General features: G+C 64.9%; 52 protein-coding genes and 1 riboswitch (2 of these 53 only partly in view). Of the genes, 28 read left to right on the forward strand and 24 right to left on the reverse strand.

Annotation, left to right across the window (positions count from 1 at the left end; all coding sequences use genetic code 11):
- The 4 genes from AC5ZGW_RS11305 to AC5ZGW_RS11320 form a co-directional block, all read left to right on the forward strand.
- A protein-coding gene (locus AC5ZGW_RS11305; RefSeq protein WP_130226482.1) for a class I fructose-bisphosphate aldolase crosses the window boundary here: on the forward strand, positions 1-759 show its 3' portion. Its footprint begins 267 nt before the window's first position; 759 of the gene's 1,026 nt are visible here — the last part of the coding sequence; the start codon falls outside the window, past its left edge; the stop codon is at positions 757-759.
- A complete protein-coding gene (locus tag AC5ZGW_RS11310; RefSeq protein ID WP_130226483.1) occupies positions 760-1,446 on the forward strand; it encodes a thiamine phosphate synthase in 687 nt (228 codons plus the stop codon).
- Positions 1,443-2,543, forward strand: coding sequence for an SEL1-like repeat protein (locus AC5ZGW_RS11315; RefSeq protein WP_130226484.1), 1,101 nt, complete (start codon positions 1,443-1,445; stop codon positions 2,541-2,543). The genes AC5ZGW_RS11310 and AC5ZGW_RS11315 overlap by 4 nt, the downstream gene beginning before the upstream one ends.
- 87 nt (positions 2,544-2,630) lie before the next feature.
- Complete coding sequence (locus tag AC5ZGW_RS11320) at positions 2,631-3,422, forward strand: inositol monophosphatase family protein (RefSeq protein WP_028163727.1); 792 nt, start codon at positions 2,631-2,633, stop codon at positions 3,420-3,422.
- A 109-nt stretch (positions 3,423-3,531) separates the two neighbouring features.
- Here the strand turns inward: AC5ZGW_RS11320 and AC5ZGW_RS11325 are convergent, their stop codons facing one another.
- Positions 3,532-6,690, reverse strand: a complete 3,159-nt coding sequence (locus AC5ZGW_RS11325; protein WP_130226486.1) for a multidrug efflux RND transporter permease subunit — start codon at positions 6,688-6,690, stop codon at positions 3,532-3,534.
- A 6-nt stretch (positions 6,691-6,696) separates the two neighbouring features.
- Complete coding sequence (locus AC5ZGW_RS11330; RefSeq protein WP_130226487.1) at positions 6,697-7,908, reverse strand: efflux RND transporter periplasmic adaptor subunit; 1,212 nt, start codon at positions 7,906-7,908, stop codon at positions 6,697-6,699.
- 590 nt (positions 7,909-8,498) lie between these two features.
- Here AC5ZGW_RS11330 and AC5ZGW_RS11335 point away from each other — a divergent pair.
- The 3 genes from AC5ZGW_RS11335 to AC5ZGW_RS11345 all read left to right on the forward strand — a co-directional run bounded on the left by AC5ZGW_RS11335 (position 8,499) and on the right by AC5ZGW_RS11345 (position 11,333).
- Positions 8,499-9,500 carry a flagellar motor protein MotA gene (locus AC5ZGW_RS11335; RefSeq protein WP_130226488.1) on the forward strand — a complete coding sequence of 334 codons (1,002 nt, stop codon included), beginning with the start codon at positions 8,499-8,501 and terminating at the stop codon, positions 9,498-9,500.
- Positions 9,501-9,721: 221 nt separating this feature from the next.
- The gene (locus AC5ZGW_RS11340; RefSeq protein ID WP_028163731.1) at positions 9,722-10,750 is read left to right on the forward strand and encodes a peptidoglycan -binding protein; all 1,029 of its coding nucleotides are present in this window, start codon (positions 9,722-9,724) and stop codon (positions 10,748-10,750) included.
- 133 nt (positions 10,751-10,883) lie between these two features.
- Positions 10,884-11,333 (forward strand): GNAT family N-acetyltransferase, encoded by a 450-nt coding sequence (locus AC5ZGW_RS11345; protein WP_028163732.1) that lies wholly within the window; start codon positions 10,884-10,886, stop codon positions 11,331-11,333.
- Positions 11,334-11,351: 18 nt separating this feature from the next.
- Here AC5ZGW_RS11345 and AC5ZGW_RS11350 read toward each other — a convergent pair whose 3' ends face one another.
- Positions 11,352-13,211 carry an ABC transporter ATP-binding protein/permease gene (locus AC5ZGW_RS11350; protein WP_130226489.1) on the reverse strand — a complete coding sequence of 620 codons (1,860 nt, stop codon included), beginning with the start codon at positions 13,209-13,211 and terminating at the stop codon, positions 11,352-11,354.
- Positions 13,212-13,396: 185 nt separating this feature from the next.
- Between AC5ZGW_RS11350 and rpmE the strand changes: the two genes are divergently transcribed.
- The gene (gene rpmE / locus AC5ZGW_RS11355) at positions 13,397-13,624 is read left to right on the forward strand and encodes a 50S ribosomal protein L31 (protein ID WP_028163734.1); all 228 of its coding nucleotides are present in this window, start codon (positions 13,397-13,399) and stop codon (positions 13,622-13,624) included.
- Positions 13,625-13,831: 207 nt separating this feature from the next.
- On the opposite strand, the gene rcdA is transcribed toward rpmE, so the two are convergent.
- The gene (rcdA, locus tag AC5ZGW_RS11360; protein ID WP_165435262.1) at positions 13,832-14,344 is read right to left on the reverse strand and encodes a protease adaptor protein RcdA; all 513 of its coding nucleotides are present in this window, start codon (positions 14,342-14,344) and stop codon (positions 13,832-13,834) included.
- Here rcdA and AC5ZGW_RS11365 point away from each other — a divergent pair.
- Complete coding sequence (locus tag AC5ZGW_RS11365; protein WP_165435263.1) at positions 14,343-14,534, forward strand: hypothetical protein; 192 nt, start codon at positions 14,343-14,345, stop codon at positions 14,532-14,534. The genes rcdA and AC5ZGW_RS11365 overlap by 2 nt on opposite strands.
- 267 nt (positions 14,535-14,801) lie before the next feature.
- Here the strand turns inward: AC5ZGW_RS11365 and AC5ZGW_RS11370 are convergent, their stop codons facing one another.
- Positions 14,802-14,993 carry a DUF1192 domain-containing protein gene (locus tag AC5ZGW_RS11370; protein WP_130226490.1) on the reverse strand — a complete coding sequence of 64 codons (192 nt, stop codon included), beginning with the start codon at positions 14,991-14,993 and terminating at the stop codon, positions 14,802-14,804.
- Between the two features lie 154 nt (positions 14,994-15,147).
- Here AC5ZGW_RS11370 and AC5ZGW_RS11375 point away from each other — a divergent pair, with 154 nt between their 5' ends.
- Positions 15,148-16,149 carry an NAD(P)H-quinone oxidoreductase gene (locus AC5ZGW_RS11375; RefSeq protein WP_130226491.1) on the forward strand — a complete coding sequence of 334 codons (1,002 nt, stop codon included), beginning with the start codon at positions 15,148-15,150 and terminating at the stop codon, positions 16,147-16,149.
- Positions 16,150-16,268: 119 nt separating this feature from the next.
- Entirely contained in the window at positions 16,269-19,145 is a 2,877-nt protein-coding gene (locus AC5ZGW_RS11380; RefSeq protein ID WP_028163738.1) for an EAL domain-containing protein, read from the forward strand.
- Positions 19,146-19,246: 101 nt separating this feature from the next.
- Here AC5ZGW_RS11380 and AC5ZGW_RS11385 read toward each other — a convergent pair whose 3' ends face one another.
- Complete coding sequence (locus AC5ZGW_RS11385; protein WP_130226492.1) at positions 19,247-19,525, reverse strand: DUF7662 domain-containing protein; 279 nt, start codon at positions 19,523-19,525, stop codon at positions 19,247-19,249.
- Positions 19,526-19,662: 137 nt separating this feature from the next.
- Between AC5ZGW_RS11385 and AC5ZGW_RS11390 the strand changes: the two genes are divergently transcribed.
- A complete protein-coding gene (locus AC5ZGW_RS11390; RefSeq protein WP_130226493.1) occupies positions 19,663-21,156 on the forward strand; it encodes a GGDEF domain-containing protein in 1,494 nt (497 codons plus the stop codon).
- Positions 21,157-21,292: 136 nt separating this feature from the next.
- Here AC5ZGW_RS11390 and AC5ZGW_RS11395 read toward each other — a convergent pair whose 3' ends face one another.
- Positions 21,293-22,174, reverse strand: coding sequence for a UTP--glucose-1-phosphate uridylyltransferase (locus AC5ZGW_RS11395; protein ID WP_130226494.1), 882 nt, complete (start codon positions 22,172-22,174; stop codon positions 21,293-21,295).
- Between the two features lie 249 nt (positions 22,175-22,423).
- On the opposite strand from AC5ZGW_RS11395, the gene AC5ZGW_RS11400 reads away from it, so the two are divergent.
- Together AC5ZGW_RS11400 and AC5ZGW_RS11405 are read left to right on the forward strand one after the other, a co-directional pair.
- Positions 22,424-23,758, forward strand: a complete 1,335-nt coding sequence (locus AC5ZGW_RS11400) for a lytic murein transglycosylase (RefSeq protein ID WP_496113915.1) — start codon at positions 22,424-22,426, stop codon at positions 23,756-23,758.
- Between the two features lie 147 nt (positions 23,759-23,905).
- Positions 23,906-25,585: an SGNH/GDSL hydrolase family protein gene (locus AC5ZGW_RS11405; RefSeq protein ID WP_463327140.1), complete on the forward strand. Its 1,680-nt coding sequence runs from the start codon at positions 23,906-23,908 to the stop codon at positions 25,583-25,585.
- A 118-nt stretch (positions 25,586-25,703) separates the two neighbouring features.
- Here the strand turns inward: AC5ZGW_RS11405 and AC5ZGW_RS11410 are convergent, their stop codons facing one another.
- Positions 25,704-26,072, reverse strand: a complete 369-nt coding sequence (locus AC5ZGW_RS11410; protein ID WP_130229637.1) for a CsbD family protein — start codon at positions 26,070-26,072, stop codon at positions 25,704-25,706.
- A gap of 61 nt (positions 26,073-26,133) precedes the next feature.
- The gene (locus tag AC5ZGW_RS11415; protein WP_130229636.1) at positions 26,134-26,868 is read right to left on the reverse strand and encodes an SDR family NAD(P)-dependent oxidoreductase; all 735 of its coding nucleotides are present in this window, start codon (positions 26,866-26,868) and stop codon (positions 26,134-26,136) included.
- Positions 26,869-26,970: 102 nt separating this feature from the next.
- Here AC5ZGW_RS11415 and AC5ZGW_RS11420 point away from each other — a divergent pair, with 102 nt between their 5' ends.
- Together AC5ZGW_RS11420 and AC5ZGW_RS11425 are read left to right on the forward strand one after the other, a co-directional pair.
- Positions 26,971-27,750 carry an SDR family NAD(P)-dependent oxidoreductase gene (locus AC5ZGW_RS11420; protein WP_165435544.1) on the forward strand — a complete coding sequence of 260 codons (780 nt, stop codon included), beginning with the start codon at positions 26,971-26,973 and terminating at the stop codon, positions 27,748-27,750.
- Between the two features lie 131 nt (positions 27,751-27,881).
- Positions 27,882-28,769, forward strand: coding sequence for a TauD/TfdA dioxygenase family protein (locus AC5ZGW_RS11425; RefSeq protein WP_130229635.1), 888 nt, complete (start codon positions 27,882-27,884; stop codon positions 28,767-28,769).
- 115 nt (positions 28,770-28,884) lie between these two features.
- On the opposite strand, the gene AC5ZGW_RS11430 is transcribed toward AC5ZGW_RS11425, so the two are convergent.
- Positions 28,885-29,535 (reverse strand): YqgE/AlgH family protein, encoded by a 651-nt coding sequence (locus AC5ZGW_RS11430; protein ID WP_130229634.1) that lies wholly within the window; start codon positions 29,533-29,535, stop codon positions 28,885-28,887.
- Between the two features lie 135 nt (positions 29,536-29,670).
- Between AC5ZGW_RS11430 and AC5ZGW_RS11435 the strand changes: the two genes are divergently transcribed.
- Both AC5ZGW_RS11435 and AC5ZGW_RS11440 read left to right on the forward strand, forming a co-directional pair.
- Complete coding sequence (locus AC5ZGW_RS11435) at positions 29,671-30,510, forward strand: protein-disulfide reductase DsbD domain-containing protein (RefSeq protein ID WP_130229633.1); 840 nt, start codon at positions 29,671-29,673, stop codon at positions 30,508-30,510.
- Positions 30,511-30,716: 206 nt separating this feature from the next.
- The gene (locus AC5ZGW_RS11440) at positions 30,717-32,093 is read left to right on the forward strand and encodes a lipopolysaccharide biosynthesis protein (protein ID WP_165435543.1); all 1,377 of its coding nucleotides are present in this window, start codon (positions 30,717-30,719) and stop codon (positions 32,091-32,093) included.
- Between the two features lie 406 nt (positions 32,094-32,499).
- Here the strand turns inward: AC5ZGW_RS11440 and AC5ZGW_RS11445 are convergent, their stop codons facing one another.
- Complete coding sequence (locus tag AC5ZGW_RS11445) at positions 32,500-33,147, reverse strand: TIGR02594 family protein (protein WP_130229638.1); 648 nt, start codon at positions 33,145-33,147, stop codon at positions 32,500-32,502.
- A 256-nt stretch (positions 33,148-33,403) separates the two neighbouring features.
- On the opposite strand from AC5ZGW_RS11445, the gene AC5ZGW_RS11450 reads away from it, so the two are divergent.
- Positions 33,404-34,264, forward strand: a complete 861-nt coding sequence (locus AC5ZGW_RS11450) for an alpha/beta fold hydrolase (protein ID WP_130229632.1) — start codon at positions 33,404-33,406, stop codon at positions 34,262-34,264.
- A gap of 276 nt (positions 34,265-34,540) precedes the next feature.
- Here AC5ZGW_RS11450 and metW read toward each other — a convergent pair whose 3' ends face one another.
- Complete coding sequence (gene metW / locus AC5ZGW_RS11455) at positions 34,541-35,209, reverse strand: methionine biosynthesis protein MetW (RefSeq protein WP_130229631.1); 669 nt, start codon at positions 35,207-35,209, stop codon at positions 34,541-34,543.
- Positions 35,210-35,212: 3 nt separating this feature from the next.
- On the reverse strand, positions 35,213-36,415 hold the full coding sequence (gene metX / locus AC5ZGW_RS11460; protein WP_130229630.1) for a homoserine O-acetyltransferase MetX: 1,203 nt from the start codon (positions 36,413-36,415) through the stop codon (positions 35,213-35,215).
- 82 nt (positions 36,416-36,497) lie between these two features.
- Positions 36,498-36,577: riboswitch (SAM riboswitch) on the reverse strand.
- A 307-nt stretch (positions 36,578-36,884) separates the two neighbouring features.
- On the opposite strand from metX, the gene AC5ZGW_RS11465 reads away from it, so the two are divergent.
- The 3 genes from AC5ZGW_RS11465 to AC5ZGW_RS11475 are packed head-to-tail and all read left to right on the forward strand — an operon-like array spanning position 36,885 to position 39,773.
- Entirely contained in the window at positions 36,885-37,733 is an 849-nt protein-coding gene (locus AC5ZGW_RS11465; protein ID WP_130229629.1) for a chorismate mutase, read from the forward strand.
- Between the two features lie 10 nt (positions 37,734-37,743).
- Positions 37,744-38,841, forward strand: coding sequence for a histidinol-phosphate transaminase (gene hisC, locus AC5ZGW_RS11470; protein ID WP_130229628.1), 1,098 nt, complete (start codon positions 37,744-37,746; stop codon positions 38,839-38,841).
- Entirely contained in the window at positions 38,838-39,773 is a 936-nt protein-coding gene (locus AC5ZGW_RS11475) for a prephenate/arogenate dehydrogenase family protein (protein ID WP_130229627.1), read from the forward strand. The genes hisC and AC5ZGW_RS11475 overlap by 4 nt, the downstream gene beginning before the upstream one ends.
- 140 nt (positions 39,774-39,913) lie before the next feature.
- Here AC5ZGW_RS11475 and AC5ZGW_RS11480 read toward each other — a convergent pair whose 3' ends face one another.
- A complete protein-coding gene (locus AC5ZGW_RS11480; RefSeq protein ID WP_130229626.1) occupies positions 39,914-41,101 on the reverse strand; it encodes a DUF2125 domain-containing protein in 1,188 nt (395 codons plus the stop codon).
- Positions 41,102-41,208: 107 nt separating this feature from the next.
- On the opposite strand from AC5ZGW_RS11480, the gene AC5ZGW_RS11485 reads away from it, so the two are divergent.
- Positions 41,209-41,805, forward strand: a complete 597-nt coding sequence (locus AC5ZGW_RS11485) for a gamma-glutamylcyclotransferase (RefSeq protein ID WP_028163760.1) — start codon at positions 41,209-41,211, stop codon at positions 41,803-41,805.
- Between the two features lie 212 nt (positions 41,806-42,017).
- Here AC5ZGW_RS11485 and AC5ZGW_RS11490 read toward each other — a convergent pair whose 3' ends face one another.
- From AC5ZGW_RS11490 to ftsE, 4 genes are all read right to left on the reverse strand, one after another.
- Positions 42,018-42,791: a lysophospholipid acyltransferase family protein gene (locus AC5ZGW_RS11490; RefSeq protein ID WP_130229346.1), complete on the reverse strand. Its 774-nt coding sequence runs from the start codon at positions 42,789-42,791 to the stop codon at positions 42,018-42,020.
- Between the two features lie 27 nt (positions 42,792-42,818).
- Complete coding sequence (locus AC5ZGW_RS11495; RefSeq protein ID WP_130229347.1) at positions 42,819-43,541, reverse strand: YdcF family protein; 723 nt, start codon at positions 43,539-43,541, stop codon at positions 42,819-42,821.
- A 71-nt stretch (positions 43,542-43,612) separates the two neighbouring features.
- Positions 43,613-44,584, reverse strand: a complete 972-nt coding sequence (locus tag AC5ZGW_RS11500) for a cell division protein FtsX (RefSeq protein WP_130229348.1) — start codon at positions 44,582-44,584, stop codon at positions 43,613-43,615.
- A complete protein-coding gene (gene ftsE, locus AC5ZGW_RS11505) occupies positions 44,577-45,236 on the reverse strand; it encodes a cell division ATP-binding protein FtsE (RefSeq protein WP_130229349.1) in 660 nt (219 codons plus the stop codon). Before ftsE ends, AC5ZGW_RS11500 begins: the two co-directional genes overlap by 8 nt.
- 203 nt (positions 45,237-45,439) lie before the next feature.
- Here ftsE and AC5ZGW_RS11510 point away from each other — a divergent pair, with 203 nt between their 5' ends.
- Entirely contained in the window at positions 45,440-46,297 is an 858-nt protein-coding gene (locus tag AC5ZGW_RS11510) for an MJ0042-type zinc finger domain-containing protein (RefSeq protein ID WP_130229350.1), read from the forward strand.
- A gap of 35 nt (positions 46,298-46,332) precedes the next feature.
- Positions 46,333-46,710: a response regulator gene (locus AC5ZGW_RS11515; protein ID WP_028163766.1), complete on the forward strand. Its 378-nt coding sequence runs from the start codon at positions 46,333-46,335 to the stop codon at positions 46,708-46,710.
- A gap of 134 nt (positions 46,711-46,844) precedes the next feature.
- On the opposite strand, the gene AC5ZGW_RS11520 is transcribed toward AC5ZGW_RS11515, so the two are convergent.
- On the reverse strand, positions 46,845-49,445 hold the full coding sequence (locus AC5ZGW_RS11520) for a TIGR02302 family protein (RefSeq protein WP_130229351.1): 2,601 nt from the start codon (positions 49,443-49,445) through the stop codon (positions 46,845-46,847).
- Between the two features lie 253 nt (positions 49,446-49,698).
- Between AC5ZGW_RS11520 and AC5ZGW_RS11525 the strand changes: the two genes are divergently transcribed.
- Together AC5ZGW_RS11525 and AC5ZGW_RS11530 are read left to right on the forward strand one after the other, a co-directional pair.
- Positions 49,699-50,079 (forward strand): carboxymuconolactone decarboxylase family protein, encoded by a 381-nt coding sequence (locus tag AC5ZGW_RS11525; protein WP_130229352.1) that lies wholly within the window; start codon positions 49,699-49,701, stop codon positions 50,077-50,079.
- 143 nt (positions 50,080-50,222) lie between these two features.
- Positions 50,223-51,131 carry an NAD(P)-dependent oxidoreductase gene (locus AC5ZGW_RS11530; protein WP_130229353.1) on the forward strand — a complete coding sequence of 303 codons (909 nt, stop codon included), beginning with the start codon at positions 50,223-50,225 and terminating at the stop codon, positions 51,129-51,131.
- Between the two features lie 283 nt (positions 51,132-51,414).
- Here AC5ZGW_RS11530 and AC5ZGW_RS11535 read toward each other — a convergent pair whose 3' ends face one another.
- From AC5ZGW_RS11535 to argH, 4 genes are all read right to left on the reverse strand, one after another.
- Positions 51,415-51,642: a hypothetical protein gene (locus AC5ZGW_RS11535; protein WP_028163770.1), complete on the reverse strand. Its 228-nt coding sequence runs from the start codon at positions 51,640-51,642 to the stop codon at positions 51,415-51,417.
- Positions 51,643-52,054: 412 nt separating this feature from the next.
- Positions 52,055-53,320, reverse strand: a complete 1,266-nt coding sequence (gene lysA / locus AC5ZGW_RS11540; RefSeq protein ID WP_130229354.1) for a diaminopimelate decarboxylase — start codon at positions 53,318-53,320, stop codon at positions 52,055-52,057.
- A gap of 7 nt (positions 53,321-53,327) precedes the next feature.
- Positions 53,328-53,597, reverse strand: coding sequence for an LPS translocon maturation chaperone LptM (lptM, locus tag AC5ZGW_RS11545; RefSeq protein WP_028163772.1), 270 nt, complete (start codon positions 53,595-53,597; stop codon positions 53,328-53,330).
- Positions 53,598-53,689: 92 nt separating this feature from the next.
- Positions 53,690-55,087, reverse strand: coding sequence for an argininosuccinate lyase (gene argH / locus AC5ZGW_RS11550; protein WP_130229356.1), 1,398 nt, complete (start codon positions 55,085-55,087; stop codon positions 53,690-53,692).
- A 122-nt stretch (positions 55,088-55,209) separates the two neighbouring features.
- Between argH and tlpA the strand changes: the two genes are divergently transcribed.
- Complete coding sequence (tlpA, locus tag AC5ZGW_RS11555; RefSeq protein WP_130229357.1) at positions 55,210-55,887, forward strand: thiol:disulfide interchange protein TlpA; 678 nt, start codon at positions 55,210-55,212, stop codon at positions 55,885-55,887.
- On the opposite strand, the gene AC5ZGW_RS11560 is transcribed toward tlpA, so the two are convergent.
- A protein-coding gene (locus AC5ZGW_RS11560) for a putative motility protein (protein WP_028163775.1) crosses the window boundary here: on the reverse strand, positions 55,884-56,002 show its 3' portion. Its footprint extends 70 nt past the window's final position; 119 of the gene's 189 nt are visible here — the last part of the coding sequence; its start codon lies off the right edge, out of view; it ends in the stop codon at positions 55,884-55,886. The two genes, tlpA and AC5ZGW_RS11560, sit on opposite strands and share 4 nt — an antisense overlap.

Genomic DNA, 56,002 nt, shown 5'->3' on the forward strand with positions numbered 1-56,002 from the left:
CAGGCCGGCAGCATCCCCGGCATCAAGGTGGACGAGGGCACGCAAGCCTTGCCCGCCTGCCCCGGCGAACTCGTGACCGTCGGCCTCGACAAGCTGGCCGAGCGGCTGAAGAAGTATTACGAGCGCGGCGCGCGCTTTGCGAAATGGCGCGCGGTGATCGACATCGGACAGGGGATTCCCAGCACGACCGCGATCCATGTCAACGCGCATGCGCTGGCGCGCTACGCCGCACTGTGCCAGGCGGCGCAGATCGTGCCGATCGTCGAGCCGGAGGTGCTGATGGACGGCGGCCATGACATCGACCGCTGCTATGAGGTGACGCAGCAGGTGCTCAACACCGTATTCCACGAACTGTTCGTGCAGCGCGTCGCACTCGAAGGCATGGTGCTGAAGCCGAATATGGTGATATCCGGCAAGAAGAGCCCGAAGCAGGCATCGGTGCAGGAGGTTGCCGAAAAGACCATCCGGCTCCTGAAGGCCTGCGTGCCCGCGGCCGTGCCCGGCATTGCCTTCCTCTCCGGCGGCCAGAGCGACGAAGAGGCAACCGCGCATCTTGACGCCATGAACCGGATCGGCGGCCTGCCCTGGAAACTCACCTTCTCCTACGGCCGCGCGCTGCAGGCGGCGCCGCAGAAGGCGTGGTCCGGCAAGGCCGAGAACATCGCGGCCGGCCAGCGCGCCTTCACCCACCGCGCACGCATGAACGCGCTCGCGAGCAAGGGCGAGTGGGAGACCGGCCTGGAAAAGAAGGTGGCATAATTGGCCGCAAAGCCCGTTCCGCCGCGCCCGGCGCCGCGCCTCTATCTCGCGACGCCGGTGGTGGAAGATCCCTCCGAACTCATCGCAAGCCTGCCCGCTTTGCTCGCCGCGGCCGATGTCGCGGCAGTGCTGGTGCGGCTGCGCGAGACCGACCAGCGCACGATGATCTCGCGCGTGAAAGCGCTGGCGCCGGTGGTCCAGAGCGCCGGCGCGGCGCTCCTGATCGACGGCCATGTCGAGCTCGTCGCGCGCGCCGGCGCCGACGGCGCGCATCTCACCGGTCTTGCCGCGCTGGAGGACGCGCTGCCGTCGCTGAAGCCGGACCGCATCGCCGGCGTCGGCGGGCTGCCGACGCGCCACGAGTCCATGGCCGCCGGCGAACTCGGCGCCGATTACGTGCTGTTCGGCGAGCCCGGTGCGAGCGGGCAGCGGCCCTCGACGCAGGCGATCGCCGAGCGGCTCAACTGGTGGGACGAATTGTTCGAGCCGCCCTGCGTCGGCTACGCCATTTCGCGTGAAGAGGCTTTCGAATTTGCAGCCGCCGGCGCAGACTTCGTCCTGGTCGGCGATTTCATCTTCGCCGACCAGCGCGGCGCTGGCACAGCGCTCGCCGAGGTCGGCGCGACCATCCGCGAAGCGCATGCGAGCGCGGTTGGGAAGGCAAGGGCAGGACTGACTCCGGAATGAGTCTGCTGCGTCCGATAGCGGTGGTGCTCGGCTGCGCCGTGCTGACGACGGGCGCGGTCGCGCAGATTTCGCTGACGCCGCCCGCCGCACAGGCGCCGGCCAGCAAGCCGGCTCCGAAAAAGGAGGCGCCGAAGCCTGCGCCAAAGCCGAAGGCAGCAGCGGAAAAGCCGAAGGCCGCGGCGGAAAAGAAGCCGGCCACGCCAAAGCCGTCGCCTTCACCTTCGCCATCGCCGACCCCGACGCACCCGTTCGACGATCCCAATGTCGATCTCGTCTATGGCGCCTATCAGCGCGGCCTCTACAAGACCGCCTTCGACCTCGCCACCAACCGCGCAAACTACGCCCGCGACCCCAAGGCGATGACGATGCTGGGCGAGCTTTATGCCAACGGGCTCGGCGTCAAGCGCGATTACGGCAAGGCGGCCGAATGGTACCAGCGCGGGTCCGACGCCGGCGACCGCGAGGCGATGTTCGCGCTCGCGATGATGCGGCTTGCCGGCCGCGGCGGCCCGGTGAACAAGGACGAGGCGGTCAAGCTGCTGGCGTCCTCGGCCAAACTCGGCAATCCCAAGGCGGCCTATAATCTGGCGCTGCTTTATCTCGACGGCCAGACGCTGCCGCAGGACCTCAAGCGCTGTGCCGAATTGTTGCGGATGGCGGCCGACGCCGGCAGTCCCGAGGCGCAGTACGCGCTCGCGACCTTCTACAAGGAGGGCACCGGCGTGCCCAAGGATCTCGAGAAATCGGTGCGGCTGTTGCAGGCCGCCTCGCTCGCCGACAATGTCGATGCCGAGGTCGAATATGCGATCGCGCTCTACAACGGCTCCGGCACGCCGCGGAACCAGCCGGCGGCGGTGGCGCTATTGCGCAAGGCGGCCCGGCAGAACTCGCCAATCGCGCAGAACCGCCTCGCCCGCCTGCTCGCCACCGGCCAGGGCGTGCCGCAGGACAAGGTCGAGGCGTTGAAATGGCACACCGTCGCCAAGACCGCAGGCAAGGGCGATCCGGAACTGGACGAGATGCTGCTGGACATGAGCCCGCAGGACCGCGCCAAGGCCGAGGAGGCCGCACGCAATTGGCTCGGCACCGGCAAATGACGCCTTGACGGCGCCATCCCGAGAGGGCACGCAGTCGGAAATCCCCGACGGCGCTTGGGCCGTTTTCCCACCGACAAGCCCTCCATCATGCTCTATTCCGCCCTCATCAACGTCATGGTCAAGGCCGCGCGCCGCGCCGGCCGCAGCCTCAAGCGCGATCTCGGCGAGATCGAGCACCTGCAGGTGTCGCTGAAGGGGCCGGCGAACTTCGTCTCGCTGGCCGACAAGCGCGCCGAGGAGATGCTCTACACCGACCTCGCCAAGGCCCGCCCGGGCTACGGCTTCATCGGCGAGGAAGGCGGCACCCGCGAGGGCACCGACAAGAGCCATAGCTGGATCGTCGATCCGCTCGACGGCACCACCAACTTCCTGCACGGGATCCCGCAATTCGCGATCTCGATCGGGCTGGCGCGCGAGGGCACGGTGATCGCGGGGGTGATCTACAACCCCGCCAATGACGAGCTCTATATCGCCGAGCGCGGCAAGGGCGCCTTCCTCAACGACCAGCGCCTGCGCGTCGCCGGCCGCCGCAGGCTTGACGAATGCGTGGTCGCCTGCGGCCTGCCCCATATCGGCCGCGGCGACCATGGACTGGCGCTGAAGGAGATGGCCGTGCTGCAGAACAAGGTCGCCGGCTTCCGCCGCTTCGGCGCCGCCTCGCTCGACCTCGCCTTCGTCGCCGCCGGCCGCCTCGACGGCTATTGGGAACGCAACCTCTCCCCGTGGGACATCGCAGCCGGGCAGATCATGGTGCGCGAGGCCGGCGGCACCGTGAGCGGCATCGAGGGCAATGACGATCCGTTGCAAACCGGACACGTGGTCTGCGGTAACGAATTCGTGCACGGCGAACTGGTGAAGATTTTGAAGCCGCTGGGATAGTTGCTTCTTTGCAACCAAGTCGTCATGGCCGGGCTTGACCCGGCCATCCATCATCTTCGCAAAGAGTCGTTTTGGCGATGGATTGCCGGGTCAAGCCGGCAATGACATGTCAGTGCGTTGGCCGCGCCGGTGCCGGTGGCGCATGCGGCTGCTGCGGCGCCGCCTCCTTCGGCTCGCGGTCGCCGGCCAGCACGCGTTGAACGCTGACGAAGAACACCGGGACCATCAACAGCGCCAGGATCACGACCGCGATCATGCCACCCATGACGACGGTGCCGAGCGCCTGCTGGCTGGCGCCGCCGGCGCCGCTGGCGATCGCCATCGGGAATACGCCGAACACGAAGGCGAGGCCGGTCATCAGGATCGGGCGGAAACGCAGCGAACAGGCCTCGATGGTCGCCTCGAGCAGCGGCTTGCCATGGGCGCGCAGGTCCTTGGCGAATTCGATGATCAGGATGGCGTCCTTGGCGGCAAGGCCGATGATGGTGATCAGGCCGACGGTGAAATAGACGTCGTTGGCGAGCCCGCGCATGCTCGCGGCGATCACCGCGCCGGTGACGCCGAGCGGTATGGTCAGCAGCACCGCGATCGGAATCGTCCAGCTCTCGTACAGCGCGGCGAGCAGGAGGAACACCACCAGCACCGACAAGCCTAGCAGGAACGGCGCCTGCGAGCCCGACAACTTCTCCTGCAGCGACTGTCCGGTCCACTCATAGCCGAACCCGCGCGGCAATCTGTTCGCGAGCCGCTCCATCTCGTTCAGGGCATCGCCCGAGGTGTAGCCGGCTCGCGCCTCGCCGGAGATGCGCACGGCGGGATAATAGTTGAAGCCCGCGATCTGGGTCGGTCCCTTCTGCCATTCGACCGTGGCGAAGGAGGAGAACGGCACGAGCTGCCCGCGGTTGTTCTTGACGTTGTAATTCAGGATATCATCCGCATTCATGCGGGTGAACTTGTCCGCCTGTACCACGACGCGCTGCATGCGGCCGCGGTTCGGGAAATCGTTGATGTAGTTCGAGCCGAGATTGGTCGAGATCGTATTGTTGATGTCCTCGAAGGTGACGCCAAAGGCGCCGGCCTTTTCCCGGTCGATCACCAGATTGACCTGCGGCGCCGGCGGCAGGCCTTCGATATAGACCTTCTGCAGCACGGGGCTGGCATTGGCTTCCGCGATCAGGCGGTCGGCGGCGGCCATCAGCTGGGCGTAACCCTTCTGGCCGCGGTCCTGCAGGCGGAACGAGAAGCCCGAGGAGTTGCCGAGGTTGTCGATCGGAGGTGGCTGCAGCGCCGAGATCTTGGCGTCGCGGATCGATGAAAGGTCGCGGTTGATGTCGGCGACGATTGCGGCCGCCGAATCCTTCGGCCCGCGCTCCGACCAGTCCTTCAGCGTGATGAAGGCCTGCGCGGTGTTGAAGCCCTGGCCGAGGAAGCTGAAGCCGGTGAGAAACGTGACGTTCTCGATGGCAGAGCGCGCCAGGAGATATTTCTCGACCTTCTCGATCGCGGCCTCGGTGCGGGCGAAGGAGGAATCCGACGGCGTCTGCACGTCGGTGGTGATGAAGCCCTGGTCGTCGACCGGCAGGAAGCCGCCGGGCAGCCGCATGAAACCCCAGCCAAGCCCGACCAGAAGCGCGACATAGATCAGCATCAGCCGTCCGGTGCGCTTCAGCGTCCATCCAACCGTGCGCGTATAGCCGTCGCGGCCGGCATCGAGCGTGCGGTTGAACCAGCCGAACACGCCGCGGCGGGCATGGCCGTGCCCGGCCGTGACCGGCTTGAGCAATGTCGCGCACAGCGCCGGCGTCAGCGACAGCGCCAGCAGCGCCGAGAACGAGATGGCGGCGACCATGGTGACCGAGAACTGGCGGTAGATGATGCCGACCGATCCCGGGAAGAACGCCATCGGGATGAACACGGCAACCAGCACCAGCGTGATGCCGATGATGGCGCCGGTGATCTGCGACATCGCCTTGCGGGTCGCCTCCTTCGGAGGCAAGCCCTCCTCGGCCATGATGCGCTCGACGTTCTCGACCACGACGATGGCGTCGTCGACGAGGATGCCGACCGCCAGCACCATGCCGAACATGGTCAGCATGTTGATGGAATAGCCGAGAAGCATCAGCGTGGCGCAGGCGCCAAGCAGCGCGACGGGCACGACGATGGTCGGGATGATAGTGTAGCGGATGTTCTGCAGGAACAGGAACATCACGATGAAGACCAGCACCACGGCTTCGACCAGCGTCGTCAGCACCTTCTCGATCGCAGCCTCGACCACGGGCGTGATGTTGTAGGGGATCTCATAAGAGATGTTGGCCGGGAAGAAGCGCGACAGCTCCTTCATCTTGGCTTCCACCGCGCTTGCGGTCGCGAGCGCGTTGCCGGTCGGCGACAGCAGCACCGAGAGGCCCGCCGTCGGCTTGCCGTTGAGGCGGGTCTGGAACTGGTAGCTGAGGCCGCCGATCTCAAGCCGCGCAACGTCGCGCAGGCGCACGGTCGAGCCATCAGGATTGGCGCGCAGGATGATGGCGCCGAACTCGTCCGGCGAGGAGAGCTGGCCCTTCACCAGAACCAGCGCCGAGACCCGTTGCGAGTCCGTCGCCGGCTCGGCACCGATGCTGCCCGAGGCGACCTGCGCGTTCTGCGCGGCAATTGCCTTGTTGACGTCGTCGGCGGTCAAGCCATAGCCGACCAGCTTTGCCGGATCGATCCAGATGCGCAAAGAGCGCTCGGTCGAATACAGCGTGGCACGGCCGACGCCGGGGATGCGGCGGATTTCCCCGAGCACGTTGCGGATCATGAAGTCGCCGAGGCCAATCTCGTCGAGGCTGCCATCGGTCGAGTTCAGCGTGATGATCTGCAGCACGGCGCTGGACGCTTCCTCGACCAGGATGCCCTGCTGGATCACGGCACGCGGCAGGCGCGCCTCGATGCGCTTGAGGCGGTTCTGCACCTCGACGGATGCCTGGCTGGTTTCGGTGCCCGGAACGAAATTGGCGATGATCTCGACCTGGCCGAGCGAGTCGCTGGTGGATTCGAAATTGAGGATGCCGGAGGCGCCGTTCAGCTCCTCCTCGATCAGCCGGGTGACGCTGTTATAGAGATTTTCCGGCGAGGCGCCGGGATAGCTGGTCGAGATCGAGATCGAGGGCGGCGCAATGATCGGATATTGCGCGATCGCCAGCAGCGGAATCGAGATCGCGCCGATCAAGCAGATGAAGAGCGCGACGACCCAGGCGAAGATCGGCCTGTCGATGAAAAAGCTCGCCATCTCGGATCACCGCAGCGCTTGCGCGGCTTTATTTTCCCCCGGCACAACGATCGAAGCATCCGCCGCCTCGGTGAATGCCTGCGGCCGGACCTTGTCGCCTGCCGCGAATTTCTGGAAGCCCTCGACCACGACGCGGTCGCCGGACTTCAGACCTTCGGTCACGAACACCTGCCCATTCTGCAGCGAGCCGGTACGCACGGGCTGAACCGCGACGCGACCGTCGTCCTTGACGACGAACACCTCGCTGCCGCCACCGCCATTGCGCTGAATCGCCTGCTGCGGGACCGCGATCGAGTCGGAATCGATGCCCTGCTCGATCAGCACGCGCACATACATGCCCGGCAACAATTCGCGTCTTGGATTGGGGAACTCGCCACGCAGGGTCACCTGCCCGGTATAGGCGTCGACCTTGGCGTCGGAGAACAAGAGCTTGCCGGGAATCGAATAGATCGTGCCATCGTCCTGCAACAGGCGCACCTTCATCGCGTCAGGCGCGATGCGGTCGAGTTCGCCGGTCTCGAATGCGCGGCGTAGCTGGTTGAGCTCGGTGACCGACTGGGTGAAGTCGGCATAGATCGGGTCGATCTGCTGGATGGTCGCAAGCGAGGTGGAATCGTTCTGCACCACCAGGGCGCCTTCGCTGACCAGCGCGGCGCCGACGATGCCGTCGATCGGCGCGCGGATGGTGGCGTAATCCAGATTGAGCTTGGCCCGCGCGAGATCCGCCTCGCGGGCCGCGACATCCGCTTCGGCCTGGCGTTGCGCGGCAATCGCCTTCTCGTTCTCGGCCTCGGGCATCGCCTTCTGGCTGTAGAGCGTCGTAACGCGATGCGCATGCTGGGCGGCCTGATCGAGCACAGCCTTGGCGCGCGCGAGCGCAGCCTGATTGGACTGCACCTCGACCTCGAATGGCCGCGGGTCGATGCGATACAGGGGATCACCGGCCTTCACCTCGGTGCCCTGGTGGAACAGGCGCTCGACGACGATGCCGGAAACACGCGGGCGGACTTCGGCGACGCGCGTCGGCGCGACGCGGCCGGGCAGCTCGCGCAGCACCGCGCGCGGCTGCGGCTTGGCGACGACAACGCTCACCTCGGGTTCGGGCGCCGCCTCCGACGCAGCGGTTGCGGCAGTCGGCTCATCACAGCCGGCTAGCAGTGGCGCCGTGGCGGCCAGCATCAGGAGAATGCATGCCGTTCGTGCGCGTAGTCCGGACATTGAAAGCGTCGCCCCGAGTTTGAATTGTTGAACACACATGGACACGCGGTGTCTCTGCCGACTCCGCCTTGTCACGCTATTCAGGATAAGGTGGGGGTGCTGCGACGCAATACATGACGGCGGCGGCTCAATGTCACATACGGAGAACATATTGAATTAGCATATTTTTCTCCGATTCACCGGATTGTGAAACTGGTTCCATCGGAGCTTGTGGGGGTAACGGACTGCGCCTTCTCCGACGCAGCCGCTGAGACCCGATTTTCTCGAGCGCGCATCGGGGAGAATCGGCTTCCGGCGTTTTCCGATGGTTTCTCCCTCTCCAGCGATCCGGTGCAGGCATCCGTCCGCCGGCCTTCGCGATCAAGGCCGAATGAGGATCGGGTGCGCGTCCCGCTAAGCCGAGGTCGGCGATTCGCCCAATTGATGATGCGCGGAACATCATCGAACGAGACGATTTCGGTGGATGACATCGCGGCGGTCGCCGTCCAGTTCCGCTTCCGCCCCGAATCACTGGTTTCCTGTCTTTCTTCCCTTGGCCGCTGTGCCATATTGGCTGCCCAACGCGGCTTTTCGCAACGGACATGCCGGCAATGCCCTCCTCTCCCCGCTCCGACATGGAGACCGAACTCAGCAAACTGTCCTCTCCACGGATCTTCCTGGTGCGGATGCTGGTATTTCTGGTGCTGTGCGCGCTGATCGCCATCGTCCTCTACAAGCAGATCCTCGTCGCCTTCTTCGCCAATCCGGGGCTGAACGCGCTGATCGGCGCGGTGCTTTTGATCGGCATCATCCTGTGCTTCCGCCAGGTGATCCGGCTCTATCCCGAGGTGCGATGGGTCAACAATTTCCGGATCGCCGATCCCGGACTCGCGATCGACCGGCGGCCGACCTTGCTGGCACCGATGGCGGCGATCCTCGGCGGCGAGCGCAGCGGGCGGATGTCGATCAGCCAGCAGACGATGCGGCACCTGCTCGACTCCATCGCGACCCGCCTCGACGAGGCACGCGACATCTCGCGCTACATGACGGGCCTCTTGGTGTTCCTCGGCCTGCTCGGCACCTTCTGGGGCCTGATCGAAACCGTCGGCTCGGTCGGCAAGGTGATCGATGGATTGAAGGTCGGCGGCGACGCCGGCGCGCTGTTCGACACGCTGAAAGAGGGCCTCGCCGCCCCGCTCGGCGGCATGGGCATTTCGTTCTCGTCCTCGCTGTTCGGCCTCGCCGGTTCCCTGATCCTCGGCTTCCTCGACCTGCAATCCAGCCAGGCACAGAACCGTTTCTATACCGATCTCGAGGACTGGCTTGCGACCACGGTGCGCGAATACGCCGGTGACGGCGTCGTGGCCGCCGCAGGTGGTGGCGGCAACCTGCAGCACGCGATCGAGCGGCTGCGTGTCGCGGTGGAGGAAGGCGCGGGAACCCGCGGCACCACCGCGGCGATGGCCAATCTGGCCGAAGCGATCCAGGGATTGGTTGCGCATATGCGCACCGAGCAACAGATGATCCGGGAATGGGCCGACGGCCAGGGCGAACAGAACCGCGAGATCAAGCGCCTGCTCGAACGCCTCGCGCGTCAGCCGGAGAAGAGTTAGAGAGACGGGGACGGTGTCGATCTTGAAGACGGACGAGAGCCACTCGGTTACCTCTCCCGGAGGGAGAGGTCGGCGCGTAGCGCCGGGTGAGGGCGCCCGGTCTATCGATAGAGCAAAACCCCTCACCCGGATCGCCGAGGCGATCCGACCTCTCCCTCCGGGAGAGGTGTAACTTGCGGCCTCCCTGGAGGTACCCTTGCTAACGCTAGTAGAGAGTCAAAATGGCCCTTGCCCGTGCCCGCCGCGGTGAATCCGGCTTCAACTACTGGCCGGGCTTCGTGGACGCGCTGTCGACGCTGGTGCTGTCGATCGTGTTCCTGCTCTCGGTGTTCCTGGTGGTGCAGTTCTTCCTGTCGCAGGAAGTCTCCGGCAAGGACAAGGCGCTGGAACAGCTCAACGCCAAGATCGCCCAGCTCAACGACATGCTGTCGCTTGAAAAGCTCGGCAAGCTCAGCCTCGGCGAACAGATCGCGCAGCTCCGCGCCGGACTTGCCTCGGCCGAAGGCGAGCGCGACCGTGTCAAGGGCCTCTATGAGGGTCTGGCCAATGCCGGCAGCGACGCGCAGGGCCGCGCCACCGAGCTCACCAAGGCGCTCGATTCCGAGAAGCTGGTCTCCGCGCGGGCGCTGGCGCAAATCGAAGTGCTGAACCAGCAGATCAGCGCATTGCGTCGCCAGCTTGCCGCCCTCGAAGAAGCGCTCGATGCTTCTGAGAAACGTGACAAGGAATCGCAGGGGCGCATCGCCGATCTCGGCCAGCGATTGAATGTGGCGCTGGCGCAGCGGGTGCAGGAACTGTCGAGGTACCGCTCGGAGTTCTTCGGCCGTCTGCGAGCCATCCTGGGCAATCGGCCAGACGTCCGCATCGTCGGCGACCGCTTCGTGTTCCAGTCCGAAGTCTTCTTCGATACCGGACAGGCCACGCTGCTGCCCGAAGGCCGCGCCGAGCTCGACAAGCTCGCGGCTGCCCTGATCGACCTCGACAAGCAGATCCCGAGCGAGATCGCCTGGGTGCTCCGCGTCGACGGCCACACCGACGTGCGGCCGATCAACAGCCCGGTGTTCAAGTCGAACTGGGATCTCTCCGCCGCACGCGCGATCTCGGTGGTGCAGTATCTGGTTTCGCTCGGGGTGCCCGCACAGCGGCTCGTCGCCGCCGGCTTTGGCGAATTCCAGCCGCTCGACACCGCCCAGACGGAAGACGCCTACAAGCGTAACCGCCGCATCGAACTGAAGCTGACGGAACGGTAACGGCGATGTTGGGCAGGCTCTCGCCAGAGCGTCATGGCCGGGCTCGTCCCGGCCATCCACGTTCTCTGGCGTCGCGAGCAGGAAGGACGCGGATGCCCGGGACAAGCCCGGGCATGACGGCGTTGGTGGCGGCTTGAGCGGGGCTTTTGACCTCCGCCCCTATCGCGCCGAGGACGAGGACGCGGCGATCGAGCTTTGGCGGCGAACCTGGCAGCAGGCCTATCCGACGATCGATTTCGATGCGCGCGTGGCGTGGTGGCGCGAGCGCTGGCGCGGCGAACTGGTGCCGAAGGCAACCATCATCGTCGCGGAAGAGGCAAACGCGCTGATCGGTTTCGTCACCATCGATGCAAGCGGCTATCTCGACCAGCTCGTGGTCGATCCCGCGCATTGGGGTTCAAAGCTGGCAAGCGCGCTGGTCGATGAAACCAAGCGCCTTTCGCCTGATGGCGTCACGCTGCTGGTCAATAAGGACAATGCGCGGGCCATCCGTTTTTATGAACGAAACGGCTTTGTGCATGCCGGCGAGGACGTCAACCCGACGTCAGGACGTCCGGTACTGAAGATGCGGTGGAAGCCGTAGAGCCGAGATCGTGAGCTCTCAAACCCCTTCGAACTGCAACCTCGCCAGCCGCGCATAGAGCCCGTTGGCAGCAACCAGCTCGGCATGGGTGCCCTGCTCGACGATTCTGCCATGCTCCATCACCAGGATGCGGTCGCAGGAGAGCACGGTCGCGAGCCGGTGTGCGATGACCAGTGTGGTGCGGTGGCGCATCAACTCCTCCAGCGCGGTCTGCACCAGCGTCTCACTTTCGGCGTCGAGCGCGGAGGTAGCTTCATCGAGCAGCAAGAGCGGCGCATCGCGCAGGATCGCGCGCGCGATCGCGATGCGCTGGCGCTGGCCGCCCGACAGCGTCACACCGCGTTCGCCGAGCTGGGCCTCGAAGCCGCCGGGCAGCCGGCGCAGAAATTCGGTAGCGTGCGCGAGGTCGGCGGCGCGCTCGACTTCGGCATCGGAAGCATCGGGCCGCCCGAAACGGATGTTCTCGCGCGCCGACGCTGCGAACACCACGGTGTCTTGCGGCACCAATGCCATGCGCGAGCGCACCACGCTTGGATCGGCCTGCCGGATCGGCACGCCGTCGAACGAAATCGTGCCCGAGGCGGGATCATAGAAGCGCAGCAACAGATGGAACAGCGTGCTCTTGCCCGCGCCGGAGGGACCGACGATCGCGACCTTCTCGCCTGATCGCACCGAGAACGAGACACCGTCGACGGTCTTCACCGACCGCCGCGTCGGATAGGCGAAGCTGACATTGTCGAACGCAACGTCACCACGCGCGGGCTGCGGCAGCGCGAGCGGCGCGGCCGGCGCCGTGATCTCCGGCTTGACCCGCAGGATCTCGAACAGCCGCTCGGCAGCACCGGAAGCTGCGGAGATTTCGCCCCAGACTTCGCTGAGCTGGCCGAGGGCGCTCGCAGCAAAGGCGCTGTAGAGAATAAACTGGCCCAAACGTCCCGGCGTCATCGCGCCCGCGAGCACGTCGTGCGAACCGACCCAGAGAATCAGCACCACGCTCGAGAACACGATGAAGATGATGATCAAGGTGAGCACGGCCCGTGCGCGGGTGGAGCTGCGCGCGGCGTCGTAGGCCTGCTCGACCTCGCCACCGAAGCGCGTGGCGGCGAGCCGCTCGCTGGTGAAGGCCTGCACGGTCCGGATGGCGCCGACCAGCTCGGAAGCATAGGCGCTGGCGTCCGCGAGCGTATCCTGCGCATTGCGCGACAAGCGTCGCACCCAGCGCCCGAACGCGACCAGCGGGATCACGATGATCGGGATCGCCAAGAGCACGAAGCCGGAAAGCTTCGGGCTGGTGACCACCATCATCGCGGCGGCACCGAGGAACAGCATCATGTTGCGGAGCGCGATCGACACGGAGGCGCCGACCGCTGATTTGATCTGGGTGGTATCGGCGGTCAGGCGCGACACCAACTCGCCGCTGCGCGCGGAATCGAAGAAGGACGGCGACAGCGAGATCAGATGCGCGAACACGTCGCGCCGGAGATCGGCGACGATGCGCTCGCCGATCGTCATGACCAGGTAATAGCGGGAGGCGCTGGCGCCGGCGAGCACCGCCACCACCGCGATCATCACACTGAAGTAGTTGTTGATCATGGCGATGCCTTCGGCCGTGAAGCCGAAGTCGATCACGCGCCGGATCGCGACCGGCACGATCAGCGTCGTGATCGCCGCAACCGTCAGAGAAATAAAAGCGAGGATCGCCCGTCCGCGGTAGCGCGCCACATAGGGCGCAAGCGCCAGCAGCGGCTTCAGCCTGGCGCGGCTCTTCCCTTCCGGCTCGGTCAAGGTGGCTTCAACCAGCGCTTCGCCTTCGAGCAGCGCATCGCGCCGCGGCGGCATCGGGCTGGGCGGGTGGTCAAGCTGTTCGGCTGCGCTCATCGGGATAAGGACCAGTTTTTATGTTTTTCAGATAGGCCCCGCGGAAGCGGCTGGCAAATCCGGAAGAGTCCTAATCCGGTGATCCCCGGTGGCTTGTTTTGCGGGTTTCCTTACGCTATAGAGCGGCCCAAATCCCGTATCTTTGGACCACTTGCGACGGGCGCCGGCGCGCCGAAGGAACTGCCATGAAAGCCGATATTCACCCGAATTATCATACGATTACGGTCGTGATGACCGACGGCACCGAGTACCAGACCCGCTCCACCTGGGGCAAGGAAGGCGACAAGCTGCAGCTCGACATCGACCCCAGGTCGCACCCGGCCTGGACCGGCGGCTCGCAGCAGATCCTGGATCGCGGCGGCCGCGTGTCGCGGTTCCAGAAGAAGTTTTCCGGCTTTTTGAAAAAGGACTGAGCGCAAGACTGCGCTTCCTTCTTCCTTTTCGACGTTCAACGAACGCCCCTGCCAAATCAGGGGCGTTTTTTGTTTCCACGCGTCATTGCGAGCGCAGCGAAGCAATCCATAGCGCCGCGGGTGCAGGCATGGATTGCTTCGCGGAGCCTGTCATCGGGCGGCGCTTCGCGCCGACCCGGTGGCTCGCAATGACGGTTAGAGTTGCAGTTACCGTTCGAACGCGGCCTTCAGGCGGTTGAGCTGCGGCACCAGCGGGTTGCCGATCGCGGCGCGATCGGCGGGCGGCGCATGGATCGTGGTGTCGAGCCGGCGCACGCGTGCCTGCAGGTCCATCGAGCGGGTGATCAGGTCCTGCAATTGTTGCGGCAGTTTCTCGATCAGTTCCGCCGGACCCGGATCTACCGCGGAGAGCTTGACCTTGGTCTTCTCCCGATTGGCCTGGGTCAGCGTCATCTCGCCTTCCTTCACCGCGCGATGCAGCAGCAGCCAGGAGGCAAGCTGCATCAAACGGGTGGTCAGGCGCATGCTTTCGGTCGCATAGGTCAGGCTGACGGACCGTTCCAGCGCCTTGGCCTGGCCGCGGCCGTCGCCATCGAGATAGGCGGCGGTCTCCTCGACCAGGTCCATGCCCTCACGGAACAGGGCTCCGAATGCCGCAGAATTGGTCAGCCGCTCGCTGAACAGAACAAGTGCGGAATCGCTTTGCGACCGCTCCAGCATGGTTAACGCCCTCACGCCACTTTTAATTTTGAACACCGCCGGCTTTTGCGCCAGCTTTATGATGAACAAATCATTGCGCTTGCGGGGCGAAGAGTCCAGCCGCATCCGGATTTATGGTTTCCAGCCAAATGCCGGAAACGACGAGCCTGTGACAAAGCCAAAAAAGAGCCGCCGTTTCCGGCGGCTTTGAAGTTGATAACAGGGAGGCGTCAAACAGAGTGGACAGGAGCCACTCGGTGTCCAAACGAGGACGATGCAGTCATAAACGAGAAAGCTTAATTGATCGTAAATGAGCGATTTTGTTTAAGCTTCGTTTGCCATATCGGCCATTGGCCTAGTTTGGGACAGGATACCAGTTTCGTAGCCCGGATGGAGCGCAGCATAATCCGGGGATCGGTGCGAGCCGGATGCACCGGTCCCGGATTGCGCTGCGCTCCATCCGGGCTACGGGTGAGCGCTACGATTTGAAGAAGCTGTTGGCGGCTTCCTTGGAGGCCCGCTTCTTTGTCATCGCTTCGCGCAGGCGCTCCACTTCGGCCGAGAGCATCGCGATGCGTTCGGTCAATTCCTCGAGCGAGAGCAGCGACAGGTCCTGCCCGATCTCATGCGAAATCTTCTTCCTCGGCCGGTCGTCATCTTCCATCGCCATGCGCGTTCTCCGTGCTTTGCTTCAAGCATGAAAGCCGGTCTCCACTTTCCGGCCATGCTCTGTCACGATCCCGTTGCGGCGGTTGCCAGCGCGATGCAGGCTGGGTAATCAACGCGCCGCGTCTGGAATCCTCCCATTTCGCCAAGGAAAAACCATGGAAAAGCTGCCCGCGCAAATGACCGTCGTCGGCATCAGCAAGCCCGGCGGGCCGGAAGTATTGCTGCCGGAGACGCGCCCGGTGCCGCTACCGGGCCAGGGCGAAATCCTGGTCAAGGTGAAGGCGGCCGGCGTCAACCGGCCTGACGTGGCGCAGCGTTCCGGTTCCTATCCGCCGCCACCCGGCGCGAGCGACCTGCCCGGCCTCGAGATATCAGGCGAAGTGGTGGCGGTCGGTCCCGGCGCCACCAGGCACAAGGTCGGCGACACCGTGATGTCGCTGGTCGCCGGCGGCGGCTATGCGCAATATTGCATCGCGCAGGACGGGCAGGCGATGGCGGTGCCGCCGTCGCTATCGATCGAGGAAGCCGGCGCGCTTCCCGAAACTTTGATGACGGTGTGGCACAATGTGTTCGAGCGCGGCGGCCTGCAAAAAGGCGAGACGCTGCTGATCCATGGTGGCTCCTCCGGCATCGGCACCATGGCGATCCAGCTTGCGAAGGCGTTCGGCGCCAAGGTGATCGTCACCGTCGGTTCACAGGACAAGGCGGAGGCCTGCCTCAAGCTTGGCGCCGATCGCGCGATCAACTACAGGACCGCGGATTTCGTAGCCGAGGTGAAGGCCGCAACCGATGGCGCCGGCGCCAATGTCATCCTCGACATGGTCGGCGGCGACTATATCGACCGCAACTACGACGCAGCCGCCGTCGAGGGTCGAATCGTGCAGATTGCCTTCCTGGCCGGAGCGCCAAAAGCGAGCGCCAATTTCGCGAAACTAATGGTGAAGCGCCTGCACCATACGGGCTCGACGCTCCGCCCCCGTAGTAATGCGGACAAGGCGGCAATGGTCGCGGCGATCGAGGCCAAGGTAATGCCGCTACTCCGCGAGGGGCGGGTAAAGCCGCTGATGGACAGCACTTTCCCATTGGAAAAGGCGGCCGACGCTCACCGGCGAATGGAAACCAGCGCACATATTGGCAAAATTGTGTTGGTCGTTTAACGCTTCCACTGCCGGCCTAGCCGGAAACCCTTTGATTTCCTTCGCTTTCGTGGCATTTATCCGGGAGCGGCGGGGCGCTGGTTCGCCCGCATGAATCGTGAAAGCGCGGAGTACTGACATTGCGTCTGATCAGGTGGCTTGCGCCGCTTGCGCTGGCCCTCATGATGGTTGTCGGCGCCGCTCCGGCGCGCGCAGTTGACGCCGTCAGCGTCCGCAGCGACGCGCCCGCGATCGATCTCACCGCCGTTCTCGACCACCAGCGCAGCGAGACCGACCGCATCCAGGTCTCGACCGCGCCCGGCACCGACGGCATCGTCCGCCGCATCGAGGTCCGCGCCCGCGAGGGCGGGCAATATTGGGTGGTATTCGCGCTCGCCAACAATACCGACGACCAGCTCGACCGCCTGATCGTCGCGCCGCATTACCGCATCGTCTCATCCGGCCTGTTCTGGCCGGATCTCGGCCTGTCGCGCATCGCCACCATCACGCCGTCGGTCGGCGACCGTCCCGAGCGGCAGGAAAGCCCGACTGCCGACGTGTTCCGCATCACGCTCGATCCGGGCGCGGTCGTCACCTATGTCGCGGAATTGCGCACCGACAAGCTCCCGCAGCTCTATCTGTGGGAGCCGGAGTCCTACAAGGACAAGGTCAACTCGTTCACGCTCTACCAGGGCATCGTGATCGGTATTTCCGGCCTGCTAGCGCTGGTGCTGACGATCCTGTTCGTGGTCAAGGGCAGCATCATGTTTCCGGCGGCAGCCGCACTCGCCTGGGCGGTGCTGGTCTATATCGGCGTCGATTTCGGCTTCTGGGGCAAGGTGCTCGACATGTCGAACAACGCCGAGCGCGTCTGGCGCGCGGCGGGCGAGGCGATATTGGCGGCGACGCTGCTCGTGTTCCTGTTCGCCTATCTCAATTTGAGCCGCTGGCATGTGCGCTATTCCCACATCACCATCGGCTGGCTGCTGTTCCTGGGATCGCTGGTGGCGCTGGCGCTGTTCGATCCGGCGGTGGCTTCCGGCATCGCGCGCATGTCGCTCGTCATGATCGCCTTCGCCGGCTTTGCCCTGATCGTCTATCTCTCGACCCACGGCTTCGATCGCGCCGTGCTCTTGATCCCGACCTGGTTCCTGCTGGTGGTCTGGGTGGTCGCGGCCGGCATGACGGTGGCGGGCAGCGTCACCAACGACATCGTCGGCCCGGCGCTGCTCGGCGGCCTCGTGCTGATCGTGATGCTGATCGGCTTCACGGTGATGCAGCACGCGTTTGCCGGCGGCGGCGCCACCACCGGCGTCGTCTCCGATGTCGAGCGGCGGGCCCTGGCACTGACCGGCTCAGGCGACCTGATCTGGGACTGGGACGTCTCCGCCGACAAGGTGTTCACCAGCCCAGAGACCGAGGCCCTGCTTGGCCTGAAGCGCGGCACGCTGGAAGGACCGGCGGCGACATGGCTCGAGGTGCTGCATCCGCTCGACCAGGACCGTTTCCGTGCCGCGCTCGACAGCGTGCTCGACCAGCGCCGTGGCCGCCTGGTGCAGGATTTCCGGCTGCGCACGCCGGATGGCCATTTCATGTGGTTCGCGCTGAAGGCGCGGCCTGTCGTCGGCTCCGACGGCGAGGTCTCGCGCGTCGTCGGCACGCTCACCGACGTCACCGACATCAAGAACTCCGAAGAGCGGATGCTGCATGACTCGGTCCACGACAATCTGACCGGCCTGCCCAACCGCAAATTGTTCATGGACCGCCTCAGCGCGGTCGCCAATCTCGCAAAGACGGTGCCGACGCTGCGGCCGACATTGATGGTGATCGACCTCGACCGCTTCAAGCAGGTCAACGACTCCGTCGGCATGGCGGTCGGCGATTCCATCCTGCTGACGCTGGCGCGCCGCCTGACCCGCATCCTCAAACCCCAGGACACGCTGGCGCGATTGGCCGGCGACCAGTTCGGCCTGATCCTGTTGTCGGAGCAGGACCCGGCGCGGATCACCGCCTTTGCCGAGACCATCCGCAAGACCATCCGCGCCCCGATCGCCTTCAACGACCGCGAGATATTCCTGACCGCCTCGATCGGGCTGGCGCTCTCCGACCCGCAGACGCAGCTCACCGACGAGATCATCAAGGACGCCGAGCTTGCGATGTATCATTCCAAGCGCATCGGCGGCGACCGCATCGACGTCTACAAGCCGGCGATGCGCGCGCGCAAGACCGACCGGCTGACGCTGGAGAGCGAATTGCGCCGCGCCATCGAGCGGCAGGAGATCACCATCCTCTACCAGCCGATCGTGCGGCTCGAGGACCGCTCGATCGCCGGCTTCGAGGCCCTGTCGCGCTGGGATCATCCGAAACTCGGGCGGATGTCGCCGTCCGAATTCATCTCCATCGCGGAGGAGATCGGCCTGATCGTCGACCTCGGCACGTTCGTGATGGACCAGACCGCGCGGCAGCTTTCGATCTGGCAACGCGCGATGCGCTCGCGCGAGCCGATCTTTGCCTCCGTCAACGTCTCCTCACGGCAATTGCTGCGCCACGACCTGATCCACGACATCAGGACCGTGCTGTCGCGCTCCTCGGTGGCACGCGGCACGCTGAAATTGGAATTGACGGAATCGCTGGTGATGGAGAATCCGGAGCACGCCGCGCAGATGCTGGCGCGCATCCGCGAGCTCGGCACCGGGCTCTCCCTGGACGATTTCGGCACCGGCCACTCCTCGCTGTCTTACCTGCAACGCTTCCCGTTCGACACCATCAAGATCGACCAGTCCTTCGTCCGCACCACCAGCCGCGGCACCCGGCCCGTGATCCTGAAATCGATCATCGCGCTCGCCCACGACCTCGGCATGGACGTGGTGGCGGAAGGCGCGGAAACGGATTCGGATGCGGTCGAGCTCTACCAGCTCGGCTGCGAATACGCGCAGGGCTTCGCCTTCGGCGAGCCGATGGACGCCGACGCCGCGATGCGCCTGCTCACCGAGGAACGGCTGGAAGCCGCGAGCTGATCTTCCGCTGTCGTCCCGGCCTTGAGCCGGGACCCATAACCACAAGTGTGCATTTTGCAGCACGCTGGAGCCACAGCGAGCTTAACAACAACGCCCTGTGGTTATGGGTTCCCGCCTGCGCGGGAACGACGCTGGGGGAGCCGCTTGAACTTCACGCTGCTGCCGTCGGCCTGGCGCATGGCGGCATAGCCGGCTTCGAGACAGGCTTCACGCTGCGGCATCCTTTCCTGTGGACTACGCAGGCTATCCCACCAGGAGGCGCGCTGCGCCGCGCGCGGCAGCGGCGCGTCGATGATGGCCTCGATCTCCTCGAAGCTGAGCACCAGTTCGGTCAGCGTCTGCCTCTTCAGATAGTCCCGCAATGGGCCGTAATCGTTCACCTCAGGTCCCTTGAATTCACGTCATTGCCGAAAATTGTCAGTCGAACCAACCAACCGTTAACCCATTCGCGGTTCGCTGTCGCCGTTTAAGGCGGCAACAATGTTTCCGGTGCATGAAGGGTGGCCCGGGACCAAACATGCCAAACGAACGGCGACAACAAGCAAAGCGGCACTGGCGGCTATCGACGAAGCTCCTGATCGCTTCCTCGGTCGCGACTGTGATCGGCTTTTCCACCATCTGCACCAGCGTCATGCTCGACATGCGCCGCGGCGAGGAGGAGCTGGCACGGCAGACGCTGGAAAACCTCGCCGCCGGCATCGACTCCGATATCAGCCGCAACATCGAACTGTACGACCTCTCGCTGCGCGCGGTCGCCGGCGCCATGGTGATGCCGGAGATCAAGGAAGTCAGCAATGAGGTCCGGCACCTGATCCTGTTCGACCACGCCGCCACCGCAAAGCACTTTGGCGCGATCCAGGTCTTCGACAGCACGGGGCAATTGGTAGACGATGCATCGACGCTCGATCCCCTGATCGAGAACCGCAGCGACGAAGAATATTTCCACATCCATCGCGACCAGCCCTACACAGGCCTCTACATCTCAAAGCCGATGCTCCACCGCGGCGCCTACGCGATCGTGCTGAGCCGGCGCATCAGCGGCGAAGACGGAAGTTTTCTCGGCGTCGTCGCGGGCTCGATCCGCTTCAGCTATTTCCACGAACTGTTCGGACGGCTGACGCTTGCCCCCGGCGACACCATCACGGTGCTGCGTCGCGACCGCACGATCATCATGCGCACGCCGTTCGATCTCGATGTCATCGGCACCAACCTGGCGGAGCGGCGCAACTGGACTCCAGACAACCTGAAGAACAACGGCTCCTATGCCGGTGCCGGCCCGATCGACCAGACCCCGCGGCTCTATGTTCGCCGCAGCGGAAACGGCCCGCTGTTTACCGTGGTCGGAAAGCCGCTGGACGGCGTCTTCAGCCTGTGGCGCAAGGAGGCGACCCGGATCGGCGCCATCATGGCGGCACTGGTCCTGTTCGTGCTCGGCACCACGCTGTTTCTGGCGCGCGAGATCGGCCGCCGCGCCGAGGCCGAGGAGAAGCTCGAGGAGCTCGCGACCACCGACGCGCTGACCGGTTTGCGAAACCGGCGCAAGTTCGATGCCGATATCGATACGGAATGGCGCCGCGCCGGCCGGCATGAGACGCCGCTCGCCCTGCTCATCATCGACGCCGACCATTTCAAGGCCTTCAACGATACCTATGGTCACCAGGCCGGCGACCAGGTGCTGGTTGGCATCGCGATCTGCATCTCGGATTCGGTCCGGCGCGCCGGCGATTGCACGGCACGCCTTGGCGGCGAGGAATTCGCCGTGCTGCTGCCCGGCCAGAGCGCCGTGGAAGCGTTCGGCGTGGCGGAGATGATCCGCCGCAAGGTCGAACAATGGTGTGACGGAGAGACCATCACCACCGTCAGCATCGGCGTCGCGAGCCTGACGCCTCTGGCCGGCCAGAACTGGACCGATCTGGTGGAAGCCGCCGACCGGGCGCTCTACGCCGCCAAGGCCAATGGCCGCAACCAGAGTGTGGTCGCAAGCCTGCAGACAATGTCGCTGGTGGCGTAAGAGAGGCCGCCGTTACGGCCCCGTTTCTCCAGATCTTGTCATTGCGAGCGTAGCGAAGCAATCCATGCCTCCACAAGCGGCGAAATGGATTGCTTCGCTACGCTCGCAATGACGGCAATCGACAGCTCGTTTGCCGTCACTTCTCCAGATACTTCTTCATCTCCGCCAGCAGGCCGTCGCGCAGTTCGGGGCGGCGCAGGCCATAGGCGAGGTTGGCGCGCAGGAAGCCGGCCTTGGAGCCGCAATCGTGCCGCTCGCCTTCGAACTCCACGCCATAGAATTTCTGCGTCTTCGCCAGGCCGATCATGGCGTCGGTGAGCTGGATCTCGCCGCCGGCGCCGCGCTCCTGCGTCGCCAGGATTTCGAAAATCTCCGGCTGCAAAATATAGCGGCCGGTGATCGAGAGGTTGGATGGCGCCGTGCCCTTCGGCGGCTTCTCCACCATGCCGTTGATCTCGAACATGGTGGGATGGGCGTGGCGCGGGCCGACGCCGCAGATGCCGTATTGGTGGGTAAGATGGTCCGGCACCTCCTCGACCGCGATCAGGTTTGACTTCTCGCCGAGCTTGCTCGCGGCCTCGATCATCTGGGCAAGGCAGCCCGGCGTGTTCAGCACCAGTTCGTCCGGCAGCACCACCGCGAAAGGTTCATTGCCGATAATGTCGCGGGCGCACCATACCGCGTGGCCGAGCCCGTGCGGCGCCTGCTGGCGGGTGAAGCTCACGGCACCTGCTTCCGGCTGATACTGCGCCAGGACGTCCAACTCCGCCTTCTTGCCGCGCGCGACAAGCGTGGTGTCGAGCTCGAACATCCGGTCGAAATGGTCCTCGATGATGGCCTTGTTACGACCCGTGACGAAGACGAAATGCTCGATCCCGGCCTCCTTCGCCTCGTCATACACGTATTGGATGAGCGGCTTGTCGACGATGGTCAGCATTTCCTTCGGCATCGCCTTGGTGGCGGGCAGGACCCGGGTGCCGAGACCAGCGACGGGGAAGACGGCTTTACGGATTTTCATGGGAATGTCGGGCGCCTTGAGCCTTGAAATGTGTGAGACGGGTATCGCACCTTGCTATCCGGTTTGCAGCCGGGAACAAAGGCGGATGTGTGATGCCGCGTCGCTTTTGTCGTTGTGACCGATCAAAACAAAATCTCGCCTTTGTTAAGCTGTTGGAAACCGTCACAAGGCCTTCTGAACCAATCGTTGGAACGGGCAGATCGAGCCATGCGGCGGACGGGAACAGCGACCAGGAGCCGAACCAGCGCGATGATAATCGCGGCGGTTCTGCTTGTTTCCAATCAGGCCTTGGCCCAGTCCCAGGGTGGGCTCGCGGATCTGTTCGGCAATCTGTTCTCGGGACCCAACCCCTCGCCACCGCCCGCAGCCGCCACCGGCGACGGCTCGGCTCCGCCCTGGAGCGGAGAGGACGGCGCTTCCGGCCACCCATTGATGACGGCGGCCGCGATTCGGCAGGCGGCGGCCAATTTCGACAATTGTGTCGCCTCGATGTGGCCCGATGCGGCGCGACGCAACGTCACACGCGAGAATTTCGAGCGCTTCACCGCGGGGCTCACGCCCGACCTGCGCATCATGGATCTCTTGGATTCGCAGCCCGAATTCACCAAGGCGATCTGGGACTATCTCGACATCCTCGTGAACGACAACCGTCTCGCCAAGGGCCGCGAGATCCTCGCCAAATACAAGGCGCAATTCGACGCCGCGGAAAAAGCCTACGGCGTCGACCGCTACGCGGTCGCGGCGATCTGGGGTATCGAATCCAATTATTCGACCCAGATGGGCGACCGCAGCGTGGTGCAATCGACCGCCACGCTCGCCTGCATCGGCCGCCGGCAGGCCTACTTCAAGGATGAATTCCTCTCGGCGCTGGAGATCCTCAATCGCGGCGATCTTCGTCCCGAACAGCTTCGCGGTTCCTGGGCCGGCGCGTTCGGTCCGACGCAATTCATGCCGACCGCTTTCAAGCGTTACGCGGTCGATGGTGACGGCGACGGCAGGCGCGATGTCGTCGACAACCCGGCCGACCTGATCGCCTCAACCGCCAACAACCTGAAAAAGGACGGCTGGCAGACCGGGCAGAGCTGGGGTTACGAAGTCGTGGTTCCCAAGGACTTCAACTACATGATGGCCGACCGTGCCAAGGCGATGACGCTCGCGCAATGGCAGCAGCTTGGACTGCGACGCGCCAACAATCATCCGTTCCCGCACCCGACGGGCAAGGCCTATCTGCTCGCTCCTGCCGGCGCCGAAGGCCCCGGCTTTTTGATGATGCAGAATTTCCGGGTGATCATGAAGTACAACCCGGCGGAGGCCTATGCGCTGGCGATCGGCCATTTTGCCGACCGCCTGCGCGGGGGGCCGCCCTTCGTGCAGCCCTGGCCACGCCAGGAACGGGTGCTGTCGCGGGCCGAACGGCTGGAACTGCAACAACTGCTCGCCCAGCGCGGCTTTTACCGCGGCACGCCGGACGGCCAGATCGGCGGCCAGACCAGGGAAGCGCTGCGCGGTTTCCAGGCCTCGATCGGCACGCCCGCCGACGGATTTGCCACTTCCGACATGCTGGAGCGCCTGAGAGGGCGATAGGACCCCAAAAATCACCCAAATACCGCTATTTGGCCGCCGCCTTGACGACCTGGGCGGATGCCCGATCCATGCTGGAAAATATGCCCGCTTGAGGCCCGATTCCGGTAGTATGGCGTTGTCCTCAAAATCCATTTCGACCGAGCTTTGATGCCGAAGCCAAAGTCCTTCCTGCGCATGTTCACCGAGAGCGGCCCGCTGGTCGCGCTCGCGGTTGTGATCGCGCTGCTGGTCGGGATCGCCGGCCCCGCCTCGGCGCAGTTCTTCGGCTTTCCGGGCTTTGGCGGTCCACCGCAGCGCTCGGCGCCGCGCAACAATGGCGGCGGCTGGTTCGGCGGGGATTTCTTCGCTCCCTTCCAGCATGCGCCGCCGCAGCAACAACAGCAGCAACAGGCGCCGCGTCAGGATTTTTCGCGAGCGCCACCGCCGGCGAAGCGCGACACGGCGCCGGAGCGCAACGTGCTGGTGCTTGGCGATGCCATGGCAGACTGGCTCGCCTATGGCCTCGAGGACACCTATTCCGAACAGCCCGACATGGGCGTGATCCGCAAGCACAAGACCGTGTCCGGCCTGATCAAATACCAGCCCAAGGGCGAGCCCTCCGATTGGGCCGCCGCCGCGCGGAGCATCCTCGCCACCGAAAAAGCGGATGCGATCGTGGTGATACTCGGTCTCAATGACCGCGTTTCGATCCGCGAGCCTGTCGTCGACAAGAAGGACGACAAGAAAACCGAGAAGAAGGACGCCAAGCCTTCGGATGGCGCCGCCAAGCCGGACGACAAGCCGGTCGATGCCGAATTATCGCCGGAGGATGCCGCCGACGCGCCGCAGGCCGCGGCGCCCGAGCGCAGCGCGCGTTCGGCAAACGGCGTCTATGAATTCCGCGACGAACGCTGGGTCGAGCTCTACAACAAGAAGATCGATGAACTGATCGGCGTGCTGAAGAGCAAGGGCGTGCCGGTGTTGTGGGTCGGCCTGCCGGCGATCCGCGGCCAGAAGGGAACATCGGACATGCTGTTCCTGGATTCGCTGTACCGGGACAGCGCGGCCAAGGCCGGCATCACCTACGTCGATGTCTGGGATGGCTTCGTCGACGAGGCCGGTCGCTTCATGCAGAAGGGCCCGGATTTCGAAGGCCAGATTCGCCAGCTCCGCACCTCGGACGGCGTCTTCTTCACCAAGGCCGGCGCGCGCAAGCTGGCGCACTATGTGGACCGCGAGGTGACGCGGCTGCTCGCCCGCTCCACACCGATCGCGCTGCCGACCGAGCCGGCGACTCCTGACGCCAGTGCTACGCCCGGCCAGCCTGCGCGGCCATTGGCGGGACCAATTGTGCCGCTGGTCGCCTCCTCCGTCGGCACCGATCAGTTGCTCGGCGGCCCCGGCTCGCGTCCAGCCGCGGTCGATCCGCTCACGGCACGAACCCTGGTGAAGGGCGAACCGCTCGCGCCACCCGCCGGCCGCGCCGACGATTTTGCCTGGCCGCGCCGCGAAATCGGTCGCGAGCAGGCCAAGGGAGAAACGCCGGTTGCCGCGACCACCCCCGAGGGGACTGGCGCAGGTGCGGGCGCCGGAACAGCGCCGGCGGCGACGGCCGCAGCTCCCGCGCCGCCAAAGCCGGCAGCGCAGAAGCGTGTGTTCCGGCCGGCCCAGCCCAATCCGCCGCCTGCCTCGACCTTTGGCGATTTCTTCGGCTTCGGCTCGCCGCCTGCCACCGGGCCGCGTCAGCAGACAGCGCCGCCGCGGCCGCCGGCCTCGATCGTTCCACGTCCACCGGCGGATGTCGGACGATCCGCGGAAGCGCCGTTCGGCAATTTCATGAGATGGTGACGGCAGTCATTCCAAAGATAGGGTGGACAAAGGCAAGCGTGCCCACCATCGCGAGCGGAATGTTAGGCGGTGGGCACGCTTCGCTTTGCCTGCCCTACCCGGCGCCCTGGAACGACGGCTAATAGCGCCAGCGCGGTGGCGGACGGCGCGGCGGCCGCGACAGCAATAGCCCGAGCGCCAAACCGAGGCCGCCGGCAATCAGCAAGGCGCCGATCGGATTGTCCTGCACGGTCTTGGTCAGCGCCTGCTGGCCGCTTCGAACGGTCTCGCCGCGATTCTCGTAAGCATCCCTGGCGTAGTTGACGGCGGTGTCCGCGGCGTCGTGCGCGGCATCCTTGGCTTGGCCATAGAGATTCTGCACCGTGCCGGCGGCTTCGCGCGCGCGGCCTGATGCTTCCGTCTTGCTGTCACCGGCCATTTCACCGACGGTGCCTTCCGCCTTGCCGGCAAACTCCTTGGTGGCACCAGCGATCCGATCAGTATCCATCGCGGTCACTCCTCTCCGTTTCCGGGAAAGTAACCGGCGAGCCCAGCCGCGGTTCCTGCGCCTACAAAATCAACCCGCCGTCGACGACGATGGTCTGGCCGATGATGTAGGCGGCGAGCGGCGAGGCCAGGAACAGCGCGGCACCCGCCATGTCTTGCGGCGTGCCGAGCCGCCTCAGCGGAATCCGCTCCAGCGCGCCTTCGAGCCGCTTCGGGTTCGCCGTCGTCACCTTGGTCATCTTGGTATCGACCAGGCCCGGTGCGATGCCATTGACGCGGATGCCATCCTCGGCCCAGGCCTCCGCAAGCGTCCGCGTTAGCCCGACCGCGCCGGTCTTCGAGGCGTTGTAGGCGGGATTTCCCATCGTCGAATGATAGGCGGCGGTCGAACTGACGATGATGAGCGAGCCCTTGCTCGCGCTCAGCATCGCCTGGAATTTGGTCGCACACGCCATCAGGCTCATGAGGTTGACTTCCATGACCTTGCGAAAGCCCTCCATCTCGAACTCGCCGCGGCGGTAGATCACCGCGCCTTGCGCCAGCACCAGCACATCGAGCCGGTCGAAGGTCGGCTTGAATTGCTCGATCGCACGAGCGTCGCCGACGTCGAGCTGCGAGTATTCCAACCCGTCCAGATGCGAACCTTCCTCTGCCGAATAGTCGCTCGCCTTGGCGCGCGTGCCGCAGACATGCACGCGCGCGCCCTTGGCGCGGAATGCTTGCGCGATGCCGTTGCCGATGCCGCTGGAGCCGCCCACCACGAGAACCTGCCTGCCGCTGAAATCGAGCTCGTTCATCGCACGCTTTCTCCCTTGCTTCTTGCTTGTTTGACCTGTCTGCGGATCGATGCCAGCCTTGTCAATCCTGCAACCTGTTCCCTCCATCCCACTGGTCACACGATGTCCGAATTCAAACAGCTCAGCCGCTCGGTGAAAGGCTTGACCGTTCTCGTCACCGGCGCCGCCAGCGGCATGGGCCGGGCCACCGCGCTGGTGTTCGCCGCTGAGGGCGCCAATGTCGCCGTCACCGACATCACCTCCGAAGGCACGGAGGCGGTTGCGCAGGAGATCGGCAAGAGCGGAGGGACGGCAAAGGCGTGGGCGCTCGACGTCGCCGATCGCAATGCAATCCCGGCCGTGATTAACGGCGTCGCCGCGCATTTCGGCGGGCTCGACATCCTCGTCAACAACGCCGGTATCTCCGTGCGCGTCGCAATCGACGACGACGGCTATGATGACGCGTGGGCCAAGGCGATCGCGGTGATGCTGACCGCGCATCAGCGCATCATCCGCGCCGCTTTGCCGCATTTGCGAAAATCGAAATGCCCGCGCATCGTCAATATCGCTTCCACCGAGGCGCTCGGCGCTACCGCATTGCACAGTCCTTATTCCGCGGCGAAGGCCGGCGTCACCGGGCTGACACGCTCGCTTGCCGTGGAACTGGGCCGCGAGGGCATCACTGTGAACTGCATCTGCCCGGGCCCGATCCGCACCGGGATTACCGACCGGATTCCGGAAGAGCATAAGACGATCTATGCCAAGCGCCGCACAGCGCTCGGCCGCTATGGCGAGCCGGAGGAGGTCGCGCACATGACCTTGAGCCTGTGCCTGCCGGCGGCGTCGTTCCTGACTGGCGCGGTGATCCCGGTGGATGGCGGGCTGATGGCGCGAAATGCGTGATGCGCTGCAACGTGTCCGGGCCGCCGCGTGCAAGGGGCCATGCGCCGGCGCCGCGTTGACTTGGCAACGTCACAGGATAGCCTTTCCTCAAACGAAGCGGAAAAACCGCCTGCACATGAGGAGAGAACGCCATGGCCATCGCGATCCGGCAGCTTCATCCGCATTTTGTCGGTGAGGTCACAGGCCTCGATCTGCGAAAGCCGCTGACCAGGCAGGAAGCGATCGAAGTCGAGGCGGCGATGGACAAATACGCCGTGCTCGTCTTCCACGACCAGGACATAACAGACGAGCAGCAACTGGCCTTTGCGCTGAACTTCGGCGAGCGCGAAAACGCGCGCGGCGGCAACGTGACCAAGAAGGCGGATTATCGCCTCTCCTCCGGGCTGAACGACGTCTCCAACCTCGGCAAGGACGGCAAGCCGCTACCCAAGGATCACCGCACCCATCTGTTCAATCTCGGCAACTGCCTGTGGCATTCCGACAGCTCGTTCCGGCCGATTCCGGCGAAATTCTCGCTGTTGTCGGCGCGGGTGGTGAACCCGAAGGGCGGCAACACCGAATTCGCCGACATGCGCGCGGCCTATGACGCGCTGGACGAGGAGACCAAGTCTGAAATCGAGGACCTGATCTGCGAGCACTCGCTGATGTATTCACGCGGCTCGCTGGGCTTTCTCGACTATAGCGACGAGGAGAAGGAGATGTTCAAGCCGGTGCTGCAGCGCCTGGTGCGGACCCATCCGGTGCATCGCCGCAAGTCGCTCTATCTCTCGTCGCACGCGGGCGCGGTGCGCGGCATGAGCATGCCGGAGGGCCGGCTGCTGCTACGCGACCTCACCGAGCATGCGACCCAGCCTGAATTCGTCTATGTCCACAGGTGGAAGCTGCACGACCTCGTGATGTGGGACAATCGCCAGACCATGCATCGCGTCCGCCGCTACGACCAGTCCCAGCCGCGCGACATGCGCCGCGCAACCGTGGCCGGCACCGAGCCGACCGTCGCGCAGCAGGCGGCGGAGTAGCTGTTGTACGCAATCAACCCTCGTCATGCGCGGGCTTGACCCGCGCATCCATCACCTCTTCAAGAACGCAATTTTTGACCGATGGATTGCCGGGTCAAGCCCGGCAATGACAGCCTCACGCGTGGCCAGCTTCGTTCGAGAGCATGCCGACGTCGATGCCTATCTTGCGCAGGGCGCGGTCGTATTTGTCCTCGACGTCGTCGCCGAAGATCAGATCCGAATCGGCGTCGCAATGCAGCCAGCCATTGTGCTGGATCTCGTTTTCGAGCTGCCCCGGGGCCCAGCCGGCATAGCCCAGGGCCAGGATCGCATGCCTGGGGCCGGAGCCCTTGGCGATCGCCTTCAGGATGTCGACGGTCGCGGTCAGGCAGATATCGTCGTCGATATTCAGCGTCGCATCCTGGATGTAGAAATCGCTGGAATGCAGCACGAACCCGCGGCCGGTATCGACCGGGCCGCCCTTCATCACCTTCATGGTCTCGGCATTTTCCGGCAATTTGATCTGGTCGGCCTTCTGGATGATGTCGAGTTGCACCAAGAGCCCCGGGAAATCGATGCTTCCGGCCGGACGGTTGACGATGATGCCCATCGCCCCCTCGGCGGAATGCGCGCACATGTAGATGACGGAGCGCTCGAAGCGGGGATCGCTCATAACCGGCATGGCGATCAGGATCTGGCCGTCGAGATAACCGCTGCCCGACGAATTGTCGCCGACGCCGGCCACCTTGCCGCGGGCGGTCTTTGGTGCTTTGCCTTCAGGAGTCATCTGAAAGGCCTCCATGCTGATTTGATATCCTGATATTGGGTGAGGCTTCTGTCAATCAAGCAGAGCGCCGTATTCGCGCCATCCATCACACGCAATTCAATGGTTTACGCAATAACCAGCCGGTAAAGACGTTCCATGATCGCCATAGTTCCCATGCGGGTTGCGCTCGGCCTGCTAGCCACTCTTTCAGTCGTCTGGCCTGCGACGGAGGTACATGCCGAGGATTCCTCGCCCTGGCAGCGGGACGCCCATTCGGCGGTACGGCTGCTTGCAGGTTCGCGTAGCGGCGCGGTTTTGCTAGGCGGTATAGCCATCCAACTCGAGCCCGGTTGGAAAACCTATTGGCGTACCCCCGGCGATTCCGGTGTGCCGCCGCGTTTCGATTTCTCGAAGTCGGAAAATGTCGACGCGGTGACAGTGTTGTGGCCGGCGCCGATGAAATTTGACGACGGCGCCGGCGGCACCTCGCTCGGCTACAAGCACCAGGTGGTGCTGCCGCTTCGGATCGTCGCCAAGAGTGCGGACAAGCCGCTGACGCTGCGGGCCAACATTAACTATGCGGTGTGCGAGAAGCTGTGCATCCCTGTGGAGACCAGCGTCGAGCTTGCTTTTGCGAGCGTCGCCTCCACCGAGGACGGCGCGCTGTCGTCCGCGCTCGACACCGTGCCGAAGCCGGCCAATATCGGCGATCCCAACCCGGTGACGATCCGCGACGTCAAACGCAGCGGCAAGGCGACCGTGCTGGTCGATGTCGCCGCGCCCGAAGGCAAGGACGTCAGCCTGTACGTCGAGGGACCGACGCCGGACTGGGCCCTCCCGGTGCCGAAGCTCGAGCCGAACTCGCCACCCGGGGTGAAACGGTTCTCCTTCGAGCTCGACGGCCTGCCGCCGGGCGCCAATCCGGACGGCGCCGCGCTGAAATTGACCCTGGTCGGCGGCGACCGCGCCTACGAGTTCAACACCAATCTGGAGTGATTAGGAATTTGTAACCCGGGGACAGTGGCCCCGCGCTGAAAGACGGGCCCGGATTGCGCGGAGCCTGTCATCGGGCGCGTATCGCGCGACCCGTTGGCTTCCATCCGGGCTATGGTTTCACCGTTATCCACCCAACCCATTCTTAACGTTTCGTTGATAGTTCAGGGCCCCTGTCGCAAACGCGCGGCATTTTGGGAATTTTCGCCTTGGCCGTGATGGACGCCCAATCCGCAACCGCTTCGCCCACGGGCATGATGGCGCGTATGCGCGGCCTGATCGGCGGCTCCGGCGAGGCATCTGTCACGCGGCGGCTCGCGGGGACGATCTTCGTCATCCGCGTCGTCAGCGCCGTCGCCGCCTATCTCTCGCAAATCCTGCTCGCGCGCTGGATGGGCAGCTCGGACTATGGCGTCTATGTCTATGTCTGGACCTGGGTGCTGCTGCTCGGCAGCATGATGGATTTCGGCATTTCGGCCTCGGCGCAGAAGCTCATTCCGGAATACCGCACGGCAGGCGAGCACGCGCTATTGCGCGGTTTTCTGTCCGGCAGCCGCTGGCTGACTTTTGCGGTGTCGACCGCGGTCTCGCTGCTGCTCGCAGGCCTCGTCAAGCTGCTGTCGCCATGGATCGGCATGGACACGGTCGTGCCGCTTTATATCGGCTGCCTGACGCTGCCAGCGTTCGTGGTCGCCAATACCCAGGACGGGATTGCCCGGTCGCATGACTGGATGCGGCTCGGCCTGATGCCGCAATTCATCGTGCGCCAGGGACTGATCATCGGCTTCACCGCGGGCGCCGTCGTGCTCGGCTTCGATCTCGGCGCCACCGCCGCGATGCTCGCCAGCGCCGCGGCGGTGTGGATCGCCATGATCGGCCAGATGCTGGTGCTGAACCGCCGCCTCGCGGCCCACGTCGAGCCGGGCGAGAAGGCCTACGACATCAGCGGCTGGCTTGCGGTCTCACTGCCGATCCTGCTGGTCGAAAGCTTTTATCTGCTGCTCTCCTACACCGATGTGCTGGTGCTGCAGCAGTTCCGCTCCTCCGAGGAGGTCGGCGTCTACTTTGCCGTGGTGAAGACGCTGGCGCTGGTGTCCTTCATCCACTACGCGATGTCGGCGACGACGGCGCATCGCTTCGCCGAATACAACGCGCTCGGCGACAAGGCGCGGCTATCGGCCTATGTCGCCCATGCGATCCAGTGGACGTTCTGGCCTTCGCTCGCCGCGACCGTCCTCCTGCTCGCCTTTGGCAAGCCGCTGCTCTGGCTGTTCGGGCCGCAATTCGTCGTCGGCTACGACATCATGTTCCTGGCCGCCATCGGCCTCGTGGTGCGCGCTGCAATCGGCCCGGTCGAACGTCTGCTCAACATGCTCGGCCACCAGAAGATCTGCGCGCTCGCCTACGCGCTCGCCTTCGTCATGAACCTGGTGCTGTGCGTCGCACTGGTACCGCGCTTCGGCGGCCACGGCGCCGCCATAGCGATATCGACGTCGCTGAGCTTCGAGACCGTGCTCTTGTTCTGGATCGTCCGCCGGCGGCTCGGGCTGCACGTGCTGGCGTTCGGGAAGATCGGTTCCGGCTGATAGCAATCCCGGGCCGCGCCACATGTAATCGCAGCGTGACCGCAGCAGACCTGAAAGATCTTCTGGAACGCGTTCAGGCTTGGCCGAGGCTCGCAAGATGAGCTTGCTGCGCCGTTGCGGAGCAAATCGAGAGTGAACTGCGAGGCGACGCCTATGTCGTCACTTGCGGCAAACTGTGCGCGATCGACGACGCCATAGCCTCGATCGATGCCGACGACTTTGCGACCGACCGCGAAGTGGAGCGAAGCGAAGCAATCCGTAGCGCCGCAAGTGGAGGCATGGATTGCTTCGCGGAGCCTGTCATCGGGCGCGCGTTCGGGCGACCCGTTGGCTCGCAATGACGAAGGCTGTCATTCCGGGGCGATGCGAAGCATCGAGCCCGGGCTGACGGTGGAGAGTGTAGCGGCTAATTCGTCGGCATCACGTAGGCGTAGATGCGGCCGCGGGAGACCGGGGCTTCGCGGACGCGGTTGCCGTTGTTGCCGGAGATCATGATCGGATTTCCCTTGGCATCGATGCCGGTGATGATGCCGACATGGCCGCCGCGGCGTCCCCGCGACATCACGGCGATGGCACCGACCTGCGGGCCGGAGACTCGCTGCCCGTAACGGGCGAACGAACTCGCCATGTCGGAGCCGGTGCCGCGATAACCCGAATGCTGCAGCACCATGTTCATGAAGCGCGCGCACCACAGGCTGCCGCGGCTGGTCGGGTTGCCGCCGAGGTGACGGCGGGCTTCATCGACGATGTTCGACGAACCGAAGCTTGCCGCCTGCTGAGGCTCCGGCGACAGACTCGCATTGCTGTCGGCAAGGCCTTGCGCCTGCATCTGTGCGACGCCGCGCTCAAAGCGCGAGACGCGGACCCTGCGCCAGTGGTGAGCGCGGGCATGGTGATGCTTGGCATGATGACCGGCATGATAGGCCCTGGCGTGGCGCCCTGCGCCGTGATGAGGCCGTGCCGAAGCGGGAGAAATAGAAGCGACGATAACCGTCGAACACAACGCCAGCGCCAGAACTCGAAGCAACCGGCGGAACGCACGCAACTGAACCATACTTCCCATTTTTTCCTTCTGTTACACCCCCGTTTTCCAGGTGCGCCCGTCTGTGGATGACATCTGGATGACAGCCGCAGCGCGTTTTGTGCCGCTCAATGTGGCAAGACAAAGATGTCGTGCCGCGCTGCGGCGAAAAATTGCGGGACGATTTCGCGAACATTTGGCGGCGAAAAAGAAACGATGCCGCCGCATTGCAGCCGTGAAGGTTAATTGCAATCTTGCCGCGCAGGCTCACAAGAAGGAAAAGGTTAAAATGCCCTATGCCGTCGCCAAGGATAATGTCCGCCTCTATTTCGAAGAGGTTGGGAGCGGAACGCCGATCATCTTCCTGCACGAGTTCGCGGCCGATCACACCAATTGGGAGCCGCAGATGCGTTATTTCTCGCGCGGCCACCGCTGCATCGCCTATTCCGCGCGCGGCTACACGCCCTCCGACGTCCCGCCATCGGCCGAGGTCTACAGCTACAAGCATTTCTACACCGATGCGCTCGCGGTGCTCGATCATCTCGGCATCGCCCGCGCGCATTTCGTCGGGCTGTCGATGGGCTCCTATTCGTCGCTGCAGGTTGCGCTGAATGCGCCCGAGCGCGTGATGTCGATGACGCTCGCAGGCGTCGGCTCCGGCTCAAGTCTCGAACACCTCGACGCCTTCCGTGCGCAATGCCGGGCCAATGCCGAGCAGTATGAGACGATTGGATCGGAAGCGGTCGCCAAGGTGACGCGCGAGGCGCCGGGCCGGATTCCGTTCCTGGTCAAGGATCCGCGCGGCCATGCCGACTTCTATGCCGCGCTCGCGCGCCACGATGCCAAGGGCTCGGCCAACACCATGCGCAGCTTTCAAGGCGGCCGGCCCTCGATCTACACCATGGCGGAAGCGATTGGACGCGTGCCGACGCCGGCGCTGATCATCTGCGGCGACGAGGACGACAATTGCGTCGAGCCGAGCCTGTTTTTGAAGAAGCATTTGCCCGCGGCGGGGCTGACGTTCTTCCCGAAATCGGGACACGTGCTCAATCTCGAGGAACCCGCGCTGTTCAACGAGATGGTCGAGCGGTTTATTGCGTTGGTGGAAGCGGGAAGGTGGCTGCCGCGCGATCCCAGGTCGATGGTGTAACCGTCATTCCGGGGCACGCGAAGCGTGAACCCGGAATCCATTCATCTACGTGTTTTGCGGCGCAATGGATTCCGGGCCTGCGCCTTCGGCGCATCCCGGAATGACGAGGGGAGGTGCTCGCGGCAACAGTTTAGCCTGTCATTCCGGGGCACGCGAAGCGTGAGCCCGGAATGCATCGAGCCGCAGAGTTCGTGGAGGAAATGGATTCCGGGCTCGATGCTTCGCATCGCCCCGGAATGACGGAGGAGAGGTCTTCCGGAATGACGGGGAGAGTACTCAGCGTCCCTTCCCGCCCCTGCTCAGCAGGAACACACCCTGCTCGCCGAACATGTTCCAGACCCACCACGGCAGGTTCAGCGGCACCGGGCGGCCGTAGAGGTCGAGCGCGACGGCGCGCTCCATCTTGACGTGGATCTCGTCGCAGAGCTGCACGAAATCCTTGATGGTGCAGAAATGAATGTTGGGGGTGTCGTACCAGGTGGCCGGCAGATTTTCGGTGCGCGGCATGTGCCCGCCGATCAAAAGCTGCAGCCGCATCTTCCAGAAACCGAAATTCGGGAACGAGACGATGGCGCGGTGGCCGATGCGCAGGAGATTTTCCAGCACAGCCTTCGGCTGCCGCGTCGCCTGCAGCGTCTGCGACAGGATTACGTAGTCGAACGCATCGTCGGGATAGTTGCCGAGGTCGGTGTCGGCGTCGCCCTGCACCACCGCGAGTCCCTTGGCGACGCAGTGGTTGACGCCTTCGCGCGACAGCTCGATGCCGCGGCCATCGATGCCGCGACTCTCCAGAAGCTGCAACAGATCGCCGTCACCGCAGCCGACGTCGAGCACGCGCGACCCGGGCTCAACCATTTCGGCGACGAGAAGATGGTCCGGACGAAGGCTCGTGCTCGCCTGCGGCGCCAAGCCGGGCAGCGGCAGAGTTTGCTCCTGAAGCGCCATCACTTAAGCCCCCGCATCGCCAAGGCCACGCGACTTACCCGCCGAGTGCAGGAAGGCGCGCGAGATGTCGAAGAATTCGGGCACATCGAGCAGGAAGGCGTCGTGACCCTTGTCGGTCTCGATCTCCGCGAACGAGACCCGCGCGCTGGAGGCATTCAGCGCGTGCACCAGCGCCCGCGCCTCCGAAGTCGGAAACAGCCAGTCGCTCGTGAACGATACTACGCAGAAGCGGGTCTCGACGCCGCGGAACGCCTGCGCCAGCACACCATTGTGGTCGGCGGCGATGTCGAAATAGTCCATCGCGCGCGTCAGATAGAGATAGCTGTTGGCATCGAAGCGCTCGACAAAGGACGAGCCCTGGTAGCGCAGATAGCTCTCGACCTGGAAATCGGCATCGAAGGAGAATGTCGGCAACTCGCGATCCTGCATCCGCCGCCCGAACTTGCGATGCAGCGCCGCGTCAGAGAGATAGGTGATATGCGCGGCCATCCGCGCGACCGCGAGCCCGCGATGCGGATGCGTGCCCTGGTCGACATAGCTTCCGCCACGCCAATCCGGATCGGCCATCACGGCCTGCCGGCCGAGCTCATGAAAGGCGATGTTCTGCGCCGAATGCCGCGTCGAGCAGGCGATCGCGAGCGTCGAGAACACGCGCTCCGGATAGGCCGCCGCCCATTGCACCGCCTGCATGCCGCCCATGGAGCCGCCGACCACCGCGAACAGCGTCTCGATGCCGAGTTGGTCGATCAGCATCGCCTGCGCACGCACCATGTCAGGGATGGTGATGATCGGAAAATCCAGGCCCCATACCTTGCCGGTCGCAGGGTTCAGCGAGGCAGGGCCAGTCGAACCCATGCAGCCGCCAAGCACGTTGGAGCAGATGATGAAGTATCTGGAGGTGTCGAGCGGCCGGCCGGGGCCGACCATGGTCTCCCACCAGCCAGGCTTGCCGGTCACCGGATGCAAATTGTTGACATGCTGGTCGCCGGTCAGGGCGTGGCAGACCAGAATGGCGTTGGAGCGCTCGGCATTGAGCTCGCCATAGGTCTGATAGGCGATCTGGAATGGCGCAAGGTCAATGCCGCAGTCGAGCTTCAACGGCTGATCCATGCCGAACTTCGCCACCGGCGAGGACGGATGATCGGCCTCATGGGCGCGATCCTCACCCTGAATCGACGGACTCTTGATCGACTGCACCTTGGTCATTTGTGGCGCCTTCCTCCGACGCGGAGGTCCCGGACAGAAATCAGGCCATGAAAAACCCGGCCTGAACAAAGGTCCGGCCGGGATCGATCTGTCCCCGGCCTGTTTAGCGAATTCTTTAACGTGGCTGCAAGCCGGCCGGCTCAAATGACCACGGAGTGCTGGGAAAGTAGTCCCTTACCCGGCCTGCGTCAAGGCAAGTGGGGCCGTTAACCTAACCGTGACCTTTAGGCCGAGCTTGCGCCATCTGGCCCCATGGGACAGAACGGGGGCTCGCACTTTCTCCCTCTCCCCGCCCTTGCGCGGAGAGGGTTGGGGTGAGGGGCTCTCTCCGCGAACACGGTACCAGACGGATTCGCGGAGGCTCCCCCTCACCCGAAATTCAAGCTGCGCTTGAATTTCGACCTCTCCCCGTAGGCGGGGAGAGGTGAAGAGTCTGCTTGCTGATTGAAGAGAAACGACGGGCCCTAGCATGTCAAAACCGCCTCCGGCGCCGCCTTCGCTGGCCGAGCTGCGCAAAGAGATCGACGCGATCGACGAGCAGGTTCACCGCCTCTTGATGGCGCGTGGCGACATCATCGACCGCCTGATCAGGGTGAAGCAGACCCAGGAAGTCGGCTCCGCATTCCGGCCGGCGCGCGAGGCCTCCATGATGCGCAGCCTGGTCGAGCGCCATCGTGGCATCCTGCCGCTCGACACCATCGAGAGCATCTGGCGCGTCATCATCTCGACGTTCACCTATGTGCAGGCGCCGTTCTCGGTGCATGCCGATGTCTCGGTCGGCGAATCCATGATGCGGGATTCGGCACGCTTCCATTTCGGCTTCGTGGTGCCCTACGTCTCGCATTTCAGCGCGCAGGCGGCGGTCGAAGCGGTGGCGAAATCGAAGGGCGACCTCGCGCTGGTGTCGGCCATTTCCAGCCGCACGCCATGGTGGATCGACCTCGAGGCCGAGGGCGCGCCGAAGATCATCGCGCGATTGCCGTTCCTGGAGCGCGCCGATCATCCCGCGGCGCTGCCCGTGTTCGTGATCTCGCGCGTCGCTGACGATGCGATGGTGACCGAAGTCGAGATGTGGAGCGTGCGCGTTTCCGGCTGGAACGCCGAGATCGCCCGCGCGCTGGCCCCGCTCGCCGAGATCGTCGCGGTGCCGGATACGGCCTTCGACGGCGCGGCGCTTTTGGTATCGGTCGCCGGCCGCGGCTTCGAGGAGATCAAAATGGCCCTGATCCGCGCCGGGGCCTCGGTGCGCTCATCGGCCCTCGTCGGCAGCCACGCAACGCGCTATACGGTGCCCCCCGCCCCTACAATCCGGAGCTAGAGAGTTAGAGATGTCCCGCCCCGTGCCGAATACCGGCATCCTCGATATTGCGCCCTACACCCCCGGCAAGAGCCCGGTGGCGGAACCGGGGCGCAAGGTGTTCAAGCTTTCCGCCAACGAAACGCCCTTCGGTCCCTCGCCGAAGGCGATCGAGGCCTATAAGCACGCCGCCGAACATCTCGAGGACTATCCGGAAGGCACCTCAAAGGTGCTGCGCGAGGCAATCGGCCGCGCCTATGGCCTCGACCCGAGCCGCATCATCTGCGGCGCCGGTTCGGACGAAATCCTCAACCTGCTCGCCCACACCTATCTGTGCGAGGGCTCGGAGGCGATCTCCACCACCCACGGCTTCCTGGTCTATCCGATCGCGACCAAGGCGAACGGCGCCAAGAACGTGGTCGTGCCGGAGACCGACTACACCGCAAGTGTCGATGCGATCCTTGAGGCGGTCACGCCGCGGACCAAGCTGATCTGGCTCGCCAATCCGAACAACCCGACCGGCACCTATCTGCCGTTCGACGAGGTCAAGCGCTTGCGCGCAGGCCTGCCGTCGGACGTGCTCCTGGTGATCGACGCCGCCTATTCGGACTACGTGGTGCGCAACGACTATGGCCTCGGTCTCGAACTGTGTGCGACGACCGAGAACACGGTGATGACCCACACCTTCTCCAAGATCCACGGGCTCGCGGCGCTCCGCGTCGGCTGGATGTTTGGCCCGGCGCATATCGTCGATGCGGTGAACCGGATTCGCGGCCCCTTCAACGTTTCTACTCCGGCGATGCTCGCGGCGGTAGCCGCGGTCGAGGACACCGCGCATGTCGAGATGTCCAGGGTGCACAACGAAAAGTGGCGGAGCTGGGTGACGGACGAGGTCCGCAAGCTCGGGCTGAAGGTGACGCCGAGCGTCGCCAATTTCGTGCTGATCCATTTCCCGACCGAAAAGGGCAAGACCTCGGCCGATGCGGACGCGTTCCTCACCAAGCGCGGACTGGTGCTGCGTGCCGTGAACAATTACGGCCTGCCGCACGCGCTGCGCATGACCATCGGCACCGAGGAGGCCAACCGCCTCGTGGTCGAGGGCCTGCGCGACTTCATGGATCAGAAGTGAACGCCGCGCCGCACTTTCAACGCATCGCGCTGATCGGCTTCGGCCTGATCGGCGGCTCGATCGCGCGCGGCGCGCGGGCGCAGGGGCTGGTCGGCGAGATCGTCACCACCGCGCGCTCGGAAAAGACGCGCGCGCGGGTCGCCGAGCTTGGCATCGTCGACCGCGTGGTGGAGAACAATGCGGAGGCGGTCAAAGACGCCGATCTCGTCATCCTCTGCATTCCCGTCGGCGCCTGCGGACCCGTGGCGGCGGAGATCGCGCCTTACCTGAAGAAGGGCGCCATCGTCTCCGATGTCGGCTCGGTCAAGGGCGCCATCGTCAGGGACATGGGCCCACATATCCCCGATGGTGTGCACTTCGTGCCCGCGCATCCGGTGGCGGGCACCGAGCACTCAGGTCCCGATTCCGGTTTCGCCGAGTTGTTCATCAACCGCTGGTGCATCCTGACGCCGCCCGAGGGCACTGAGGCGGGCGCGATCGGCAGGCTGCGTGACTTCTGGGCCGCGCTCGGCGCCAAGGTCGAGATCATGACGCCCGATCATCATGACCTCGTGCTCGCGATCACCAGCCATCTGCCGCATCTGATCGCCTACACCATCGTCGGCACCGCCGACGAGCTGGCGCAGGTGACGTCGTCGGAAGTGATCAAATTCTCCGCCGGCGGCTTCCGCGATTTCACCCGCATCGCGGCGTCCGATCCGACGATGTGGCGCGACGTGTTCCTGAGCAACAAGGACGCGGTGCTGGAGATGCTCGGCACCTTCAACGAGGATCTCTCCAAACTGACGCGCGCGATCCGCCGCGGCGACGGCGAAGCGCTGTTCGACCACTTCACCCGCACCCGCGCCATCCGCCGCGGCATCGTCGAGATCGGCCAGGATTCGGCTGCGGCGGACTTCGGCCGGCCGCATGCGAATCTGGAGAAGAAATAGCGCGGGATCTTGTAGCCCGGAGGGAGCCAACGGATCGCGCGAACGCGCGCCCGATGACAGGCTCCGCGCAACCCGGGACAGGTCTATCCGCATCGCGAGCAGACCCCGGGTTGCGCTGCGCTTCACCCGGGCTACGTGAGCTAGAACAATGGCGGGATTTGTCCGACCTTGATCGAGCCTAGCAGCACTGCGCCGTCGACGAAGCGCAGCGGGAAGCTGCGCGCCTTCTTGCCTTCGAGCATGGCTTCGCTGCCGAGCGAATTGATGCTGGCGGCAACGCCGACATTGGCGTTCTGCTTCACCATCTTGCCGAGACCAGGGACCGCGCGGTCGAGCGCGCCGAAGAGATTGTTGAGGTCCTGCGTCTTCACGCCGGGCGCGACGCGGTCGAGCGTTGATTGCGGCACGCCCTCCTCCAGCATCTTCTCGATGCCGAGCGCCGGGATCACGCGCTCGAGGCCGGTGACCGTCATCTGCAATTCGCCTTCGATGCGGCCACTCGCGTTGAGGCTCAAGGTGCCCGCGGAGATCGCGATCATCTCGCCCTGCTGGATGCGCGACTGCACGATCTCGACATGGCCGCCGGCGGCCTGGATCTCGCGGAAGCGCTCCGGCCACGGCTTTGGCGTGAAGTCCTTCAAGCCGGAAATCTTGGTACGGATGTCGGCATCGAACGGCGTTGCCAGCACCGGATGCACGTCCTGCAGGCTGCCGCCGCTGATCTGCAGCGCGGTCTCGATCACCGGATTGTCCAGGGAGGAGCCTTCGGCGAGGCGGCCGTGCAACTCGACGTGGCTGGCGCGGCCGAGCGGCGTCTGCACGGAGCCATTGACGCGGTCGATCGCGGGATCGTCGAACACCAGCGAGCCGCGTTGCGGCACCGCCGGCAGGCCCGCCACGCTGGCGCGCCCCGAGCGCCAGTTGACGGCGAGCTGTGGCTGTGCGCCTCGCTCGGCGAGCGTCGCCGGCGCCTTGAATTCGGCGATCACGCGTGTGGGGTCGTAGACCTGCGCCACCACCAGGATCTCGCCGAGCCGCGCGGTGAACGGCGTTTGCGCGCCGGCCGTCTGCGAGATCAAGGTCACGCTGGCGTCCTCGCAGCTGATCTCGAGACGGAAGGGGTAACCCGCGACCGATCGCTTGCCGCAATCATAGACCCGGCCCGCCTTCGCCTCCTGCGCGCGCCAGGCATCGGCCTGCACCCAGACCTGGGACGAGGCATAGAACCAGAACGCGCTCCACGCCACGGCGAGGATCAGGACGAGGACGGGGGCGGCAAAGAGACGCCAACGCGAGCGCCGGTGCGGCGCGGGGGTCATATCAGGCATGCGGCGACCTCTGGCTGTCAATTTTGGCAAATGTAAGCGGCAAATGCCGGCCGGAGGCCGATGAAACCGCTTCGCTTCGCCCCGCGCTTTTGCTAGCCCTTGCGCCGATGTCCGCGCAACTCCTCTCGCCGCCCGAATCAGGTGACAGCGACCTCTGGGTATTCGGTTACGGCTCGCTGATGTGGAAGCCGGGTTTCGACTTCGAGGAACAGGTGCAGGCGCGGCTGATCGGCGAGCATCGCGCGCTCTGCGTGTATTCCTTCGACCATCGCGGCACGCCGGAAAAGCCGGGGCTGGTGCTCGGGCTCGACCGCGGCGGCGCCTGCCGCGGCATCGCGTTCCGCGTCGCGGCGAAGCGGCGCAGCGAGACCATCGCCTATCTGCGCGGCCGCGAGCAGACCACCAACGTCTATCGCGAGGTGCACCGCTCGGTGTGGCTCGAGGACGACCCGCGGTCACGGGTGGCCGCGCTGACTTACGTCGTAGACCGCAGCCATGTGCAGTACGCCGGCCGGCTGACGCTGGCCGACCAGCTCCGCTACGTGCAGCAGGGCCACGGCCGCTCGGGCAACAACCGCGACTATGTGTTGTCGACGGTGCTCGCGATCGAGAAGCAGGGTTTTCGCGATCCGCAGTTGCACAAGCTCGCGACGATGCTGCACGACGCGCATCCCATCGAGCTGCCGCTGCAGGAAGGAACGTAGCTAAAGCGGGATGGCTCTTGTTTCAATCGGCGTGGCAGCGTTTGCCCACCTCTCCCATAGGGAGAGGTCGCGCGAAGCGCGGGTGAGGGGTCGCGGTCCATCGTTAGAGCCGCGGCCCCTCACCCGATTTGCTGCGCAAATCGACCTCTCCCCGACGGGGAGAGGTAAGGCACCTCCGACGTGGCGCCAACTCGACCTGATCTCATCATGCTCTACAGCTTCGCCTTCGCGGTATCGGGCACGGCGCCGAACAATTGCGCCTGCTCGGCGCGCGCGGCCTCGACGATACGGTCGGTGGCGCCCTCGATCGACTCGCGCAGCCGCGTCATGAACTCGTCGCGCCGCAAACCCGCCGGCAGCGGATCAAGGAATTCGACCACCAGCGTCCCAGGATAGCGCATGAAGGTGCGGCGCGGCCAGAACAGGCCGGAGTTGAGCGCGACCGGCAGGCACGGCACGCCGCTCTCGGCATAGATCTGCGCGACGCCAGTCTTGTAGCTCGGCGGCGCGCCGACCGGCCGCCGCGTGCCTTCCGGAAAGATCACGAGCTGGCGGCCGCGCTTCACTTCAGCCGCCGCGCGGCGCAGCGTCTTCACCAGCGAGCGCGGTCCGCCGCCGCGATCGATCGCGATCATGCCCGCCTTGATCAGGAACTGGCCGAACACCGGGATCCAGGTCAGCTCGCGCTTGAGCATGTAGAGCGGGTGGTCGAAGAAGCGCAAAAGCTGGAACGTCTCCCACATCGACTGGTGCTTGGCGGCCACGATCAAGGGCCCTTTCGGAATCTTCTCCACCCCTCGGAATTCGACCCGGATGTTGCAGACGACGCGCATCAGGAACAGCGTCGCGCTCGCCCACCATGCGGCCAGCGTCATCATCGCCCGGCGCGGCAACACGATGGTCGGGATCGCGATGATGCTTAAGCTCACCAGCACGAGATAGAACAGCACGTTGAAGATGAGCGAGCGCACGAAGATCGAAGACATCGAATTCCCGAACACGAGTTGGTCTGGTCAGTTCACCTGCGCGGTCGCGGGCCGGCGCGGCGCCTGCGCGCCGCCGGGTTGATCCAGGAATTCCGGCGTCAGGTCGAGACCGATTCTAGCCAGCCGCACCCGCACCTCCGCCGCGACATATTTGACGTATTCCGATAGCAGGAGGCGCAGCGTTCCGCCACTCATCCACCAGGGTTCGTCGCGCCATTTATCGCCGATCACCACGAACGGGATCAGCTCGACATCCGGCATCGCGTGCGACAGTTCGACGATCGCACGCGGCATGTGGTAGTTCGAGGTGACCACGATCAGCGACTTGAAGCCGCGCTCACGCGCCCAGCGCCGCGTCTCCGCGGCATTGCTCCTGGTATTGACCGCGGAGCGGTCGAGATCGACGCAGCACCTGAGCAGTGCCTGATTGCTCTCGGGCAGCGAGCGGGAAATATCGCTCGCCGCATTGGTCGGGTGAACGCCTGAGATCAGCAGCCGCTTGCCGTAGCCGGCCGCCAGCAATTCCACGGCGTCGGAGATCCGCGAGGAACCGCCGGTCAACACCACGATGCCGTCGGCGTTATGCTCGGGCTGGGTTTCGACGCCGCGCAATTGCGACAGGAACGCGACGAAGCCGAACCCCGCGGAGACGAACAGCACCGCCAGCGGCGCGACGATCAGCGCGCGCAGCCATCCGCGCGGCCGCGCTGGCCGGCGCTCTTGCGATCCGTCGTCGAGTTCAGAGCTCATCGGATAATGGCTGTCCTTCCCCGGACGCAATTTTAGTGCGTTTTCGGGCGAAGTGGAGTCCGGCCGTTCCATCAGTCGACATCATCGAGCGTGGCGAACAGCGTCCGCCGTGAGGCCCAGGCCGTGATCGCGGCGATCAATACCGCCTGCAGCGCCAGCACCAGATAGCCGGACGGCCGCAGCGAGAAAGTGCCGAGCAGGGCTGCGAACTGGTCGCCGACCGGGGTGCCCGAGAACCAGCTTGCGATCGATTCGGAGAAGCCGAAGAACAGCATCGCGACGCCGCCGCCGATCAGCCCGCCCTCGAGGCCCAGCATCAGGAAGTGCCGCAGGAAGCGGTTGGCGATGTAGCTGTCGGAGGCGCCGACGAAATGCAGCACCTCGACGATCGGCCGGTTGGCGGCCATCGCGCCGCGCGTGGCGAAGGAGACCGAGATGATCGTCGCGATGATCACGAGGGCCAGAATGCCGATGCCGGCGAACACGGTGGCGCCGCTCATCGAGCGCATGCGCTCGATCCAGGCGCGATGATCGTCGACGCTGGCGCCGGGGGCGGCCTGCGTGACCCGCGCTCGGAGCGCTGTGAGGTCGGGCGTGCCGCCGGGCTGCACCCGCGCCACGATGACGCGCGGCACCGGCAATTGCTCGATCGACAATCCGCTGCCGAGCCAGGGCTCGAGCAGTTTTGCGGATTCCTGCTTGCTGAACGGGCGGACTTCGACGATCCCACCCTGCGTCCGCATCGCCTCCGCCGCCGCTGATGTGTCGCGATCGAGATCGCGGCCGGGAGCCGGGCGGATCTGGATCGTGATCTCGCTTGCGACCTCCGACTGCCACTCGGCTGCGGATGCGCTGACCAGGAGCACCGTGCCCGTGGTCATCGAGGCGAGGAAGGTCATGATCGCCACGACAGCGACCAGCGCGCGGCCGGAGATCGAGGCGCGCGGCACGATCGGCGACATGTTGCGCGCGTTCGCCGACACCTGCGGGCGTTCATGCCCGAGGTCGACGAGCGGCACATGCTCTCGGCCGATCTTATTCATAGATGTGCAGCCGTCCCTGGTGCAGCACCAATCGCCGCGCCTCGTACTGGTCCATCAGCGTGATGTCGTGGGTCGCGATGATCACGGCGGTGCCGGACTTGTTCAACTCGATGAACAGGCGAAGCAGCCGCCGCCCGAGCGTCGGATCGACGCTGCCGGTCGGCTCATCCGCCAGCAGCAGTTGCGGCCGCGAGATCACCGCGCGCGCGATCGCGGCGCGCTGCTTCTCGCCGCCCGAGAGGATCGGCGGCAGCGCATCCATTCGCTCGCCGAGGCCGACCCATTTCAAGAGATCGATCACCTCGCGCCGGTAGCTGGATTCGTCGCGGCCCATCACGCGGAACGGCAGCGCGACGTTCTCATAGGTCGTCATGTGGTCGAGCAGGCGAAAGTCCTGCAGCACGATGCCGATGCGCTTGCGCAGGTTTGCGATCTGGTCCTTGCTCAGCAGCGAAACATCCTTGCCGAACAGATTCACCAATCCGCGCGTCGGCCGCAGCGACAGGAACAAGAGCCTGAGCAGCGAGGTCTTGCCAGCGCCCGACGGGCCGGTGAGGAACTGGAAGGAATGGGCGGGGACGGCGAAGCTGAGGTCGCGCAGAATCTCCGGGCCCAGTCCGTAACGCAATCCGACATTTTCGAACCGAACCAAGCTCTAGCTCCGCTCGACATTGGGTTGGACGTTGGGTTCAACTGGGGCGGCGGCCGGGAACCTCGAACCTTGGCTCAATCCTCGCGCCCGCTTCCGGCTGGGCCGGCGGGCCGAACAAAGCGTTTGTGCTTCGGTTATGGTTTCCGATTCGTTAACGGTCGCCTTGTAGCATCCCGGCGCATCCATGGTGGGGATTGGGCTCCATGCATATCGTTTGCCCGCATTGTACAACATCCTATGCGATCAAGCTGGAGACGTTAGGTCCGGCCGGGCGTACGGTGCGTTGTTCCCGCTGCAGGGAGGTCTGGCTGGCGCGGCCGGAGGATGCCGTCGACATCACGGCGCCGATGCCGGCGATGGCGGCGGCGAACAGGTCCGCCGCGTCCGATGCCGCCGCGGAATGGGAGGCGATGGCGCGGCAGGAGGAGGACGAGCGCACGCCTGTCGTCGACAGCCCCTCGATCTCGGCCGACTGGCCGGCGGACGATGCAGTCCGGCAGGACTGGCCGTCGGTCGCCCGGGAAGACGCCGAGGCTCACGTAGATGCCGAAGCCAAACCCCGCCGCCGGCTGCCAGGACTGTTCAAGCTGCCCACCCTGCCCCGCATCCGCATGCCCGCAACGAGCCTGCCCACCGCCTGCGCGGCGATGGCGGCGCTGATCGTGGCGCTGGTGGTGTGGCGCGGCGACGTCGTGCGCCTGTTGCCGCAGACCGCGCTGTTCTACCGGCTGGCCGGGCTCGAGGTGAATCTGCGCGGGGTGGCGTTCAAGGACGTCAAAGTCAGTCACGAGACAGTGGACGGCAAGCCGGTGCTGGTGATCGAAGGCATGATCGTCGGCGAGACCCGAAAGCCGGTGGAACTGCCGCGGTTGCGCTTTGCGGTCCGGGACGCGCAGGGCGCAGAGATTTATGCGTGGAACACGGTGCTGGAGCAGCCGGTGCTGAAGCCGGGCGAACGCGCCTTTTTCAAGTCCCGCCTTGCCTCGCCGCCCCCGGAAGGGCGCGACATCGATATCCGCTTCTTCAACAAGTGGGATCTGGCGGCCGGCGGCAAGGCTTAGAATACGAGACGTGTCTTGCGAAGGAGGTTAGCTCGATGCCGCGGGTGTTGATCGCCGACGACGAAGATTCGATGCGCTCGCTGGTGGCGCGCGCCATCGCCATGGACGGCCACGAGACCGTCACCGCGCAGGACGGCGCCGCCGCGCTCGAAATACTGGCGCGGGAACAGGGCGCCTTCGATCTGCTGCTCACGGATATCCAGATGCCTGTCATGGACGGGATTGCACTGGCGCTCGCCAGCGCGCGCGATTTTCCGGAGTTGAAGATCCTGTTGATGACCGGCTTTGCCGATCAGCGCGAGCGCGCCTCCGGCCTCAATGCGATCGTGCACGACGTGGTGACCAAGCCGTTCTCGGTCGCCGATATCCGCACGGCGGTGGCGGATGCGCTGTCCGCGCGGAAGGTGGCGTAGAGTTACGCTCTCCGTCATACCCGCGCAGGCGGGGGTATCCAGTAAAGAGCAGTCTCTCGATTGAACTCGGACGTCGCTGGAATACTGGATCGTCCGCCTTCGCGGACGATGACGACGGAGCGGGAGACTCCGAATTAGTAATCCTTCAACAACCGCTCGATGTAGTCGAGTTCGAGCTGCGGCCGCGACGGGTCGGCGAGGCGGCGGCGGAGTTCTTCCAGGATTCGCCGCACGCGCTGCACGTCGATCTCGCCGGGGATCTTGACGGTGTAGTCGTCGCCGAACTCGCGGCCGTGCAAGGGGCGCCCGAGCGGATCGGTCTGGTTGCCGCCGCTCTGCTGCCGGCCGACGCGGTTGCCGGGGCCGTCGCCCGCCTGCTCGCCCTCACCCTGCTGCATCGCCTCGGCGAGGCTCTGCGCGCCCTTGCGCAGCGCATCCAGCGCGCGGCCCTGCGAGTCCACCGCACCATCGGCATTGCCTTCGCCAAGCCGGCCGCTGGCATCGCCCATCGCGGAATCGGCCTGATCGAGCCCGTCCTCGCCGTCGCCCTGATCGCCCTCCTGGCCGCCCTGACCTTGCTGACCTTGCTGGCCCTGCTGTCCTTGTTGGCCGCGCTGGCCCTTCTCGCCACGCTGGCCGGGACCCATGCCGCGCTTGGCGAGCTCTTCCTGCAACTTCTGCAGCCGGTCGCGCAGCGCCTGCTGATCCTGCTGCAGGTCGCCCATGGACTGATCGCCCTGCTTGCCGCGCATGCGGTCGCGCCGCGAATCCTGGCCCTGCTTGAAGGTCTTGTCGCGCAACTGCTGCTGCTTGCGGATCATGTCGCCGAGTTCGTTCAGCGCCTGCTCCATGTCGTTGTCGCCGCTCTGGCCGGGCTGCGCCATCTGCAGGTTCTCCAGCATCTGCTGGAGCTGATCGAGCAACTGCCTTGCCGCGTCCTTATCGCCGGAACGCGACAGCCGCTCCATGCGGTCGAGCATGTTCTTCAGGTCCTGCTGGCTCAGGACCTTGGCGTTGGGATCGAGCGGGCGCGCCAATTGCTGCGGGTTGTTGCGGAACTGCTCGGCGAGCTGGCGCATGAAATTGTCCAGCGCCGCGCGCAGATTGTCGGTGAGCTTCTTGATCTCCTCGTCGCTCGCGCCACGCTCCAGCGCCTGTTTCAAAGCGTCCTGCGCCGCGCGCAGCGCCTTGTCGACGTCGGTGATGTTGCCGTCCTCGATGGTGACGGCAAGCGCCCACAGGCTGGCGACGACCTCGCGCAGCGCGTTGTCGGTATGGGCGGCCTCGAGCTGCCGCGCCACGCTGTGCAGGCCGAGATAGGTGCCGGCCTCGGGCGTGAACATTTCCGGCGCGATCAACAGCGCGTCCAGCGCGGCGTAGACATCGGCGTTCTTGTTGGCGTTGAGCGCGAGAATGCGGCGCTGCTCAATCAGTGCCCGCGCCAGCGGTTTCGTGAACAACCGCTCCGGCAGGCGCATGTTGAACGGTTCGCTCTTGGCCTCATTGCCGGCCTCGTCCTTTGCCGTCAGCGTCAGCGTCACATCCGCGCCGGCATAGGGGTCTTCGCTCAAATCCTTGACGGTCTGGCCGACGCCATTGCGGGTGCGCGCGTTCGGCAGCACGAGCGGGAATTGCGGCGGCTCGAACAGCGGCCGCACCTCTGCCGTCCTGGTTCCGGCATTCCCGGGGTCCTTCGGCGCATCGCCCGGACGCGCGACGAACTGCGCGCGCGCTTCGGTGATGCCGTAATCGTCCTCGAGCCGGTAGGACAATTGCAGCGAGCCGCGCGCCTGGCGCTCGGGATCCTTGGCCAGGGCGATCGACGGCGGACGGTCAGGCGTTGCGGTAAAACGCCACAGCGGCTGGCCGGCCGGCGCGCGGACATGCGCGGTGCCGTCGCCAGCAATCTTGAAATGCCGCTCGTTGGTGCCCTTCGGCGCCTCGCCGCTCGGGGCAACCTCGGTCACGCCGCCGCCGACCACGACGTCGATATTGCCGCCGCTGGAACGCACGAGCAGCGTGCTGCCGGCGGGAACCGCTAATGGCCCGCTCTCGGCGGCAGCCGCTTCCCGGTTCGCCGACGACAGGATGATCGGCGGCTTGCCGGTATAGTTCGGCGGCGTCACCCAGGCATCGACCCGGATATTGGTCGGCGCGAGCACGCCATTCCAATCGAAGGCGGAGGCGAAACGGAGAGAACGCTCATCGCCTGCGGCGATATAGGTGCCGACCAGCATCACGATCACCAGCGCCCGCAGGGCCCAGGGATCATGGATCGGAAGCCGCGGCGACGGCAGGCCGGCACGAATGCGCTTGAGCGAGGCCAGCGTGCGCTCGCGCTGTGCCTGCCACAGCGCCTGCGAGACCGGGTCCTGGCTCGTGAGCGTGTCGCTCAGCGCGGTCGCCGGGCGATGGCGGATGCCGGTGCCGCGATCGAGCCGGCTCAAGCCCTCCTCGCGCGTCGGCCAGTGGAAGCGGACCAGCGGAAGCAGCGCGGAGAGCGCCAGCAGCGCGAACAGGCCCACACCGGCGAGGCGCACCGCAAGCGGCAGCGCCAGCCAGAGTCCCGCCCAGGAGACGACCAGGAACAATCCGATGACGGTCAGAAACCGGGCCAGATGCGGCCATACGCGCTCCCACGCGATCGCGTATTGTGCCCGCTGCAGGGCTTCGTTCAATTTTAGCCGCGCGACGGCGTTATGCTCGCGCGCGGGTTCAGTGGGGTCGCCGCTCAATAAAATCTCCGGGTTGCCCGACACGTCATCTTACCACAAGGGCGGCAATGAGGCACCCGTTCCGTTCCGGCAACCCACACGTGGAATTACGCATAACACGAAGGCGTGACTGCGCGTGAGCGACCCCGTAACGTCGCCGCCACAACCCCAGATCATGATCCGAAATCGGGCCATGATCTCATTTTTGTTCGGGCATGGAAAACCGGTTTCCATCTTTCCGGATCATGCTCTCTGAACTGCATGAGGAAACGTTATGGACCAAAAGACGCACGACAAAGGCCTGGAAATCCGCAAGGCCGTGCTCGGCGAGGCCTATGTCTCCAACGCGCTCAAGAACGTCGACAGCTTCAACAAGCCGTTCCAGGACCTGCTCAACGAATATTGCTGGGGCTCGGTATGGGGCCGCGAGGAATTGCCGCGCAAGACCCGCAGCATGCTCAACATCGCGATGATCTCGATCCTGAACCGACCGCACGAATTGCGCGCGCACCTGAAGGGCGCGCTGACCAACGGCGTCACCCGCGAAGACATCCGCGAGATCCTGATGCAGGTCGCGATCTATGGCGGCATGCCCGCCGCCGTCGACAGCTTTCGTATCGCGCGCGAAGTATTCGCCGAGATCGATAAGGGCTGACGTAGTCAGCTCCTCATGGTGAGGAGGCGCTCTTGCGCCGTCTCGAACCATGAGGCCCCGTCTGTGGCCTCATCCTTCGAGACGCGCGCGTTGCGCGCTCCTCAGGATGAGGAGCATCTCCAGAAATCCGGAGCAAAATCACCATGGAAATTGGATTCATCGGCCTCGGGAACATGGGTTTTCCGATGGCGCGCCGGCTGGTCGAGGCCGGGCATCAACTTACCGTGTTCGATACGCGCAAGGAGGCCGTCGAGCGGCTGACCGCGCGCGGCGCGCTAGCCGCGTCCTCGCCGAAGGCGATCGCCGACCGGGTCGAGACCGTGATGGCGAGCCTGCCCTCGCTGCAGGCCTCGCTCGAGGTCGCGACCGGTGCCGGCGGCGTGATCGAGGGCGAGCGCGTCAAGCGCTTCGTCGATCTCTCGACCGTCGGCTCGCAGATGGCGGTACGCATCCATGACCTGTTGGCGAAGCGCAACATCGTGCAGATCGACAGCCCCGTCAGCGGCGGCGTCGGCGGCGCCGAGAAGGGAACGCTTGCAGTGATGGTCTCCGGTCCGCGCGCGGACTACGAGGTGCTGAAACCGGCGCTCGACGTGATCGGCAAGGTGTTCTTCATCGGCGAGAAGCCGGGCTCGGGGCAGACGATGAAGCTCGCCAACAATTTCCTGTCGGCGACTGCGATGGTTGCGACCTCGGAAGCGGTGGTGATGGGCGTGAAGTCCGGGCTCGATCCGGCCGTGATGATCGATGTCATCAATGCGGGTTCTGGCATGAATACGGCGAGCCGCGACAAGTTTCCGCGCTCGGTGCTGCCGCGCACGTTCGATTTCGGCTTCGCCACCGGCTTGATGGTGAAGGATGTGCGGCTGTGCCTGGACGAGATGAAGTCGCTCGGCCTGTCGATGGAAGTCGCCGAGGCCGTCGGCCGCCTCTGGGAAACCGTGATCCGCGAGACGGGACCGGACTCCGATTTCACCTCCGCGATCAAGCCGGTCGAGAAAGCGGCGGGTGTCGTGGTCGGCGGGACAAAGGGCAGTCACGCAGCGAAGTGAGCCGTGAAGTGAGATGTGGTCCCGGGGCTAGCTGTCGTCCCGGGCTTGCCCCGGCACCCATAACCACAGGGCGTTTGTCGTGGCGCGAGCAAGCGGTTGCAGCGGAGCACACCACAAACACCTGTGGTTATGGGTCCCCGCTTTCGCGGGGACGACAGCGGTGCGGGACGACACCGAACAAGGTGATGCTCGAGCCAAAATAAAGACCGCCTTGCGGCGGTCTTTACGACTTCCATGAAGATGTTTTGTGTCGGTCGTTTTTGTGGCGCCTATCGCGCAAGCGCTATTTTGAGTTGCGACGGCGCCTGACGTACCAATAGACGCCTGCGGCGACGAGGAAGGGAAGGCCAGCGCCAGCGGCCGGGCCCGGCGCGCCACGATACGTTCCCTGGCCGACATAGGTGTAGACCTGGTCGGGAGGGAAGAACAGCGTGGCCGTGAAGTACACACCGGCGGGCACAGCCGCCGCCATCAAGAGGAAAATCGCGAGAACCCAGCCTGGCAATGACATTGTTACACCCCGCTCAGCCGCATTTGATAATATTAATCTCACTCGAATTTAAATACCTGTCAATGAAGATTTAATATTTAAATGGCAGGCATGCGAAAATGACGCAGGCATCTGGGGCAGAAAGTGAAAATACTACGCCCTCTCCGAGACTTATCAGTCACACCGACAAGCAGCGGGCACTGCTCCGCGGCTGTGAGATGGTGTGATCACCGTTCTGTTAAGGCAAAGCTGCGCAGACGCGCCGTCAGAGCCCAAAACGGCTCCCCCAAGCCTCCGCACTGCACCGGGAATTCGTCCGGGAGGCCCGATTATTGAAAACTTCCGCTGTCGCGCGGATTTTCAATCGTTAAGCTGAATTATAAAGCTGTTAAATCGCGACGGGAATTTAAATGAATTAATTCCCGATCGCCACTCACAGCCACGGGGCGGGCTTGTCCATCGCGATCAGCGCCTCGACGTCGACGCGCGGGCGCACGATGGCATACTGATCGTCCTTGACCAGCACTTCCGGCACCAGGGGCCTGGTGTTGTAGCTGCCGGACTGCACCGCGCCATAGGCGCCGGCGGTCATGATCGCCAGGAGATCGCCGGGCTTGGGCTCGGGCAGCGAACGGTCGAGCGCGAGATAGTCGCCGCTTTCGCAGACCGGGCCGACCACGTCGGCAACCATCATCGGCGCGTCTTTCTTGGCCTGCCGCACCGGCAGGATGTCGTGATGCGCTTCGTACAGCGTCGGCCGGATCAGGTCGTTCATCGCGGCATCGATGATGACGAAGTTCTTGGCATCGCCATGCTTCACATAGATCACGCGGGTGAGGAGGATGCCGGCATTGCCGACGATCATCCGCCCCGGCTCGAACATCAGCGTGCAGCCAAGGTTATGCGTCACGCGCCTCACCATCGCGGCATAGGCGTCGGGTGCCGGCGGCGCCTCGCGGTCCATGTAATAGGGAATGCCAAGGCCGCCGCCGAAATCGATATGCGAGATGTTGTGGCCGTCGGCGCGCAAGGTCTGGACGAATTCGGCGAGGATCCGGAACGCCGTCTCCATCTTGCTGAGATCGGTGATCTGGCTGCCGATATGCATGTCGGCCCCGCGCACCTCGATGCCCGGCAGCTTCGCCGCGCGGGCATAGACGTCTCTCGCACGGGAGATCGGGATGCCGAACTTGTTCTCGGACTTGCCGGTCGAGATCTTGGCATGCGTCCCGGCATCGACGTCAGGATTGACGCGCACCGAAATGCGCGCGGTCTTGCCCATCTCGGCCGCAAGCCGCGACAGCAGTTCAAGCTCAGGCTCGGATTCGATATTGATGCAGAGGATGTCGGCGGAAAGCGCGGCGCGCAGCTCGGCCTCGGTCTTGCCGACGCCGGAGAAGACGATCTTCGAGGGCGGGATGCCCGCGGCAAGGGCTCGCTTCAATTCGCCGCCCGAGACCACGTCGGCGCCGGCGCCAAGCTTTGCCAAGGTGCGCAGGACCGACTGGTTGGAATTCGCCTTCATCGCGTAGCAGACGAGCACCTTCTCGCCGGCGAAGGCTTCGGTGAACACCCGGTAATGGCGCTCCAAGGTCGCGGTCGAATAGCAATAGAATGGCGTGCCCACGGTCTCGGCAAGCCTGGACAGGTCAACGGCTTCGGCGTGCAGCACGCCGTCGCGATAGTCGAAATGATTCATGGCGCGCTCAGTCGAGAAGCGGGTCGAGGACGAAGGATCGCTGACGACCCTTGGCCGCAGCCGGCGGCGCATCCGTTCCGTAGTTCGGATTGAACAGGCTGGGCTGGGCTGCCCGCTGGGTCTCGGTATCTTGCGGCGCGGCCGGCGTCTGCGCCGAGCTCGCGGTCGGCGGCAGGTCGAGCGGTCCCTTGCGTCCGCAGCCGCCGAGCGTCAGCGCGGCAACGCCGACAAGGATGAGAGCCCATCCCGACCGGGTCAGGCGGTGGTTACTGGTCACGACGAAATCCCCAATGCGGGCCGCACCATACAAACATTGATTTGCTCTGGCGAGCCCCCGGATAACCATGAGATTGCAGCGAAATTTGTCGTTCAGCCCAATTTTCGCTCTTTTTCCAGCCGCTTCGCCCAGGCCCTCGCCTGGGAAAGCACGTTCTTCGGCGCGGTGCCGCCGTAACTGATGCGGCTTTTCACCGATGATTCGACCGAGAGCACCTTCAGCGCGTCGGCAGTGATCTTCGGCTCGACCTCCTGCATCGCCTTCAGCGGCAGTTCGTGCAGGGCGACGGCCTGCTGCGAAGCCAGCGCCACGATGCGGCCGGTGACGTGATGGGCCTCGCGGAACGGCATTTTCAGGGTCCGCACCAGCCAGTCGGCGAGGTCGGTGGCGGTGGCATAGCCCTCGCCGGCCGCGGCTTTCATCCGCCCCTCGTCGGGAACGAGGTCTTCGACCATGCCGGTCATGGCGCGGATCGCGAGCGAGAGCGCGACAAAGGCCTCCATCGCGCCCTGCTTGTCCTCCTGCATGTCCTTTTGATAGGCGAGCGGCAGGCCCTTCATCACGATCAGGAGCGCGGTGAGCGCGCCGATCACGCGGCCGGTCTTGGCGCGCACCAGTTCCGCCGCATCCGGGTTGCGCTTCTGCGGCATGATGGAGGAGCCGGTGGTGAACTTGTCGCTGAGGCGGACCAGGCCGACCAGCGGCGAGGTCCAGACCACGATCTCTTCCGCAAAACGCGACAGGTGCACAGCCGTGATCGCGGCAGCCGACAGGGTTTCCAAAACGAAATCGCGGTCGGAGACGGCGTCGAGCGAATTGGCCATCGGGCGGTCGAAGTCGAGCGCTTTTGCCGTCGCGGCCCGGTCGATCGGAAACGAGGTGCCGGCGAGCGCCGCGGCGCCGAGCGGCGATTCGTTCAGCCGCTTGCGAGCATCAGCGAAGCGGCCGCGGTCGCGCGCCGCCATCTCGACATAGGCGAGAAGATGATGCCCGAAGGTAACAGGCTGGGCCGTCTGCAGGTGGGTGAAGCCCGGCATGACCGTTCCGGCATGTTCTAGCGCGCGCTCGACCAGCGCGTTCTGGAACGCGGCCAGCGCCGCATCGGTCTCATCTATCGTGTCGCGGACATAGAGGCGGAAGTCGGTCGCGACCTGGTCGTTGCGGGAGCGCGCGGTGTGCAGCCGGCCGGCGGCCGGGCCGATCAATTCCGACAGCCGGCTCTCGACGTTCATATGGATATCTTCGAGCGCGCGCTTGAAATCGAACGATCCCTTGTCGATTTCTGACAAAATCGTGTCTAGACCTTTGCCGATATTTTTCGCATCAGACGCGGTGATGATGCCTTGCGCGGCGAGCATCGCGGCGTGGGCCTTGGACGCGGCAATGTCCTGGGCATAAAGGTGACGATCGACGTCGATGGAGACGTTGATTTCCTCCATGATCGCGTCGGGACGTTCGGAGAACCGCCCGCCCCACATCTTGTTGCTCATGATTGCTCGCTCACGACTTCTTAGAACTTCAGGCCCAGCCCTTGATCGCCCGACCGTCAAAACCGAACCGGCCACCGGCGCGGGCCCTGCTTAGCCATATCTGACGCGGAATGACAAACGATATGCCCGAAACTCCCCCGTCCCGTGGCGCCACGCGCCGGATCCCGCTCGTGATCGGCGCGGTGCTGGTCGGCGCGCTGATCGGCTATGCCGGCGTCTCCGGATTTGGCGGGCTGATGGGCCGCGGCCCGGCCGGCGATCCGGTCTGCAGCAGCGCGGTCGATCTGGCGAAGAGGCTCGGCCCGCTGGCACACGGCGAGCTCGCCGCGCTGACGATGGCGACGAAGCCCTTGCGGATCCCGGACCTCGCCTTCGAGGACGCCGAGGGCAAGCCGAGGAAGCTGTCGGACTGGCGCGGCAAGACCGTGCTGGTGAACCTCTGGGCCACCTGGTGCGTACCCTGCCGCAAGGAGATGCCGGCGCTGGACGCGCTGCAGGCCAAGCTCGGCGGCAAGGATTTCGAGGTGGTGGCGATCAACATCGACACCCGCGACTTCGACAAGCCTAAGAATTTCCTGAAAGACGCCAATCTGACCCGGCTCGGCTATTTCAGTGACGTGAAAGCCAAGGTTTTCCAGGATCTTAAGAGCATAGGCAAGGCGCTTGGGATGCCCACCTCGATGCTCATCGACGGCAACGGCTGCGAGATCGCGACCATTGCGGGTCCGGCCGAATGGGCCAGCGATGACGCCGTGAAGCTGATCACGGCCGCCGTGCAGCCGGCCGCGGCAGGGATTTAGGCAACGACGTTCAGATTACCGCCGACGCCCGGCGCCAGATTGGCCGTGGACGGGGCACCCAAGAGCGTCTGGACCGCGGATTTCTCAGCATCCGCATTGGATTTGATGATCGAGG

The organism is Bradyrhizobium sp. Crot121 (assembly GCF_059512385.1).

Coding starts and splice junctions, on each gene's coding strand:
- AC5ZGW_RS11490 (WP_130229346.1), bottom strand. CDS start 42,791: ATGTCTTCGATCTTCGTGCGCTCGCTCATCTTCAACGTGCTGTTCTAT.
- AC5ZGW_RS11340 (WP_028163731.1), top strand. CDS start 9,722: ATGGCCCTTGCCCGTGCCCGCCGCGGTGAATCCGGCTTCAACTACTGG.
- AC5ZGW_RS11465 (WP_130229629.1), top strand. CDS start 36,885: ATGTCAAAACCGCCTCCGGCGCCGCCTTCGCTGGCCGAGCTGCGCAAA.
- AC5ZGW_RS11480 (WP_130229626.1), bottom strand. CDS start 41,101: ATGCCTGATATGACCCCCGCGCCGCACCGGCGCTCGCGTTGGCGTCTC.
- AC5ZGW_RS11435 (WP_130229633.1), top strand. CDS start 29,671: ATGATCGCCATAGTTCCCATGCGGGTTGCGCTCGGCCTGCTAGCCACT.
- AC5ZGW_RS11515 (WP_028163766.1), top strand. CDS start 46,333: ATGCCGCGGGTGTTGATCGCCGACGACGAAGATTCGATGCGCTCGCTG.
- AC5ZGW_RS11415 (WP_130229636.1), bottom strand. CDS start 26,868: ATGAACGAGCTCGATTTCAGCGGCAGGCAGGTTCTCGTGGTGGGCGGC.
- AC5ZGW_RS11530 (WP_130229353.1), top strand. CDS start 50,223: ATGGAAATTGGATTCATCGGCCTCGGGAACATGGGTTTTCCGATGGCG.
- tlpA (WP_130229357.1), top strand. CDS start 55,210: ATGCCCGAAACTCCCCCGTCCCGTGGCGCCACGCGCCGGATCCCGCTC.
- AC5ZGW_RS11510 (WP_130229350.1), top strand. CDS start 45,440: ATGCATATCGTTTGCCCGCATTGTACAACATCCTATGCGATCAAGCTG.
- metX (WP_130229630.1), bottom strand. CDS start 36,415: ATGACCAAGGTGCAGTCGATCAAGAGTCCGTCGATTCAGGGTGAGGAT.
- AC5ZGW_RS11335 (WP_130226488.1), top strand. CDS start 8,499: ATGCCCTCCTCTCCCCGCTCCGACATGGAGACCGAACTCAGCAAACTG.
- AC5ZGW_RS11450 (WP_130229632.1), top strand. CDS start 33,404: ATGCCCTATGCCGTCGCCAAGGATAATGTCCGCCTCTATTTCGAAGAG.
- AC5ZGW_RS11495 (WP_130229347.1), bottom strand. CDS start 43,541: ATGAGCTCTGAACTCGACGACGGATCGCAAGAGCGCCGGCCAGCGCGG.
- metW (WP_130229631.1), bottom strand. CDS start 35,209: ATGGCGCTTCAGGAGCAAACTCTGCCGCTGCCCGGCTTGGCGCCGCAG.
- AC5ZGW_RS11535 (WP_028163770.1), bottom strand. CDS start 51,642: ATGTCATTGCCAGGCTGGGTTCTCGCGATTTTCCTCTTGATGGCGGCG.
- AC5ZGW_RS11320 (WP_028163727.1), top strand. CDS start 2,631: ATGCTCTATTCCGCCCTCATCAACGTCATGGTCAAGGCCGCGCGCCGC.
- AC5ZGW_RS11325 (WP_130226486.1), bottom strand. CDS start 6,690: ATGGCGAGCTTTTTCATCGACAGGCCGATCTTCGCCTGGGTCGTCGCG.
- hisC (WP_130229628.1), top strand. CDS start 37,744: ATGTCCCGCCCCGTGCCGAATACCGGCATCCTCGATATTGCGCCCTAC.
- AC5ZGW_RS11400 (WP_496113915.1), top strand. CDS start 22,424: ATGATAATCGCGGCGGTTCTGCTTGTTTCCAATCAGGCCTTGGCCCAG.
- AC5ZGW_RS11445 (WP_130229638.1), bottom strand. CDS start 33,147: ATGGTTCAGTTGCGTGCGTTCCGCCGGTTGCTTCGAGTTCTGGCGCTG.
- AC5ZGW_RS11375 (WP_130226491.1), top strand. CDS start 15,148: ATGGAAAAGCTGCCCGCGCAAATGACCGTCGTCGGCATCAGCAAGCCC.
- AC5ZGW_RS11370 (WP_130226490.1), bottom strand. CDS start 14,993: ATGGCGATGGAAGATGACGACCGGCCGAGGAAGAAGATTTCGCATGAG.
- argH (WP_130229356.1), bottom strand. CDS start 55,087: ATGAGCAACAAGATGTGGGGCGGGCGGTTCTCCGAACGTCCCGACGCG.
- AC5ZGW_RS11485 (WP_028163760.1), top strand. CDS start 41,209: ATGTCCGCGCAACTCCTCTCGCCGCCCGAATCAGGTGACAGCGACCTC.
- AC5ZGW_RS11350 (WP_130226489.1), bottom strand. CDS start 13,211: ATGAGCGCAGCCGAACAGCTTGACCACCCGCCCAGCCCGATGCCGCCG.
- AC5ZGW_RS11365 (WP_165435263.1), top strand. CDS start 14,343: ATGGTTAACGCCCTCACGCCACTTTTAATTTTGAACACCGCCGGCTTT.
- AC5ZGW_RS11390 (WP_130226493.1), top strand. CDS start 19,663: ATGCCAAACGAACGGCGACAACAAGCAAAGCGGCACTGGCGGCTATCG.
- AC5ZGW_RS11410 (WP_130229637.1), bottom strand. CDS start 26,072: ATGGATACTGATCGGATCGCTGGTGCCACCAAGGAGTTTGCCGGCAAG.
- AC5ZGW_RS11425 (WP_130229635.1), top strand. CDS start 27,882: ATGGCCATCGCGATCCGGCAGCTTCATCCGCATTTTGTCGGTGAGGTC.
- AC5ZGW_RS11405 (WP_463327140.1), top strand. CDS start 23,906: ATGCCGAAGCCAAAGTCCTTCCTGCGCATGTTCACCGAGAGCGGCCCG.
- rcdA (WP_165435262.1), bottom strand. CDS start 14,344: ATGCTGGAGCGGTCGCAAAGCGATTCCGCACTTGTTCTGTTCAGCGAG.
- lysA (WP_130229354.1), bottom strand. CDS start 53,320: ATGAATCATTTCGACTATCGCGACGGCGTGCTGCACGCCGAAGCCGTT.
- AC5ZGW_RS11420 (WP_165435544.1), top strand. CDS start 26,971: ATGTCCGAATTCAAACAGCTCAGCCGCTCGGTGAAAGGCTTGACCGTT.
- AC5ZGW_RS11330 (WP_130226487.1), bottom strand. CDS start 7,908: ATGTCCGGACTACGCGCACGAACGGCATGCATTCTCCTGATGCTGGCC.
- rpmE (WP_028163734.1), top strand. CDS start 13,397: ATGAAAGCCGATATTCACCCGAATTATCATACGATTACGGTCGTGATG.
- AC5ZGW_RS11500 (WP_130229348.1), bottom strand. CDS start 44,584: ATGAATAAGATCGGCCGAGAGCATGTGCCGCTCGTCGACCTCGGGCAT.
- AC5ZGW_RS11525 (WP_130229352.1), top strand. CDS start 49,699: ATGGACCAAAAGACGCACGACAAAGGCCTGGAAATCCGCAAGGCCGTG.
- AC5ZGW_RS11395 (WP_130226494.1), bottom strand. CDS start 22,174: ATGAAAATCCGTAAAGCCGTCTTCCCCGTCGCTGGTCTCGGCACCCGG.
- AC5ZGW_RS11315 (WP_130226484.1), top strand. CDS start 1,443: ATGAGTCTGCTGCGTCCGATAGCGGTGGTGCTCGGCTGCGCCGTGCTG.
- AC5ZGW_RS11430 (WP_130229634.1), bottom strand. CDS start 29,535: ATGACTCCTGAAGGCAAAGCACCAAAGACCGCCCGCGGCAAGGTGGCC.